At 45.0% G+C, this 50,535-nt stretch carries 52 protein-coding genes (1 of these 52 cut by a window edge); 21 read left to right on the top strand and 31 right to left on the bottom strand.

The window, feature by feature from the left end:
- Positions 1-171: 171 nt before the first annotated feature.
- The 3 genes from LRY47_RS04135 to LRY47_RS04125 all read right to left on the bottom strand — a co-directional run bounded on the left by LRY47_RS04135 (position 172) and on the right by LRY47_RS04125 (position 3,790).
- Positions 172-1,752 (bottom strand): acetyl-CoA hydrolase/transferase C-terminal domain-containing protein, encoded by a 1,581-nt coding sequence (locus LRY47_RS04135; protein WP_295222845.1) that lies wholly within the window; start codon positions 1,750-1,752, stop codon positions 172-174.
- Positions 1,753-1,777: 25 nt separating this feature from the next.
- Positions 1,778-2,563, bottom strand: coding sequence for a nitrilase-related carbon-nitrogen hydrolase (locus LRY47_RS04130; protein WP_295222844.1), 786 nt, complete (start codon positions 2,561-2,563; stop codon positions 1,778-1,780).
- A 156-nt stretch (positions 2,564-2,719) separates the two neighbouring features.
- Positions 2,720-3,790 carry a radical SAM protein gene (locus tag LRY47_RS04125; protein WP_295222842.1) on the bottom strand — a complete coding sequence of 357 codons (1,071 nt, stop codon included), beginning with the start codon at positions 3,788-3,790 and terminating at the stop codon, positions 2,720-2,722.
- Positions 3,791-3,996: 206 nt separating this feature from the next.
- Here LRY47_RS04125 and LRY47_RS04120 point away from each other — a divergent pair, with 206 nt between their 5' ends.
- Positions 3,997-4,302 carry an RNA-binding protein gene (locus tag LRY47_RS04120; RefSeq protein ID WP_295222840.1) on the top strand — a complete coding sequence of 102 codons (306 nt, stop codon included), beginning with the start codon at positions 3,997-3,999 and terminating at the stop codon, positions 4,300-4,302.
- 313 nt (positions 4,303-4,615) lie between these two features.
- Positions 4,616-4,942, top strand: coding sequence for an RNA-binding protein (locus tag LRY47_RS04115; RefSeq protein WP_295222838.1), 327 nt, complete (start codon positions 4,616-4,618; stop codon positions 4,940-4,942).
- Positions 4,943-4,991: 49 nt separating this feature from the next.
- Here LRY47_RS04115 and LRY47_RS04110 read toward each other — a convergent pair whose 3' ends face one another.
- The 4 genes from LRY47_RS04110 to LRY47_RS04095 are packed head-to-tail and all read right to left on the bottom strand — an operon-like array spanning position 4,992 to position 8,973.
- Positions 4,992-6,347: a hypothetical protein gene (locus LRY47_RS04110; RefSeq protein ID WP_295222837.1), complete on the bottom strand. Its 1,356-nt coding sequence runs from the start codon at positions 6,345-6,347 to the stop codon at positions 4,992-4,994.
- Positions 6,348-6,356: 9 nt separating this feature from the next.
- Complete coding sequence (locus LRY47_RS04105) at positions 6,357-7,151, bottom strand: ABC transporter permease (RefSeq protein WP_295222835.1); 795 nt, start codon at positions 7,149-7,151, stop codon at positions 6,357-6,359.
- Positions 7,099-8,148, bottom strand: coding sequence for an ABC transporter substrate-binding protein (locus tag LRY47_RS04100; protein WP_295222833.1), 1,050 nt, complete (start codon positions 8,146-8,148; stop codon positions 7,099-7,101). The genes LRY47_RS04105 and LRY47_RS04100 overlap by 53 nt, the downstream gene beginning before the upstream one ends.
- A 9-nt stretch (positions 8,149-8,157) precedes the next feature.
- Positions 8,158-8,973 carry an ABC transporter ATP-binding protein gene (locus LRY47_RS04095; RefSeq protein ID WP_295222831.1) on the bottom strand — a complete coding sequence of 272 codons (816 nt, stop codon included), beginning with the start codon at positions 8,971-8,973 and terminating at the stop codon, positions 8,158-8,160.
- A 383-nt stretch (positions 8,974-9,356) separates the two neighbouring features.
- On the opposite strand from LRY47_RS04095, the gene LRY47_RS04090 reads away from it, so the two are divergent.
- Both LRY47_RS04090 and LRY47_RS04085 read left to right on the top strand, forming a co-directional pair.
- A complete protein-coding gene (locus LRY47_RS04090) occupies positions 9,357-9,674 on the top strand; it encodes an RNA-binding protein (RefSeq protein ID WP_295222829.1) in 318 nt (105 codons plus the stop codon).
- A gap of 92 nt (positions 9,675-9,766) precedes the next feature.
- On the top strand, positions 9,767-11,653 hold the full coding sequence (locus tag LRY47_RS04085) for a diguanylate cyclase (protein WP_295222828.1): 1,887 nt from the start codon (positions 9,767-9,769) through the stop codon (positions 11,651-11,653).
- On the opposite strand, the gene LRY47_RS04080 is transcribed toward LRY47_RS04085, so the two are convergent.
- The 12 genes from LRY47_RS04080 to LRY47_RS04025 all read right to left on the bottom strand — a co-directional run bounded on the left by LRY47_RS04080 (position 11,650) and on the right by LRY47_RS04025 (position 24,378).
- Complete coding sequence (locus LRY47_RS04080; protein WP_295222827.1) at positions 11,650-12,378, bottom strand: helix-turn-helix transcriptional regulator; 729 nt, start codon at positions 12,376-12,378, stop codon at positions 11,650-11,652. The two genes, LRY47_RS04085 and LRY47_RS04080, sit on opposite strands and share 4 nt — an antisense overlap.
- Before the next feature lie 345 nt (positions 12,379-12,723).
- Positions 12,724-12,882, bottom strand: a complete 159-nt coding sequence (locus tag LRY47_RS04075) for a FeoB-associated Cys-rich membrane protein (protein ID WP_295222825.1) — start codon at positions 12,880-12,882, stop codon at positions 12,724-12,726.
- Positions 12,883-12,899: 17 nt separating this feature from the next.
- Positions 12,900-15,086 (bottom strand): ferrous iron transport protein B, encoded by a 2,187-nt coding sequence (gene feoB, locus LRY47_RS04070; RefSeq protein WP_295222824.1) that lies wholly within the window; start codon positions 15,084-15,086, stop codon positions 12,900-12,902.
- Positions 15,086-15,319, bottom strand: a complete 234-nt coding sequence (locus LRY47_RS04065; RefSeq protein ID WP_295222823.1) for a FeoA family protein — start codon at positions 15,317-15,319, stop codon at positions 15,086-15,088. The genes feoB and LRY47_RS04065 overlap by 1 nt, the downstream gene beginning before the upstream one ends.
- A gap of 252 nt (positions 15,320-15,571) precedes the next feature.
- Entirely contained in the window at positions 15,572-15,889 is a 318-nt protein-coding gene (trxA, locus tag LRY47_RS04060) for a thioredoxin (RefSeq protein WP_295222821.1), read from the bottom strand.
- 102 nt (positions 15,890-15,991) lie between these two features.
- Positions 15,992-16,780 carry a TIGR02757 family protein gene (locus LRY47_RS04055; protein ID WP_295222819.1) on the bottom strand — a complete coding sequence of 263 codons (789 nt, stop codon included), beginning with the start codon at positions 16,778-16,780 and terminating at the stop codon, positions 15,992-15,994.
- The gene (locus LRY47_RS04050) at positions 16,758-19,172 is read right to left on the bottom strand and encodes a TIGR03960 family B12-binding radical SAM protein (protein ID WP_295222817.1); all 2,415 of its coding nucleotides are present in this window, start codon (positions 19,170-19,172) and stop codon (positions 16,758-16,760) included. Before LRY47_RS04050 ends, LRY47_RS04055 begins: the two co-directional genes overlap by 23 nt.
- Positions 19,172-20,293, bottom strand: coding sequence for a rod shape-determining protein RodA (rodA, locus tag LRY47_RS04045; protein WP_295222847.1), 1,122 nt, complete (start codon positions 20,291-20,293; stop codon positions 19,172-19,174). Before rodA ends, LRY47_RS04050 begins: the two co-directional genes overlap by 1 nt.
- Complete coding sequence (gene mrdA / locus LRY47_RS04040; RefSeq protein ID WP_295222816.1) at positions 20,259-22,100, bottom strand: penicillin-binding protein 2; 1,842 nt, start codon at positions 22,098-22,100, stop codon at positions 20,259-20,261. Before mrdA ends, rodA begins: the two co-directional genes overlap by 35 nt.
- Entirely contained in the window at positions 22,081-22,551 is a 471-nt protein-coding gene (locus LRY47_RS04035; RefSeq protein ID WP_295222814.1) for a hypothetical protein, read from the bottom strand. The genes mrdA and LRY47_RS04035 overlap by 20 nt, the downstream gene beginning before the upstream one ends.
- Positions 22,548-23,342 carry a rod shape-determining protein MreC gene (mreC, locus tag LRY47_RS04030; protein ID WP_295222812.1) on the bottom strand — a complete coding sequence of 265 codons (795 nt, stop codon included), beginning with the start codon at positions 23,340-23,342 and terminating at the stop codon, positions 22,548-22,550. Before mreC ends, LRY47_RS04035 begins: the two co-directional genes overlap by 4 nt.
- A gap of 19 nt (positions 23,343-23,361) precedes the next feature.
- Positions 23,362-24,378 carry a rod shape-determining protein gene (locus tag LRY47_RS04025; protein WP_295222811.1) on the bottom strand — a complete coding sequence of 339 codons (1,017 nt, stop codon included), beginning with the start codon at positions 24,376-24,378 and terminating at the stop codon, positions 23,362-23,364.
- Positions 24,379-24,635: 257 nt separating this feature from the next.
- Between LRY47_RS04025 and lysS the strand changes: the two genes are divergently transcribed.
- Together lysS and LRY47_RS04015 are read left to right on the top strand one after the other, a co-directional pair.
- Positions 24,636-26,105 carry a lysine--tRNA ligase gene (gene lysS, locus LRY47_RS04020; protein WP_295222809.1) on the top strand — a complete coding sequence of 490 codons (1,470 nt, stop codon included), beginning with the start codon at positions 24,636-24,638 and terminating at the stop codon, positions 26,103-26,105.
- Entirely contained in the window at positions 26,095-27,045 is a 951-nt protein-coding gene (locus LRY47_RS04015) for a GGDEF domain-containing protein (RefSeq protein ID WP_295222808.1), read from the top strand. The genes lysS and LRY47_RS04015 overlap by 11 nt, the downstream gene beginning before the upstream one ends.
- Here LRY47_RS04015 and LRY47_RS04010 read toward each other — a convergent pair.
- On the bottom strand, positions 27,042-27,437 hold the full coding sequence (locus LRY47_RS04010; protein WP_295222806.1) for a secondary thiamine-phosphate synthase enzyme YjbQ: 396 nt from the start codon (positions 27,435-27,437) through the stop codon (positions 27,042-27,044). The genes LRY47_RS04015 and LRY47_RS04010 overlap by 4 nt on opposite strands.
- Positions 27,437-29,059, bottom strand: coding sequence for a phosphoglycerate dehydrogenase (gene serA / locus LRY47_RS04005; protein ID WP_295222803.1), 1,623 nt, complete (start codon positions 29,057-29,059; stop codon positions 27,437-27,439). Before serA ends, LRY47_RS04010 begins: the two co-directional genes overlap by 1 nt.
- 178 nt (positions 29,060-29,237) lie before the next feature.
- Between serA and hemE the strand changes: the two genes are divergently transcribed.
- The 8 genes from hemE to LRY47_RS03965 all read left to right on the top strand — a co-directional run bounded on the left by hemE (position 29,238) and on the right by LRY47_RS03965 (position 36,127).
- Positions 29,238-30,251 (top strand): uroporphyrinogen decarboxylase, encoded by a 1,014-nt coding sequence (gene hemE, locus LRY47_RS04000; RefSeq protein WP_295222802.1) that lies wholly within the window; start codon positions 29,238-29,240, stop codon positions 30,249-30,251.
- Positions 30,248-31,195 (top strand): ferrochelatase, encoded by a 948-nt coding sequence (hemH, locus tag LRY47_RS03995; RefSeq protein WP_295222800.1) that lies wholly within the window; start codon positions 30,248-30,250, stop codon positions 31,193-31,195. The genes hemE and hemH overlap by 4 nt, the downstream gene beginning before the upstream one ends.
- Positions 31,196-31,304: 109 nt before the next feature.
- On the top strand, positions 31,305-32,165 hold the full coding sequence (locus tag LRY47_RS03990; protein ID WP_295222799.1) for a UbiA-like polyprenyltransferase: 861 nt from the start codon (positions 31,305-31,307) through the stop codon (positions 32,163-32,165).
- Positions 32,162-32,752, top strand: a complete 591-nt coding sequence (locus tag LRY47_RS03985) for a UbiX family flavin prenyltransferase (protein WP_295222798.1) — start codon at positions 32,162-32,164, stop codon at positions 32,750-32,752. Before LRY47_RS03990 ends, LRY47_RS03985 begins: the two co-directional genes overlap by 4 nt.
- Before the next feature lie 11 nt (positions 32,753-32,763).
- Complete coding sequence (locus LRY47_RS03980; RefSeq protein ID WP_295222796.1) at positions 32,764-33,177, top strand: hypothetical protein; 414 nt, start codon at positions 32,764-32,766, stop codon at positions 33,175-33,177.
- A gap of 66 nt (positions 33,178-33,243) precedes the next feature.
- On the top strand, positions 33,244-33,660 hold the full coding sequence (locus LRY47_RS03975) for a hypothetical protein (protein WP_295222794.1): 417 nt from the start codon (positions 33,244-33,246) through the stop codon (positions 33,658-33,660).
- A 150-nt stretch (positions 33,661-33,810) separates the two neighbouring features.
- The gene (locus LRY47_RS03970) at positions 33,811-35,697 is read left to right on the top strand and encodes an AMP-binding protein (protein ID WP_295222793.1); all 1,887 of its coding nucleotides are present in this window, start codon (positions 33,811-33,813) and stop codon (positions 35,695-35,697) included.
- A 13-nt stretch (positions 35,698-35,710) separates the two neighbouring features.
- Positions 35,711-36,127 (top strand): CBS domain-containing protein, encoded by a 417-nt coding sequence (locus LRY47_RS03965; RefSeq protein WP_295222791.1) that lies wholly within the window; start codon positions 35,711-35,713, stop codon positions 36,125-36,127.
- 58 nt (positions 36,128-36,185) lie between these two features.
- Here the strand turns inward: LRY47_RS03965 and LRY47_RS03960 are convergent, their stop codons facing one another.
- The 9 genes from LRY47_RS03960 to LRY47_RS03920 are packed head-to-tail and all read right to left on the bottom strand — an operon-like array spanning position 36,186 to position 43,221.
- A complete protein-coding gene (locus tag LRY47_RS03960) occupies positions 36,186-36,413 on the bottom strand; it encodes a NifU family protein (RefSeq protein WP_295222789.1) in 228 nt (75 codons plus the stop codon).
- Positions 36,414-36,428: 15 nt separating this feature from the next.
- On the bottom strand, positions 36,429-36,863 hold the full coding sequence (gene nifU / locus LRY47_RS03955) for a Fe-S cluster assembly scaffold protein NifU (RefSeq protein ID WP_295222787.1): 435 nt from the start codon (positions 36,861-36,863) through the stop codon (positions 36,429-36,431).
- A 26-nt stretch (positions 36,864-36,889) separates the two neighbouring features.
- Positions 36,890-38,071: a cysteine desulfurase family protein gene (locus LRY47_RS03950; protein WP_295222785.1), complete on the bottom strand. Its 1,182-nt coding sequence runs from the start codon at positions 38,069-38,071 to the stop codon at positions 36,890-36,892.
- Positions 38,072-38,073: 2 nt separating this feature from the next.
- Complete coding sequence (locus LRY47_RS03945; RefSeq protein WP_295222784.1) at positions 38,074-38,883, bottom strand: hypothetical protein; 810 nt, start codon at positions 38,881-38,883, stop codon at positions 38,074-38,076.
- Between the two features lie 56 nt (positions 38,884-38,939).
- Positions 38,940-39,875 (bottom strand): helix-turn-helix domain-containing protein, encoded by a 936-nt coding sequence (locus LRY47_RS03940; protein ID WP_295222782.1) that lies wholly within the window; start codon positions 39,873-39,875, stop codon positions 38,940-38,942.
- 30 nt (positions 39,876-39,905) lie between these two features.
- Positions 39,906-40,682, bottom strand: a complete 777-nt coding sequence (locus LRY47_RS03935) for a type III pantothenate kinase (RefSeq protein WP_295222781.1) — start codon at positions 40,680-40,682, stop codon at positions 39,906-39,908.
- Positions 40,666-41,421 (bottom strand): biotin--[acetyl-CoA-carboxylase] ligase, encoded by a 756-nt coding sequence (locus LRY47_RS03930; RefSeq protein ID WP_295222780.1) that lies wholly within the window; start codon positions 41,419-41,421, stop codon positions 40,666-40,668. The genes LRY47_RS03935 and LRY47_RS03930 overlap by 17 nt, the downstream gene beginning before the upstream one ends.
- Entirely contained in the window at positions 41,414-41,767 is a 354-nt protein-coding gene (locus tag LRY47_RS03925; protein ID WP_295222778.1) for a response regulator, read from the bottom strand. The genes LRY47_RS03930 and LRY47_RS03925 overlap by 8 nt, the downstream gene beginning before the upstream one ends.
- Positions 41,764-43,221: an HD family phosphohydrolase gene (locus tag LRY47_RS03920; RefSeq protein WP_295222777.1), complete on the bottom strand. Its 1,458-nt coding sequence runs from the start codon at positions 43,219-43,221 to the stop codon at positions 41,764-41,766. The genes LRY47_RS03925 and LRY47_RS03920 overlap by 4 nt, the downstream gene beginning before the upstream one ends.
- 152 nt (positions 43,222-43,373) lie before the next feature.
- Here LRY47_RS03920 and leuS point away from each other — a divergent pair, with 152 nt between their 5' ends.
- From leuS to holA, 3 genes are read left to right on the top strand one after another with little or no spacing between them, the layout of a single operon-like run.
- A complete protein-coding gene (gene leuS / locus LRY47_RS03915) occupies positions 43,374-45,926 on the top strand; it encodes a leucine--tRNA ligase (RefSeq protein WP_295222775.1) in 2,553 nt (850 codons plus the stop codon).
- A gap of 1 nt (position 45,927) precedes the next feature.
- The gene (gene lptE / locus LRY47_RS03910; protein ID WP_295222774.1) at positions 45,928-46,422 is read left to right on the top strand and encodes an LPS assembly lipoprotein LptE; all 495 of its coding nucleotides are present in this window, start codon (positions 45,928-45,930) and stop codon (positions 46,420-46,422) included.
- Positions 46,400-47,302, top strand: a complete 903-nt coding sequence (gene holA / locus LRY47_RS03905; protein ID WP_295222773.1) for a DNA polymerase III subunit delta — start codon at positions 46,400-46,402, stop codon at positions 47,300-47,302. The genes lptE and holA overlap by 23 nt, the downstream gene beginning before the upstream one ends.
- Here holA and sfsA read toward each other — a convergent pair.
- A complete protein-coding gene (gene sfsA, locus LRY47_RS03900) occupies positions 47,286-47,984 on the bottom strand; it encodes a DNA/RNA nuclease SfsA (protein WP_295222771.1) in 699 nt (232 codons plus the stop codon). The two genes, holA and sfsA, sit on opposite strands and share 17 nt — an antisense overlap.
- Before the next feature lie 191 nt (positions 47,985-48,175).
- On the opposite strand from sfsA, the gene LRY47_RS03895 reads away from it, so the two are divergent.
- The 4 genes from LRY47_RS03895 to LRY47_RS03880 all read left to right on the top strand — a co-directional run.
- Positions 48,176-48,799: a lytic transglycosylase domain-containing protein gene (locus LRY47_RS03895; RefSeq protein WP_295222769.1), complete on the top strand. Its 624-nt coding sequence runs from the start codon at positions 48,176-48,178 to the stop codon at positions 48,797-48,799.
- 1 nt (position 48,800) lies between these two features.
- Positions 48,801-49,526 (top strand): RNA methyltransferase, encoded by a 726-nt coding sequence (locus LRY47_RS03890; RefSeq protein WP_295222767.1) that lies wholly within the window; start codon positions 48,801-48,803, stop codon positions 49,524-49,526.
- A gap of 166 nt (positions 49,527-49,692) precedes the next feature.
- The gene (phoU, locus tag LRY47_RS03885) at positions 49,693-50,373 is read left to right on the top strand and encodes a phosphate signaling complex protein PhoU (protein ID WP_295222765.1); all 681 of its coding nucleotides are present in this window, start codon (positions 49,693-49,695) and stop codon (positions 50,371-50,373) included.
- Positions 50,370-50,535: the start of a response regulator transcription factor gene (locus LRY47_RS03880; protein WP_295222763.1), read on the top strand. 506 nt of this gene lie beyond the right edge of the window; the window shows 166 of its 672 coding nt (coding positions 1-166); it begins with the start codon at positions 50,370-50,372; its stop codon lies off the right edge, out of view. Before phoU ends, LRY47_RS03880 begins: the two co-directional genes overlap by 4 nt.

Raw genomic sequence — 50,535 nt, 5'->3', positions numbered from 1 at the left:
AATATGGGTTATTAGTGATGAAAACCAGCTTTCGGCTGCAATATAAATCGGAAAAACAGAATTATGAGGCAAGAAAATAAGAAACGCCGTACTTCTCAAGAAATACGGCGTTTGTCATCAATCTGAGCCCGACCGCATGGTCGGGCTTTTTGAATCGTACGCAGACGATGATTAAACGATTTCCGGTACATCCCAGTTTTTAATCTTCATTGTACCGTGTTTTGCAAGGTTAAGCTGCATTTTGAAGCATCTGTCGAAAAGCTGCGGTTCGTGACCGATACCTTTTGCAAGACACTCTTTCTTAGCCATGTCAAAATATTCCTGAATGATCGGCTTGTATTCGGGGTGAACGCATTTGTCGATAAGCATCTGCGCTCTGTCCTTAGGTGCAAGACCTCTAAGGTCGGCAAGACCCTGCTCTGTAACAAGAACGTCAAGATCGTGTTCAGTGTGGTCAATGTGCGGAGCCTTAGGAACTACACATGTGATACCTGTAGGGTCAGTTTTAGAAGGACGGGTTGAAGGTGTGTGCATGATTTTCAGGAAACCGTTTCTAAGGAAGTCACCTGAACCGCCAAGACCGTTGATCATTCTTGTACCGCCAACCAGAGTTGAGTTTGCGTGAGCATAGATGTCGAACTCAACAGGTGTATTCATCGCAATGCAACCTAAACGGCGGATAGGTTCCGGAGCGTTTGAGATTGAAAGGGGGCGAAGAGTGATCTTCGGAGCATATTTTTCTATATTAGCGAAAAATCTGGGGAAGCCTTCTTTCTCAGAGAGTGAAAGTGAACAAGAAGAAGCAGCATCAAGTTTGCCGGAGTCGAACAGGTCAAGCATTGTATCCTGAAGAACTTCGGTGAAAACTGTAAGGTTTGTGAAAGGACCTTTTGCAAGACCGCCCACAACTGCGTTTGCTATTGAACCAACGCCTGACTGGATGGGCAGAAGGTTTTTGGGAAGTCTGCCGCATTTAACTTCATACTGGAAGAATTCCATGATGTGGTTTGCGATAGCTTCAGAAGTGTCGTCCTGTTCTGCGAACGCACGACCTTTGTCAAGGTGTTTAGACTCAACGATAGCGATAATCTTGCTGGGGTCACAAGGACAGTAAGTTGTACCTATGCGGCTGTCAGCTCTTGTAATGTTGAACACTTGTCTGTTAGGAGGTGTTCCGGGTACAATGATGTCGTGCATGCCTTCAAATGAGGGCTGACCTGTGTTAACTTCAAGAATAACTTTATCGCATATCATAAGAATTTCAGGGATAACGCCGCAAGAAGAAGTGGGGACGAGTCCGCCGTCTTCTGTGATAGCTGAAACTTCGATGATAGCGAGGTCAAGTTTGCCTGAGGGAGTGTCTTTTGTATAGAAACCGTATCCGAGATCCTGAGCAAACAGAGAAAGGTGTTTGTCGCCCATACGGATGCGTCCTTCGTTAATTCCTTTAGCGATATCTTTACCTGTCTGATAAGGCCATCTGCGGTCTATCATGTTAAGCTGAGCCCATCTGTTCTCAGTTTCAGCACCTACTGATGCGCCGATGAAGAGGTTGAATCTCAGTTTGCCCTGAAGATTGTTAGCTTCAACATAATCAGCCAGAGCTATCGGAACTGCTTTAGGGTAGCCGGCGGGTGTGAAACCTGACCAGCCGAGGTTCATTCCGTCTTTGAAATACTGGATAGTCTCCTCAACTTTAACAACTTTGCTGAGAAGGCTCTTACATCTGATGCGTGACTCTAATTCGGACATTTGTTCCTCCATATTTGAGTAGTTATCAACTGTTAATGCCTTTTATTGTAAAAAATCCCTTTGCATCAAGGAAGCTGGGAATTTTTGTCCTGATATCCTCAACAACTGCCGCGTCCGCATAAGAGGTATAGACACCCTCTTCCGCCGCGGGTTCAAACATCGGTTCGCCCCACGGATCGTATGCTGCGGAAAAACCGCACGGCATATCTTTTTTGCCTATCATCACACTGGTGTTGCATCCTGCGACGTAACACTGATTCTCAATGGCACGTGCGCGCATAAGCGTGAGCCAGTGTCCCTTTTTCATCTGCGGCCAGATAGCTGGTACAGCTATTATATCCGCCCCGGCAAACGCTGTCATACGAAACATCTCCGGAAACCTGACCTCATAACACAAAAGCAGTCCGACCTTCATGCCCTTGAAATCAAAGACGGTAATGCCGCTGCCTTTATCTATATACTCATCCTCCTTCATAGGAGAAAAAAGGAAGTTCTTTCTGTAGGTTGCAGCGATTCCGTTTTTTGAAACCGCATAAACCGTATTAAAAACCTTGTTTTGATTTCTTTCAGGGAGTGATGAAATTACAAGCGTATTATCATTTATAATATCCTGTATTTCATTTATTATACCATGAGTTCTTTCAGAAAATTCCACCAGCCGACGGTAGTCGAACCCGCAAGCCCACATCTCCGGCAAGATGATAATTGAATCTTCACCATCAATAACTTGCGAAATCTCATTTTTAAACTTCCGAAGGTTTTCATCAACCTCTGAAAGCCTTACAGGCAGTTGAAGCGAAATTATCTTCATATGACTCCCCTAAGTCTTCGGGATTTTAAAACATAATTTGTACCATGTCAAGACAGTAAATGTTCATTATAAGATGATAAAAAGACCGTGACTGTGAAAAAGATATTGGAAGGGAGATACGGGTGTTTTATCAATTATAAAACACCCGCAGAAAATTTATTTGCAGGAATAGTTGGTAGGAATATAGTCGCAGAAAGGTTCTTCTGCCATGTAGTCGCCTGAGACGGCGTAAGCTCTCGCGCGGCATCCTCCGCAAACTCCGAGGTGTTTGCACACGCCGCATTTGCCCTCATAGTCTTTAAAGCTGCGCATATCGTTCATAAGTTTCGAGTTATCCCAGATATCCTTGAAAGGTGTCTGGAAAACGTTACCGGCTGTTACGGGAAAATATGAGCAGGGAAGTACATCTCCTTTAGAGTTGACAAGGGCGATGGTCTGTCCGGCTATACAGCCTTTGCTTCCGCCGGTGCCGAAAGTGAGATTTCTGCGGTTTTTGTCCAGCCCAGCCTTTTTGCTTCTGTCAGCCCATATTCTGTAATATTGTGGTGCGCAGGTGGGGCGAACCAGAATCTCATCCTCGTCGCGCTCCATATCATAATGCCAGTTGAGGATTTCTTCATAGTCCTCTTTGCTGATGAGTTCTTTCATAAGCTCCTCTCCCCTGCCTGTAGGGACAATGAGGAACATATACCAAGCTGTGGGTTTCAGAGACTTAGCAAGTTTATAGGTCGCCATTATGTCGTGCTGGTTGCGTTTTGCGAAAGAAGAATTGATGATAAACTTGATATCATGTTTGCGGAAGTAAGCCGCCGCATCCATAACAGCCTGAAACGAACCTTCCTGCTGACGGAAATCGTCGTGAACGGCAGGAGTAGAACCGTCGAGGCTGAGAGAGACTATTCTGATGCCCGATGCTTTCATTTTTTCGCACACTTCGTCGTTAACAAGAACGCCGTTTGTTGCCATAGCCATACGCAAACCTTTCTCGGTTCCGTATGCCGCTATGTCAAAAACGTCCTCACGCATGAGCGGTTCGCCGCCCGTAAGAACAACGACAGGCGTTGCAAACGCTGTCAGCTCATCTATAAAGTTTTTAGCTTTTTCAAGTGTAAAATCGCCAACGGCGGAATGAATACCAGAAGATGAACGGCAGTGCACACATTTAAGGTTGCATTTGGATGTGATCTCCCACGCCATCCACTTCAGTTCCCATGTTTTTTCAGACATATTTGAAACTCCGTATATTGGTTAATAAATTCTTTTGCACCACACTACATTAACAGCACCGCAGGATTTTTCAATGTTAAAGATGTGAAATGAGGATTTTTTATCCAAAAGCCTTACACAATACAACATTTTACTTGATTTGTATTATTTTTCGGTTATTCTGAACAATCACATTGAATGACCATTATGCGGTCAAAGGGTTGTATATGAACATTTATGTAGGTAACATCAGCTATCAGACAAAAGAAGAAGACCTTGTTGGACTTTTCTCAACAATGGGCGCAGTGGATTCAGCTCGTATTATTAAAGACAGGGAAACAGGCCGTTCCAAAGGTTTTGGCTTTGTTGAAATGCCTAACAACGACGAAGCGAAAGCCGCTATTGAAAAATTTAACGGATCCGAATTCGGAAGCAGAAACATCACCGTTAACGAAGCTAAACCGAAAGAGGATAAACCCGCAGGACGCGGCCCCAGAGGCGGCGGTTTCGGCGGCGGAAACAGAAGATACTAAGATATCTCTGATAAATAATCTGTCTAAGCGGGCTGCGATGCCCGCTTTTTTTTATTTTATTGATATTTTTTATTTTTCCCCTTGCTATTTATTTGCAACACTGTATAGTAACCATGTCAGACCGATACATCGGTTGTAGGTTGCTCGCAAATTTAACCCGGATTTTGAACCGGATCCTGATCAGTTATATGCCGCTTTCTATTGAGTCTTCAATATTTATCTGCAAAATTGTTCATTCCACAGTTCTCATTACCGTTCTTTGCGCACCGTTCCATGAATAGTTTTGACAAATAATATTTTATGAGGATTCATTATGAACATCTATGTAGGAAATCTTAGCTACGGCACAACAGAAGACGATCTCGTTTCACTTTTCAGCGGAGTAGGCGCAGTTGATTCAGCTCGCATCATCTCTGACAGAGAAACAGGCCGTTCAAAAGGCTTCGGATTCGTTGAAATGTCTGACAACAACGAAGGCAAAGCAGCAATCGAAAAATTCAACGGTACAGAGCTTGGCAACCGTAACATCACTGTTAACGAAGCTAAACCCCGTGAAGAAGGCGGAAACCGTGGCGGTTTCGGCGGCGGAAGAGGCGGAAACAGCAGAGGCGGTTTCGGCGGCGGACGCGGAAGATATTAATCCAATACGGATTTAAATATTTAAAAGCGGGCTTTCATGCCCGCTTTTTTCATTTAAGGGTACGTTTTATCTTTGCGGGGATAGTTCTCGAACAGGGTATGTTCGTTGAACAGTGTCCGCATGAACCGTAATTCCAGTCTTTAAAATGCTCCTTGTTCCCGTGAGTTTCACACCTGCCGTCAACCTTTCCGGCATCAGTTATTGCGCCTGTCGGACACCTTCTGATACATGCATCACAGCTTCCGTCAAAAGCATAAAGACAATAACCGTACACGTCCGTATACGAGCGCACCGTCGGTTTAAGATTCAGAGTCGTTATCACACTGCATATTCTGCCCAGAGCCCCCCTCTCACTTATCAGATTCTGATGCAAGCCGAACGTTCCCAGCCCCGCGGCGAAAGCAACATGCCTCTCTGACCAATAGGGTCGCCATCCGTCGGAATCATATCTGGGGTCAATATTCGGCGCCAGAGCTTCCGCTCCCCTGCTGTTTGCAAATCTTATAAGTGAGCGGCGGACAACGTTCAGAAACTTTGAGCCGTTCCATTTGCCGGAGGAAAATTCCAATGCAGAATACCTCTGCTGCTTTGTATAATGAGCTGAAATATGCTTAGTGAACGGAAGAAAGACGCTTATAACCGATCTGGCGCCTTTAAGCCATTCCTGCGGCAGTCTGTGTCCCGATCCTTCAACCTCCGGATCCTGGAATCTTGCAAATATCGGATCATCCACAGACGCTATGCCTATCAGAGGAGTTTCCCATATAGGTGGATTATCCCCTTCAGGGAGTGCGTTTCTGAAATCATTCTTCACCAGATCATCAACGTGCCTGAAAATCTCTTCGATGGTCACATCAGGGACAAAATCATCAACTGTATATACAGGAACAGGATCGGGGCGGAAAAACAGTGGATTTACTCCTTTAACCGGAGCCAATCGGGTTATCCGCTCAGGATTAGGATTTTCAGACCCTTTAAAAATATGCGGTTCATCAAACGGTTTCCCGAACCCCGGAGGCGAACCTTTTGTAAGGTCGTAGGCGACCCATATATACAGTTGTTCATAGATGTCGTCCAGAAGCTCTTCCGCAAGTTCCGCAGGCGTCTGCCCTTCCCTGAGTTTAGTCATACCCTCATATGGAAAGAGTTCGCCCTCTATAAAATAATATACTTCATGTCTTAATGGCGGCGCCACGTTTCTTAAAGTGGCTGTGCGGTCGGATATCCTGACCGCCAGCACTTTCCTCTTATCGGGTTTATACTCTCTGTAGTTCACCTGTAAGATGTAATCCGTAAGACTTGTAAGAACGGACTTTTTGTCCAGCCTGTTCGGATACGGCTCTCCCCATTTCGGTATCTCATTTGGAAAAAGCGACGCCTTTTCCGCCTCAAGAATCTCTTTCATAAAATCACCTTAACGTTTGTGCGTCCAGTGCAGCGCCCTGTTCTGCACTATGTCGAAAATCTCCATCAGAATAACTATTACGACCGACAGAAAGATCATACCTGCAAGCACTTTCGGATAATCCGAAAAATCAGCATAATACTGTATAAAATGCCCCATTCCTGATGTCGCGCCGAACATCTCCGCCACAGTCAGCAGGATAAAGCTGAAAACCAGCGCCATTCCGGCACCGTTGAATATTGTCGGCAGCGCCCCGGGCAGAATCACTTTTGTGAACAGCCTGAAACCCGTAACCTTAAGCACTTTTGCATTATCCAGATAACGTTCCTCAATAAGTCCCACGCCGTGTATGGTTCCCATTATCACAGGCCAGAAAGCACCTACGAATATTATGAACCACGACGAAAGCCAGAATGTCGGAAGTACAGCTATCGCATAGGGTATCAGCATGGTCGGAGGAATCGGGCTTGCACCTCTGAACAGAGGCATAAGCACCCTGCGCAAAGGAGCAGAATGTCCCACCATAAGCCCGCCGCCTATCCCAAGGATAAGAGCCGCAAAATAACTCGGTATCAGCAGTTTCATTGAGCTTAAAAAACCTTCCGCAAGCTGAGGGAAAGAGTTCACCAGTTCCGGCAGTATCTTAGACAGCCCCGGAAACAGAACAGGTTCAAGTGTTCCTGTAACATCCGTAAGCAGTTCAAATATAAGGACGAAAGCCAGAATTATAACCGCCGTCCCCCAAAACCTTTTAATGATGCGCATGGTCTTCACTGTTCCTTTTTGCAAAACGTTTTTTAGCATCCAGATAATACCTGTCTCTGGGGTACTTTTTCAGCAGGTCACCCAGAGCTTCCTGATACAAAGTAGTGTTGATATACTTTGTAATATCTATGTTGTCTGCATTTTGGACATAATCTATGGATTTCATATCATCCCACATCTGTTTCACGCCGTCCGTATCGGGATCAACCCTTGTGGACTGGTGAGGTTCCAGAACGAAAGCTCTCGCCGTTGGTTCGTCCAGATTGAGATATTTCATTGCAACACTGACAACAGAATCAGGGTGTTCATGCTTGAATTTCTCAGCCTGAATAAGCGCTCTAAGGAAAGCTCTGTATGTTTCATGATATTTGACAGTATTTTTACCGCGGGCAACAACTCGGCAGCAAGGGTGATCGGGAAACAGATCGTTGCTCCAGCCCACAACGGCAACGCCTGCCTGCTCAAGTTTCATAACTATTGTTGACGAACCGATACCCGCATCGACTTTTCCTGCCTTAACAGCCTCAAGAACGGCGGACGGATTCTTAAGTTCTATGATTGTAACGTCTTTATTAGGGTCTATACCGGCTCTTTTAAGTGCTCCGCGCCACACTACGTCTGCGGTATATATTCTTGCAGTGGCAATGGTTTTACCTTTAAAATCCTGAATGGATTTAAACTTGTCCTTGTTCTCCGGCAACGCTATTATGGGGTGACCGCCTGCCAGCATACCGCCGATTATCGTAAAGTCGGCACCTTTGGATATAAATGCCAGAGGTCCTGCCGTTCCGAAAGATACGCCAAAATCTATCTTTCCGGTGTTAAGAGCGTTCAAACCGTCTGAGGAACTTGCAAACTGAACAAGCTCCACATCAAGTCCCTCTTTTTCAAAGAATTTCTTATCCTGCGCCACCAGCGTCAGGATGCTTCCTCCACCAGGTGCATACCCAACCTTAAGTTTAGGTCTCTCGCCTGCATATGCCTGAAAAGCAGCAAGCAGTAACAACGTAAGAACGATAAATAAAAATCTTTTCATAGCCTTCTCCTATATCCACTCGCCCAATGACAGGACGGTTTCTCCTTTATCAAGTCCGTTCAGAATATTTTCCTGAAGTATATTAACCAATTTCTCTCTGATGGTTTGAAACTGCTTTTCAGCAGCCGCTCCTCTGCGCCTTCTCGGTCTGGGTATATCAACCTCTATAATGCCCTTTACAGACCCAGGATTTACACCCATCACAACTATGTGAGTGGCAAGAAGTATCGCCTCGTCAACATCGTGGGTCACAAAGAAAACAGTCCTTCGTTCGCTGTTTTTCTGCATCCAAAGCCCAAGCAGCAGATCCTGAAGCTTTGCCCGTGTGATGGCATCAAGGGCGCCAAAAGGCTCATCCATAAGCAGTATCGGGGAGTTTACAGCAAAAGCTCGCGCTATTGCGGCTCGCTGGCGCATACCTCCTGACATATGTCCCGGCAGTTTATCAAAATTTCCTGCAAGCCCGACCATATCAAGATAGTCAGCCGCTATTTCACGGTATTCACTCTTCTTTTTCTTTGGAAAAGCCTGTCTGAGAGCAAGAACAATGTTCTCACCTACGGTCATCCACGGGAAAAGCGAATAATCCTGGAAAACCACTCCCCTTTCCAGATCAGTTCCGATCACCTGTTCACCGTTAATAGTAATATTTCCGCTATCCGGCATGGACAAACCTGCCAGAAGACGAAGCAGCGTACTCTTCCCACATCCTGAAGGTCCGAGCAGGCAGACAAAATCACCCGATTCCGCCTTAAGAGATACGCCCTCCAGCACTTTTGATTCCCCATAAGAATATGACAAATCAGAACAAATGACTTCGTACATTGTATTTCTCCATTAGTCTTTCATCAGTTTCTTGTTCAGCTGAACAGAACATATCAGAACAACATCAGACAAGTCAACACAAAAAGCATTAAATCTATAGATTTTATATATTTTAATATCGAAAAAGAAAAAACACTATTTTCTATTGCTATTTATGAGTAACGATGTATATTTAGTGTGTCAGACCGATATTTGGTTGAACGTTGTTAGCAAATTCATCCGGATTTTTTGAACCAGAACCTTATCATTTATGCCGTTGTACCTCAATATAACCCGCAAAAATTGTTCATAAGTTTCCTGAGTTTGGCTCCTTTCCGTCCGTATTGCTCACCGTATTATCCCAGAGTTGTGTGTTTTGACAAATAATTTCATGAGGAATTTTAATGAACATTTATGTAGGTAACCTTAGCTACTCAACAACTGAAGAAGACCTTACTTCTCTTTTCGGCGGCGTTGGCGCTGTTGATTCAGCTCGCATCATCAAAGACAGAGAAACTGGTCGTTCTAAAGGATTCGGTTTTGTTGAAATGGGCAACAACGACGAAGCAAAAGCAGCTATCGAGCAATTCAACGGTGCAGAATTCGGCGGCAGAAACATCACTGTTAACGAAGCTAAACCCCGTGAAGAAGGCGGAAACAGAGGCGGCGGTTTCGGTGGCGGACGCGGTGGATACGGCGGCGGTCGCGGCGGAAGATACTAATAATAACCAGCTTACGCTGATCTCATAAAGCCGGACAAAATTTGTCCGGCTTTTTTTATTTGATAAACCCGATTAGAAGGGTATACTTTTACATGACGGAAAAATACAAGGACATAAAAAATAACACGCTTGCACGCCTCGCTTTCCTGCTTTTATTGCTGGTTGCTCTTTTTATGTTCATTTCCTATATAAGCTACCGGCACAAACTGGATACCACACTGTCAGAAGAGACCGCGCATCTGCAGACATTCTTCAAATCCGAACTAAATGCCCTTAACGAGCTTAATTTCACCAGAATTGACAATATACTTGCGAATCAGGACGTTATCAATGCCATTGAGCAACATGACAGAGTGAAGCTTTATACTCTTGTTAAGCGCAACTATGACCTTTTCAGTTCTGAAAACCGTTTTTTTAAAAACATGCATTTTCACACTGAAAAAACCGTCACTCTGTTGCGCGTTCATATGCCGGAAGTGTACGGAGATGATCTTTCAAAAATAAGACATATCATAGCAAAAGCAAATCAGTTAAAACTGCCGGAAACAGGTGTTGAAGTGGGGGTGAACGGCATATATTACCGCGTTGTTCAACCTGTTTACAACAAAGATCACAAACACATCGGATGCCTTGAACTGGGTACGGATCCCATGTATTTTACTCATCTTCTGGAAACGATATACGGCGACAAAAAACTGGCTTTCGTCTTTAAAAAAGATGCTCTGAACATACTTCAAAACAAAGATGGGCTGGAACTTGTCGGCAACACTTATATAAAAACAGACTCACCGGACTTCTTTCGCGATGCACTGAAGGAATTGGGGAATGAAAAAAAAATCACTTATAAAAGTTACGGAAGAACTTATCTCATAGCTCCTGTAATGGAGCTTAATAATTACAGCAATGAAAGCATAGCCTCCCTTGTTGCAGCCATAGACATTACTCAGAGCATAGAGAATATAAAGAATGATGTACTCATACTGTTCCTGTTCAGCGTCGCCATGGCGGTTTTAACACTCGCTGTAGTAAATATCGGATTCAACAAATATATCGGCAGACTGGACAAAACAAACCTATATCTGAACATGGCGAAAGATGAGCTTACGTTTAACCACAATATAATCGACAAATACGTCATACTTTCCGAAGTTGACGCAAACGGCACCATAACAAAAGTGAGTTCGGCTCTCTGTGATATATCCCAGTTTTCACAGGAAGAACTCATCGGCGCTCCCCATTCGATACTGAAACACCCGGATACGGATCAAAACACATCCAGACAGATGTGGAACACCGTCATGTCAGGAAATTCATGGAACGGAGATATAAAAAATATCAAAAAGGACGGAACCACCTTCTGGGTCAACGCTCACTTCATACCCAAACTGGATGAAAACGGCAAATTTGTCGGTTATCTCTCCATCAGAAACGACATAACAGACAAAAAACGGGTTGAGGAACTGACTATCACAGATGATCACACTGCCCTTTACAATAAGAGGTATTTCAACCAGATTCTTGATCTGGAGGTCAGAAAAGCTCAGATAAATCAAACACCACTGACCCTTGCAATCATAGATATAGACTTTTTTAAGGCATATAATGATACCTATGGTCATCTGAAAGGAGATAAGGTTCTAAACAGAATTGCTATGAACATAAAAAGATCGCTTAACCGCCCTGAGGATTATGCTTTCAGGATAGGCGGAGAGGAGTTCGCCGTAACATGTATGAATATGGCCCCGAAAGATTCAGTGGATTTCTTTGAACAGATGCGCAGAGAGATACATAACCTGCATATTGAACATTCTTCCAGCGAAACAGATAAATTTATAACAGTATCAATAGGTATTTACTGCGCGGTACCATCCGCAGGCGCAACAGCCAATACCACGTTCAGAAAGGCAGACATAGCCCTTTATAACGCAAAACAATCCGGCAGAAACTGCATCAGTTTATTCAAAGAAAACGAAAGTTAAGATATGATGCTGTTCGCAATAGCTATAGCAACCGCATGCTGACGGTTTGTCGCGTTCAGTTTACGTTTGATATTCTTTATATGAAAATTCACGGTATTCTCGCTTATCTCAAGTATCTTAGATATCTCCCATGAGGTCTTGCCGACCTTAAGCCAGCGCAGAACATCCATCTCACGACCGCTGATAAGCCCCGGGTCGATATCCTGCATTTCGCTTAATCTGTAATAAGCGTTAGCAAGGTGCGGGTATATAAAGTAAAGGAGTTCTTCCGTTCTTTCAGATTTGATGAATTCACGTCCGCCGAAGGATATAACAGCTGTTTTCGACTTGTCGGGCGCCACTTTGCTGAAACTGTAGCCGCAAAGATTCGGAAGCACCATGGAAGGTGTCACGGAATTATTTATAGCAGGAGGCAGCTCTTCCCACCACATCATGGTTTTTCCGGCGCTGACCATTGAATAGACAGGGTCGTTTGGATTGGGGCTGCTGGAATACTGGTAAGGCGACCATTCCTTCATAACGCTCAGGTTGGTATAGAAAGTCTGCATCTTCCACTCGTCGGAGAAGTAAACCGCTCCGATGTGTACAAAATCAAAGTCAAAAAGCCCTTTAAGCCCCATCACCAGCGATGTAAACGTGGAATAGGTTCGGATATTAAGAAGCTCAAGGGAAAAATCAAGTATATTAGTTAGTTCTTTACGTTTAAGCATGACAGGAAGTTCCATAAAATGAAATTAAGCATAAAAAAATGCCGTTGGAAGCAAAGCCCGGAAAATGTTGCCACCAACGGCCAATTGCGGGACACGGTTTGCACCGTGTATGACTTTTGCAAAAACTTGGTTTTGGTGAAGTTTTAGCTAACATGGTATACCCCGTTTAACAACATTTTGATACTACCAGAAGTAGTGGCGTGTATCTTCCTTTATAACCAATAGTATACACAATCGGTTTTATAAATGCCACAAATATTTGAAGAACAAGGATTTCATACCTTTTAAACAGATATTCAATAAAATGTAAATTTATCTGACAATTACAAAAAAGAGGGGCAAAAGCCCCTCTTTTAGTATCTATATTTTCTTTCCGGAGGAACAGCTTCCGCCGCATCCGGAACAGGCACATTCCATTGGTTTGTCACCTTTTGCCTGTTTATAGGTCTTCCACGCCCTGTTTCCGGCGTAGCCGAGAGCCCAGAGCAGAATCACCGCAAGTATTACGTTAGATATCATATTTCACCTCCGCAGGGTTACCCCAATATCTGGAAAGCAGCCACAGAAGCAATGAACGCAACACCTGTGTATACGAACAGAGTGAAAAGCGCCCACTTGGACGAGCCTGTTTCCTTACGGATAGCAACCACTGTAACAAAACATGGCGAATACAGCAGTGTAAAGATTATCAGCGAAATTGCGTTTGCAGTTGTCCAGCCGGATTTAACCAGCTTATCGCCGAGACTGTCGGACTCTTCGGGGTCAACTTCGCCCAGAGAGTAAGCAGTTCCCAAAGACGCAACCACAACCTCTTTCGCAGCTATACCGCCTATAAGAGCAATATTGGTTCTCCAGTCAAATCCTGCAAACTGAGTTACTGGTTCAAATACCTGTCCGAGCTTACCGGCAACAGAGTTGGCAAGCGCATCTCCAGCCTCTGTTGCATCAACAGTTGAAAGCTGATCACGGTATTCCTGTGCAATGGCAGACACTTCCTCTGCATCAGAATCGCCCTCTTCCACAACTGCAGTGTCGTAAGAAGAAATAATTTCCTGGCGCTGGTCTTCATATACCTGAAGCTGTTTTTCGGAAAGCTGGGGAAACGTCATCATCGCCCAAAGCAGAACTGAGATTGCGAGGATAACAGTACCTGCCTTTCTGACGTACATCCAGCATCTTTCCCATGCGTGGATTGTAAGACCTTTAAGTGTGGGCATTCTGTAAGGAGGGAGTTCCATAACGAATGCTGAATCGGGTTCTTTAACAAAGAATGTGCCAAGCAGTCTTGCTATAAGAAGAGCAAGAAGCCAGCTTATAAGTGTTATCGCGAGCATGATACCGCTCTCGTTGCCGGGGAAGAAAGCCTTGATAAGCAGTGCATAAACGGGGAGTTTAGCACCACAGGGCATGAAAGGAGCGGTAAGGATTGTTATAAGTCTCTCTTTTTCGCCTTTAATGGTTCTTGCAGCCATAACACCGGGAACAGCACAACCGCCTGCGATACCGCCTGAAACTATGTATGCGACAACCGAGTTACCCTGAAGCCCGAAAAGACGGAACACTCTGTCCAGCATATAAGCTGTTCTTGCCATATAGCCTGAGTCCTCAAGGAAGGCAATCGCAAAAAACATGAATAGGATCAGAGGCGCAAAGCCCAGAACCCCGCCCACACCGTCAATAATACCCGATGTGACAAGGGATTTAAGAAGCCCTTCCGCCATATGCGCATCTGCTATACCACCGAGCCAGCCGAACAGACTTTCGAGCCAGGCAACCGGATATTCACTTGCCCAGAATGTAAACTCGTATATAAGGTACAGGAAACCGAGCATTATGACCGGTCCGAGGAGTTTGTTGGTAAGAACCTGATCTATACGGTCGCTGAGATACAGTCTGTCCAGAGGTGAATCCTCGTATGTTACGACCGATTTCAGGATAGAGCTGATGTAACCGTATCTGTAGTCTGCAATAAGGTTTTCAGCTGTTGTTTTCTGTGTTGTTTTGATGTGGCTGTTAAGTTTGTCAGCAATGGAAACAAGTTCCTGATGGATACTGCCTATTCCGGCTCCTTCCGCAGTGATCTGCTCATCGTTTTCAAGGTATTTCAGAGCTGTCCATCTGGGAAGATATTTTGCGGTCATGAAACCCGCATCCTTGATCTTTGTTTCCATTTTCACAAGAGTTTCGTCAACGTCGGGTCCATATGATATATCGAAGTTCTGTGTTTTTGTCTGACTTGCGCTGAATTTTGCAACAGCGTCCAGAAGTTCTTTAGTTCCTTTGTTCTCTCTTGCAACTGTTTCAACAACGGGAACGTTCAGAGTTTCAGCCAGCGCCTTCACGTCGATATTTATTTTTCTGAGTTTCGCAACGTCCACCATGTTCAGAGCCGCCATAACGGGCGCCCCCATCTCCATGAACTGTACGAACATATAAAGATTTCTTTCAAGGTTTGAAGCGTCAAGCACGTTTACGATAACGTCGGGTTTTTCGTTAACAACGTAGTCTCTGGCAACCTTTTCTTCAAGAGAATAGGGGGAAAGGCTGTATGTACCGGGGAGATCGACAATAGTAAATTCCTCTCCGCCGTGCTTAACTTTTGCTTCTTTCTTTTCAACAGTAACACCGGGGTAGTTTGCAACATGATAGTTTGCACCTGTGATGTTGTTGAAAAGAGATGTTTTTCCGCAGTTCGGGTTTCCTGCAATAGCAACTACCTTCATTAATCATTAACCTCCACTTCTATATGATCAGCTTCGTTGTTCCTGAGAGTGATGGTAAAACCTCTCACCTTCAGTGCAACAGGGTCAAAAAGCGGAGCCCTGCCGATAATTTTGAATTCAGTTCCTGAGGTCAGACCCATATCATTGATCCTCTGCCGAAGTTCTCCTTCGCAGTTGACCTTGACAATCCTGCCCTTTTGATTGTCCTTCATCTTTCTCATGGAAATAATCATTTTGATCTCCCTAATTAAAAAAAGTAAAACCTATTACCAAGCATGATGAAAATAACTATCATTATCACGCTTCTACGTCAAGAGAAAATGATATTCATTATCATCAATAGGCAACATAAGTTTGGAGAAAATAATTTTAATTGACCTGTATCAATAATTTGAAGATAACATCATAAACTAAAAAAAAGAGCAGCCTAAGCTGCTCCCGTAACGGTTTTAAAAGACCGCAATATGCATGTTTTGAAAGATATATTATATATGTCTTTTCAGAGCGTCTTCGTAAACGCCTTTAGGTTGAACGCCGATGAATTGCTCAACAACTTTTCCGTCTTTGAAAACCATAACTGTGGGTATGCTCATGATACCGTATTTTGCAGCGAGCTGCTGGTTTTCGTCCACATTAACTTTCGCAACTTTCACTTTGCCGACATATTCTGAAGCAAGAGATTCTATAGTAGGTGTGAGCATTCTGCAAGGTCCGCACCATACTGCCCAGAAGTCCACAAGGACGGGCATAGTGCAATCGAGTACTTCTGATTGGAAACTAGCTTCGTTAAGTTCTGCTGCCATAGCAATCCTCCTAAGTAACTTTAAACGCTTTCAGATTTATACTATACTATTTTCATGCTTTGTCAATGCTGTGGATATACATTTTAAATATTCATATATTCATCAGTCTCTAAATATACAGCCTTCATTATGACCGCATGTTCCGCAGGAGATGCTGCTCATATATTTACATCCGGAAACAATTCCCAGCCGCGTCAGTGCAAAATCATACTTCGCCGGATCATCAGGGTTCATACTTCTGAAAAAACTGCTTACTTTTTCGAGATTTGCACGGGTTGCAGAATCGTTTGTTATCACACCGTTGTTCTTTGCAAACCTGAGAATATGCGTATCTATTATCATCATAAGCTCAGACGGACTGAATTTTGACCAGATACCGAAATCTACGTTATCCTTGCGGATCATCCATCTCAAAAACATTCTAAGACGTTTTGAACCTGACGTTACAGGGTTTGGGAAAAGAAAATGCAGTCCGGTATCGGCATCCGCTGCATACTCTTTTATCAGTCCATGAAAAAGCAATATCCCCTCTTCCAGAGTGTCCCTTCTGGAAAAAATATTCTCTATTGAACCGTATTCACCGTATAAACGGCGCATAAGTTCAGCGTAATACTCGATATCGTGTTTCTTTTGAAATCTGTAATAAAGACCGCCGGACGGTTTTGCCGCCGCAAGCGGATCAGTACCGTAGTGATCCAGATAAGAACGTATAAAACCTTTTATAGCCTTAACGTTGCCGTATGCAAAAACCGCCGCCGTCAGAGCAACATACTCAGTATTCCCCTCGTATGCATGGGGAAAAAACACAGGGTCGGTGTCAATATATTCAATACTGTTGTACTTCTGATAAATGTTTTCGAGAAACGTTTTATAAATCGGTTCCGACCGCATCGTCGCCCTCTCTTGGTACAAGATAAACGTTTTTGCGTATTATGCCAATGTCTCCGCGTTCATATCCGAGGCTTTCAAAGAACTCAAAACAGTTAAAATTGCCTGTGGTCTCCGTTTTAAATACGATATCATCAGTTCCGATGTGAGCTGTGAAATCTTTGGAATCCATGACCTTAGGCAGTCCTCTCTTGTTCAGTTTATCGTATTTTGCCTCTCCGGCTTCATATTTGGCTTTAAATATGTCCATGAACTCCTTGTCGAATCCGAAACGGACGTATACGTCAAAGTGTTTCGGGTTCACTGGAAATTCAGTAAAATGCTTTATGCGTATCCATTTGGGAAGGATACCGTTCAGCCTGTCCATCGCCTCGTTGAAATCCTCTATCTTTTCAGACTCGAATATCAAAACCTCGTTAAGTCCCGAAAGTCCGGTGGAAGCCGCCTGAACGTAACTCAGCTTGGGCTGCGGATTGAACCCCTGAGTGAATTTCAGACCGAACTTTGAAATGGTGAGCACATGGGTAAAAAGCCTCTGTGTCTCTATAGCAGACAAAAGACTCAGACGCTCAGTCTTTGAGAATACCATCGCATAGCGGGTGAATTTCTGTTCGTCATCTTCTTTTACAGGCTCAAAAACCATCTCTGTCTTGTCTGCAAATACATTCTTTATCTCCTTGAAATCGCATATACCACAGTTGTGACATTCTCCGTCCGTACAGTCAGACGTAAGTTCAAGTGATTGTGATTTCAGGTATTCATCCCAGAGAAAATCGTTTGTGACACCGCTGTCAATATTCTCCCAAGGCAGTTTTTCCGTGCGTTTGTAATTGCGCTGTGCATAGTCCTCAACCTTAAGTCCGAACTTTGCAAAACACTCTTCCCAAACTGAGAAATTAAAATATTCAGTCCATGCGTCAAACATGGCACCGCGGCTGACAGCCTCTTCAAGAACGTTGCAGAGGTCTCTTGAACCTCTTGAGAACGCACCCTCAAGAACGCTGGTTTTAATACCGTGAAAAGCATGAGGTATTTTATATTTAACAAGGAGTTCCTTGAGTTTCTGACGTTTTTCAAAAAACTCGTCACCGCTGTTCTGACCCCACCATTGATAAGGTGTGTGCGCCTTCGGTACGAAATTTGAAACGGATACCTTTATGCTGAATCTGCCTTTACGCAGGTATTTTGCTTTTCTTGCAAGCTCCGCGATGGCGAGAACATCCTCCATTGTTTCACCTGGAAGTCCCATCATGAAGTACAGCTTTGCGCCGTTCCAGCCGGCGTCGGAGGCTTTTTCAACAGCTTCAAGTATCGCCTCTTCCGTAAGTCCCTTGTTGATGGAATCCCGCATACGCTGGGAACCCGCTTCGGGCGCAATGGTAAAGCCTGATTTGCGTACCTTTGAAAGCTCGCGGAAGATATAGTCCTTTATTCTGTCAGCCCTTATGGAGGGCAGAGCCAGAGACACTTTTCTGTCCTGAGTAAGTTTGACCATGGTCACAAGCAGCTCTTCCAGCCTGCTGTAATCGGACGCCGAAAGTGACAGCAGCGATGTTTCAAGATAGCCTGTCTTATCAAGCTGATAAAGAGCGTCGCAGGCTACGTTGTCCACACTGCGCTCACGGTTCGGGCGGTATATTATCCCCGCCTGACAAAACCTGCATCCCCTTGTGCATCCGCGGGATATTTCCACGGCAACCCTGTCCTGAACGGCTGGGATAGCGGGAACGATAAGATCCTTTATGGTGTAGTCGTCTGAAAAACCTGTATGTATGGAACGGATAACATGTTTATCCGGCTCAATTTCAGGTACATAAGTGAACGGCAGAGTGTTGAGATATGCTATCTTTTCCGCTCTGGAAGCGCCTTCCATACCGTGCAAAACTTTCATTGCATCCGGAAGGGTTATCTCCGATTCACCAACGAAGAAAACGTCGATAAAATCTGCGATAGGCATGGGGTTGCACACGCAGGGTCCGCCGGCAATTATTATGGGGTCGTCTTCGCCTCTGTTTTTGCTTCTGACAGGAATATCAGCCATAAGCAGAGTCTTCAGCATGTTGGTGTATGAAAGTTCATACTGAAAGCTGAATCCCACCACGTCGAATTTTTTAAGCTCTGTTGTTGACTCCAGACTGACGAACATTTCGCTGCCATATGCTTCAATGGCGTCAGGCCATGGCATAAAGAAGCGTTCACATACAAGTTCATCAAACAGGTTCAGCCGTTCATAGAGCATCTTGTAACCTATGTGGCTGATACCTACCTCATAAACATCAGGGAAAATGAGGCAGACCGACGTTCTGCCTTCATGAGTTTTGTGGATGGAGTTTATCTCTCCGTTGATATATCTTGCGGGTCTGGATATTTTAAGAAGCTTTTTGTAATCTTTCATTATACCTCGCTGGGACTGTCAAAACGCCTCATGGCAACACTGTTCACTATTCCCAAAATAGACATGAACGTGATGAGCGACGAACCTCCGTAGCTGACCATAGGCATAGGTATACCGACAACAGGCATCATACCCACGGTCATCGCCATGTTTACGAAAAACTGAAAAAAGAATAGCGCGGAGGCAGCTATACACACCAGCTTTCCCGCAGATTCTTTCGAGTTTATGCCTATATAAATTATTCGGAAGACAAGCCCTGTGAATAAGAGAATCACCACACTCGCACCAATGAAGCCGAATTCTTCCGCTATTACGGCGAAAATAAAGTCGGTATGGCGCTCAGGGATGAATTTCAGGTGGGACTGTGTTCCGTTCATAAATCCTTTTCCGAACAGACCGCCTGAACCGATGGCGATCTTTGACTGTATAACGTGATAACCGGAGCCGAAGGGATCAGCCTCCGGATTAAGGAAGGTTTCAACCCTCTGTTTCTGATATGGTTTCATATGCGTCCAGAGTATCGGGGCAGCAAACACAAGGCTTGTGACAATAACCATAAGAGTTACCCTTTTGATACCTATGAAAAGCAGAACGATACCCCATACGGCAAGATAGGTTCCGCCGGTTCCAAGGTCAGGCTGCAAAAAAACCAGCAGGAACGGCGGCATAGCTATGAACAGCTTTTTAATTATGTCCAGCATGCCGTATTTGTTCATAGTAAAGTCTATGTAAAGTCTTGCCAGAACTATTATCCAGATAAATTTGAAAAACTCTGACGGCTGAATACGGATACCCGCCAACGATATCCAGCGCACAGCACCCTTTCCCTCGTGTCCCATTGCAAGAACCGCCGCCAGCATCACAAGTCCGAATACATAAAGAACATACGAATACTTAACCAGTTTCTTGTAACCTATTGCGCTGAAACCAAAAAACAGCACATAGCCCAATATCAGAAAGTAAAACTGTTTCAGCCAGTAGTTGCGTACCTGACCGTCAACAGGGTCAAACCCTGCACTGTAGATAGCAAAAACGCCGACAGTAGTTATAAGAAAAAGAAGTACGAGCAGGACTACATCGAAATTTTCAATGTGCTTCCTGTCCAGTTTCACGCTTAACATAGCCAAGATCCGCCATTTTGTTTACTAGTGCTCCGACGATGGGCGCAGCGCCCTTACTTCCGGAGCCTCCGTGTTCTATCATTGCAACGGCAACGTATTTCGGGTTTTCCGCAGGAAAAACAGCGGCAAACCACGAGTGGTCTCTGTAATGTTCAGGAATGTCCTCTTCGTCCATATCCTCGGTGCGTTTAAGGCTGACAACCTGTGCAGTACCGGTTTTCCCGCCGAGATGCACACCTGGAACATTTGCCCTGTAACCTGTGGCGTGTGTACCCTCAACAACGTTCACCATACCTTTCATAGCGACATTTGCCGCCCATTTATCAATATGAACTTTGTTCTTCAGATTGCGCACAGGTTCACGCACATGCCCTGTGGACGGGTTTTCAAGATATCTTACAAGGTTGGGAGTATAGATGTTTCCGCCGTTGAATATACCGCCGAGCATGACGGCTATCTGAATTGGCGTGGTAGCTATATAACCCTGACCGATTGAAGTAATTATCGTTTCCCCCGGATACCAGCCTTCGCGTCTGACATCCTTTTTCCACTGTCTGCTGGGGAAGAAACCGGATTTTTCGTTGGGAAGCGCTATTCCTGTCTTAACTCCGAGTGAAAGCCTGTTGGAATAATCATATATAGTGTCTATACCAAGGATGAGACCGAGGTTATAAAAATAAACGTCACAGGATTCCTCAATTGCCTGAACAAGGTTAATGGTTCCGTGTCCGTCTTTTTTCCAGCACTTATATTTAAAGTTTCCGTACTGCATCTCACCTGTACAGGTGAATCTGCTGTCAGGGTTTATTTTGTGTTCCATAAGTCCCATAACCGCCATCAGTACCTTATAAACTGAACCTGGAGGGTAACGCCCTTCAATAGCTCTGTTAAGCAGCGGCTTGCTGGGATCCTTTATTATGGAAAGTCTCTCCTGCGATGTAGCAAAGGGCGTGAATGACATGAGATCAAATGCCGGAGCGGAATAAAGAGCCAGCAGATCAAAGTTGTTCACGTCCATTACGACGACAGCACCTTTTTTGCCGTCCATAAGTCTGTGCAGGAATGTCTGGATATCATAGTCGATGGTCAGGGTTATATTTTCACCCGGAACACTGGCTTTTTCAGAGAGGATCTCAACCGGACGACCGTATGAATCCACCTCGACCTGTCTTGCACCGTCAAAACCTCTCAGCTGTTTCTCATAAACCTTTTCAACTCCGGTTTTGCCAAGCATGTCGCCTGAACGGTAGTAATCACCGTCGCGCAGTTCCTGTTCGTTTACTTCTGACATATATCCCAGAACGTGGCTGAAAGCTTTGCTTTCCATGTAGCTTCTGACAGCCTCAAGACCTATCTCCACACCGACATAATCGTCGGAATGTTCCATTATCTCTGCAACCTGATTGAACGACAGACCGCGCAGAATTACAGCAGGCTCATAGAGATATGATTTCTCAACCTGTTTCATTGCGTATTTCTTGTCGATAGGCAGGACTTTTGAAAGTTTGTCCAGAATTCCGTTAAGGTCTTTTACGTCCTCTTTAACTATTTTCAGCTCGTAGCTGGGTGAGTTTTTAACCAGAAGCCTTCCTTTAACATCCTTTATGAATCCCCTGTCAGCCTTTATGCGGACAATACGGATACGGTTGTTCTCGGAAAGCTGTTTGAATTTTTCATAGCTTATCACCTGCATATAAAACAGGCGCAGTGCGAGGAACGCAAAGAAAAGTCCAAGCACCACATAACCGAACATGGCGCGTTTCTTGAAATATTCGAGTATCTCGTCCTTAAGCGTTCTTAAAAGCACTTCTGTACTCCATGAATTTCGCGATACCTATAGCAGACAGAACATTTATAACGGTTCTGATCAGAGACATCCTCACTACCGTCTCGGTGTCGTAACCGGAAAGAGCCGCGTTAAAAACACAATAGATAAGAGATATGCCTGTGAAAAGAAGTACCTTTGAGTTGAATTTCGTCATGTCCATAACAATATCCGCTTTGAACCTTGTGATGGAAAAAAGCAGAAACAGCATGATCCCGGGTCCGAAAAACCCGTTGCGCGCATAGTCGGTATATACACCGAAAAGCACGGAAAGCCATATGTAGTTATCTTCATCTATCATTTCGTAGATAAGCAGGAATATGACCAGAGAAAAATCAAAATGAGAAAAGACAAAAGCCCCCACCAGCGTCATGACATGACCTGCCACAAGCGCGGCAAGTATCGCCGGATAGAGATAGTTGAAACCTTTCATCGCTGTCTGATCACCAGTACGTTCTCAAGTTTTTCAAACCTGACCTTTGAGTTCAGGGTCATAATCTTGAAAAGTCCGGTTTCCGCAGTTTTAACATCACTTACATAGCCGACTACAAGACCTTTCGGGTAAACCCCGCCAAGACCTGATGTGACCATGGTGTCACCCACTTTAACATCGTCCAGTCTGTCGTAAAAGTCCACAGCCATGCTGCCGTGTCCGTTTCCGCGGACGATACCCACTGTGCGGGTTCTGTTGTTCATGACAGAAACGTTGCTGGCAGGGCTGAGGATAACCTCAACCTCGGCACTGTCCGCATAAACTTCACGCACCATACCCACAAGCCCGTTAAAGCTTATCACAGGATCCTGACGCTTGATGCCGTCGCGGCTGCCTCTGTCGATGACAATAAATTTAAGATAACCTTTAACGTTGCGCCCGATAACTGACGTAGGCACAAAGTCAAGGTCGGAATAGTTCTTGAACTTTAAAAGTCTGGCGATGCGACCGTGTTCCTTCACCTGCTCCCTAAGAAGGGAGTTCTCAAGCATAAGCTCGCCGTTTGCCTGCTTAAGCCTGTCGTTCTGTCTGCGCACGTCCACCAGATTGATGTACCCGCTCCATATGTCACTGAAAAAGCTGAACGATTTTTCAGTGTAATATACGAAGGGGTTGACGAAGTTGCCGATAACGCCCCTGAACGGTCCTTTTATCTCAGGATTTCGAGCCTGTATGATAATAAGGATGAGCAGGGCGATAAAAGCGATAAGTGTTTTTTTCCAAAGTTTCATCTGCCCCGCTGCCGACACCCTAGTCTATTGTAACTTTTTTCAGAAGCTCGATATTGTCAAGCACCTTTCCAGCACCTATGGCAACAGCCAGAAGCGGATCGTCCGCAACTATGATAGGCAGACCGGTTTCGTGTGAAAGACGTTTATCAAGTCCCTTAAGAAGCGCACCGCCGCCTGTAAGCACGATACCGCGGTCAACGATATCTGCGGAAAGTTCCGGCGGAGTTTTCTCAAGAGCGATACGCACAGCGTCGATGATTTTCGATACTGCCTCGTCCAGAGCTTCTCTTGCCTCTGCGTCGGTGATCTCAATGGTTTTGGGTATGCCGGTAACAAGGTCACGGCCTTTTATCTTGATGCTCATTTCGTTTTCCATGGGGAAACATGAGCCGATCTTCATTTTTATCTGTTCTGCGGTTCCGTTACCGATGAGCAGGTTATACTTGCGCTTAACGTAGCTCACGATTGAATCGTCCATTTCGTCGCCGCCGACGCGCACTGAGTTCGCGTAAACGATACCGGAAAGAGAGATGACCGCAACTTCTGTCGTACCGCCGCCGATATCGACAACCATGTTGCCTGACGGATCTTCGATGGGGAGTCCCGCGCCTATTGCCGCTGCCATGGGTTCTTCGACGAGATAAACCTCGCGTGCGCCCGCCTGAATGGCGGAATCTTTAACCGCACGTTTCTCAACCTGCGTAACGCCGGAGGGAACGCATATTACTATTCTGGGTCTTACCAGTGATTTTCTGTTGTGAACTTTCTGAATGAGGTTCTTAAGCATGCGCTCTGTAACCTCGAAGTTTGCAATAACGCCGTCTTTCATGGGACGGATTGCCACGATGTTTGCCGGAGTACGTCCCAGCATGCTTTTTGCCTCGCTGCCCACTGCGAGAACTTCGTTGTTGATGTTGTTGATGGCAACAACACTGGGTTCGGAACACACAACCCCCTTTCCTTTCACATATATGAGAGTATTGGCTGTGCCAAGGTCGATTGCTAAGTCATTGGAGAACATATCGAAAAGCCCCATGTGATTAAACACCCCCGATTTGGGTAATTTTTCTTCGTTTCAAACACGACAATTTAGACTATACGCAGACAGATTTCAAGTGAATTAATATATAAAGCCAAAGGAATTTATCTGCTTTTTTAGATTAGTGATTTTTATATACGGTGTCAAATAAATAAAATAGAATTTGACGCATTTTTTATTTGCACTTTGCTGGCATATACAGTTATGGTATAAACAGTCAAAATAAATCAACTTATCAGGAGATCTCACATTCAATGGAACAGCATCGCTTTGATAAAATGCAGAAGCTGAAAGAGCTTTCAGAACAGCCGTTTGTCAATTACCATAAAGTAGCGAACGACATTGCAGAAATAACAGCAAAATATGTGGAAGCAGAGGAAAAAGACCTGCCCGCACAAGACGTATGGTTCGACGTTGCAGGAAGAATCATGGCGCTTCGCCAATTCGGAAAAGCAGCCTTTGTAACCATCAAAGACCGCACAGGTATCATTCAGGTCTATGTTAAAAAGAGCGAAATAACAGAAGAGCAATACGCCGTATTCGACCTTACTGACGTGGGCGATATCGTCGGTATTAAAGGCTTCCTGTTTAAAACCAAAACAGGAGAACTGACCATCTGCGCAAAAGAATTCCGTCTGCTCACAAAAGCTCTGCGCGACCTGCCCGAAAAATGGCACGGATTGAAAGACGTGGAAACACGCTACCGCCAGAGATACGTTGACCTTATAGTTAATGAAGATGTTAAAGACAAATTCAGAAAACGCAGCCAGATAATTCAGGAAGTCAGAAAGTTCTTTATTGAAAAAGACTTCTTTGAAGTTGAAACCCCAATGATGCACCCCATCGTTGGCGGCGCCACAGCAAAACCCTTCATAACACACCACAACGCATTGGATATGCCGCTTTATCTGCGCATAGCCCCAGAGCTTTACCTTAAACGTCTCGTGGTAGGCGGGTTTGAAAGAATATTTGAAATTAACAGAAATTTTAGGAATGAAGGACTGTCAACCAGACATAATCCTGAATTTACTATGATAGAATGGTATAATGCATATAACGACTATCACGGTCTTATGGACATGATTGAGGAAATGTGCCAGAAAATAGCCGAAAAACTCTACAATAAGAAAGAGATAACTTTTAACGGAAACGTTATAGACCTTAGCGGCCCGTGGCCCAGACTGACAATGCAGGAAGCTATAATAAAAGGCAGCAGCATTACCGAAGAGATGCTTCAAGACAGAGAATCGGCAGAAAACGCAGCTATCAAAATTGGTATCAAAGTGCAGAAGGAATGGGGCAAGGGCAAAATCATTATGGAAATATTTGAAGAATTGATTGAACATACCCTTATCAATCCCACATTCATAATCGACTACCCGAAAGAGGTTTCCCCTCTGGCGAAGTCCAAAAAAGATGACCCTGAAACTACTGAAAGATTTGAACTTTTTATGGGCGGATTTGAGCTTGCCAACGGATTTAACGAGCTTAACGATCCCATTGACCAATATGAAAGGTTTGCCAAACAGGTTGCCGCAAAAGAAGCCGGCGACGAAGAAGCCTGCATGATGGACACAGACTATATCCGCGCTCTGGAATACGGTCTCCCCCCCACCGCAGGTGCCGGTCTCGGCATAGACAGGCTTGCGATGCTTTTCACAGACAGCCAGTCTATACGCGACGTAATACTATTTCCCCACATGAGGCCCGAGGATGCCGAATAACACTAAAGTTGCAGCAAGAGCTAAAACCGAACACACCAGACAGCAGATAGAGCAGAGGTTTCCCCTCGCCCAGTTCATGTCTGCCGAGGATATTGAGAATATCAACCGCGAAATTGTCGTCTTTGAAATATACGAAGACGACAATATCGCGTCTTTAAGAGAGCTGCTGAAAACCAACAACTTCTTCCTTTTCATCTCTGAAAAACAACACGACACACTGCTTCTCGAACTTTCGCAGGATTACCACTTTGTGTTCTGTCTGAAAGAAGACCCGGCGAAAGAAATTGAAACCCGTTTCAATATTCTGAAAAAACACAGAAGCATTACCCTGGAACTGGAAGAAAAAACGGAAGAACTCGAATCAACCATCTTTGAACTTGCGTTTGCATCAACTAACGTTCTGGAACAGAACGAATTCCTTGAGCAGATGGCTAAAAAGGACGGTCTCACCCTCCTCTATAACCACTCATATTTCAAAGATAAACTGAAAGATGAGATGCAGCGTTCAGGAAGGTATAACAACAGTTTCTGTCTTGCGCTTCTGGACATCGACTTCTTTAAAAAGGTCAACGACAACTTCGGTCACCTTAAAGGAGACGAAGTGCTAAAAGTCTTTGCCGGCACCATAAAAGAATGTATCCGTTCAACTGATCTCGCATCCCGCTACGGCGGCGAAGAATTTGCAATAATCTTCACAGAAACAGACCTCGAACACTCCATTATGGCTGTGGAAAGGATACGCACAAAACTTGCGGCTACAATATTTGAAAGCAATGACGAACAGTTTCAGATAACGTTCAGCGCAGGCATAACTCCTTATCACAAATGTTATACCGACGTTGAATATATGGTTGGTGTCGCCGACAAGGCTCTTTATCTGAGCAAGTCTACCGGACGTAATAAGTTTACGGTGCTTACAGGTGAGGATGTCTGCGGTTAGGAACCGATAAACTTCAGATAAACCTTGCGGTTTCTCGGTCCGTCGAACTCGCAGAAATAAATACCCTGCCATGTTCCGAGGATGAGTCTGCCTTTCTCAACTATCACTGTTTCCGATGCACCCACAAGGGAAGCCTTGATATGGCTGTCGGAATTACCTTCACTGTGCCTGAAATCTCTTGAAACCGGAATAAGCTTTGAAAGAAATGCGTTCATATCAGTCTGAACGTCGGGGTCTGCGTTCTCGTTTATCGTGATAGCGGATGTGGTATGCGGAGTATAGACGACGACTATGCCATCAGACAGCCCGTGGGCTGCCAGCCTGTTTTCCACATCACGGGTGATGTCCGCAAGCTGACAGCGGGCCGATGTATTGATATTCAGTGTTATCATTAAAGTGTAACGGCTTTAACTTCCATCATGCCGTCAAGGGCAAGTATCTCTTTAACAACGTCTGCGGAAATCTTGTTATCCACGCGCACAAAACCGACTGCGGTTCCTTCGGCTTCTCTGGAGAGTTCAAAATCTGCAATGTTGATGTTGTTGTTGCCGAGTATGGTTCCCAATTTGCCTATCATGCCGGGTCTGTCCATGTTTTTGAAATACAGGTAAGTTCCCTCGCCGATGAGGTCGAGATAGTAGTTGTCGTATGTGAGGATTCTTCCCACGCCGTCGTTGAATACCGTACCGCCGAGAGTCTTTTCCTCTTTGTCGGTCTTAACTTTGATAACGACGAGGTCGTTGAATTTACCATATGAATGAGTCTTGGTCTCAAGTATATCAATGCTGCGTTCTTTGGCAACATAAGGAGCGTTGATGAAAGAAACGTTCTCTTTAACAGCCACTTCCATAAATCCTTTCAGACCGGCGATGGTGAAAGGCTGAAAGTTGAAAGGTGTATCGAATGTTCTTTCGCCGAAATCCTCTTCAAATTTGGGACCGACCATTGTGAACTCGATGGATTCAGGTCTGCCCTTAACAACCTGCGCCGCAAGGTGTCCCATGCTCTCCATAAGCTCGAAATATTTCTGCATCTCTTCGGGAAGCTGTGACTTCATGAAGGGGATGTTTACCGCGTTGCGGTATGAACGTCCGTGGAGAGCGTTTTTAACCTGCTCGGCAATGATTACGGCAACGCCGTACTGACCTTCATGAGTGTTGGCTCCGATGTGGGGAGTGACATATATATTGTCCACTTCAAAGAAGGGATGGTTAACGGGGGGTTCTGTAACGAATACGTCAAGTCCTGCCGCAAGTACCTTTCCTGATTTACAGGCTTCAACAAGGTCAAGCTCGTTCACGATTCCGCCGCGCGCGCAGTTGATGATGACAACGCCGTCTTTCATCTTGGCTATCTCTTTGGAAGTGATAAGGTTTCTTGTCTCTTCTGTCAGAGGAGTGTGGAATGTGATAACGTCCGCCTGAGAAATTGCCTGCTCAAGTGTTTCGCAAAGCTCAACGCCGAGTGCGTCAGCTTTTGTCTGTTTGATATAAGGGTCAAAAGCAATAACTTTCATCTCGAAAGCCTTGCATCTTTTCGCAACGTTTCCGCCGATACGTCCAAGACCGATAATGGCAAGGGTCTTTTTATAAAGCTGCATACCCATGAATCTTTTTCTGTCCCACTCGCCGGATTTTGTGATCTGGTTTGCAGTGGGTATCTTACGAACCACAGAAAGCATCATCCCCATGGTAAGTTCGCAGGCAGCCAGTGTGTTGCCTGTTGGGGCGTTCATAACGATAATGCCTTTCATGCTTGCCGCTTCAATATCGACGTTGTCAAGTCCGACGCCAGCGCGTCCGATAATCTTCAGTTTCCCCGGATTTTCAATAAGGTCGGCGTCAACTGTAGTACCGCTTCTTGTGATTATCGCGTCATACTCGCCGATTATCTTTTTAAGCTCGGCATTCTTGATGCCCGCCATGATGTCAACCTGTATGTCGCCTTCCGCTCTCAAAATGTCTATACCGTCCGGTGAAATGTGGTCGGTGACAAGAACTTTGAATTTAGCCATCATATCCCTCTATATGAAGATTTAGGAAAATGATAATACCAAAGCAAGTAAGATTACGCAAGAATAACATACTAAATTTATAGGAATCTTTTGTATTTTACAGGTTAAATATGTAAAAGAACTTGACAGTGAACGGGAATTAAGGAATCAATATATAATCTTAAATTCGGAGCAAAACATGGCTTTCAACGATTTATTAATGAGAACCCTCAACGGCGAAAAAACAGACAGACCCCCAGTATGGTTCATGCGCCAGGCAGGACGATACATGAAGGAATACAGGGAAGTGCGCAGCAAAGTTTCCTTCCTTGAACTCTGCAAATCTCCTGAGCTTTGCACGGAAGTTACATTGCAGCCCATCCGCGCTTTCGGGTTTGACAACGCGATCCTTTTTTCAGACATTCTTATTCCGGTTGAACCCATGGGTATCAAACTGGATTTTGACCCCGCACCGGTAATTGCAAACCCCGTCCGCACTCTGGCGGATGCTGATAAACTTCGCGAGATAGACCCAGCTAAGGACGTTCCTTTCGTTCTTGAAACGGTTAAAAAACTCGTTAAAGCGCTCGACGTACCTCTTATCGGTTTCTCCGGCGCACCCTTCACCCTCGCATGCTACATGGTCGAAGGCAAAGGTTCTAAAAACTTTGAACACATTAAAATAATGATGCACACAGAGCCTAAGGCTTATGCCGTGCTGATGGAAAAACTGGCATCTTCAACCCTGAAATACCTTCAGGCACAGGTTGACGCAGGCGCTCACGTCGTTCAGATGTTCGACACATGGGCAGGTGTTCTTTCTCCCTATGACTATGAAAAATTCGTATATCCTTACGTTAAATATATTGTCGACAACATCAAAGGCGCTCCCATGATCTACTTTGCCAAAGATGCTTACAGCTTCTACGACACCATCGGCAAGCTCAACTGCGCAGGGATGGGCGTTGACTGGAAAACCAGACTTGTTGATGCCGATGCGAAACTCGGCAACGGCAGATACGTTCTTCAGGGTAACTTTGATCCGGTTCTTCTGTTCGGCTCAAAAGAGGCTATCAAAGAACAGGCAGAAAAGATACTTGAGGAAGGCAGAACCCTTAAAGGTCACATATTCAACCTCGGACACGGCATACTGCCGCCCACTCCCGTTGAAAACGTTGACTACCTCGTCAAAATAGTTAAAGGACTGGCATGAAAAAAGACCTGCTCTACATAATGTATATGGGCGGACCGGACAGCATCGAGGGGATAGAGGAATTCCTCTTCAACCTATTCTCCGACCGCACCATAATAGATTTCCATGTGGGCGGGCTTTTACAGAATTTCATAGCCGGAAAGATAGCGAAAAAACGCTCCGTAAAGGTAACTCCCGAATATATGAAGCTGGGCGGGCAATCCCCCCAGCTTCCTCATTTAAAGAAACTTCTCGAAAAGATAAAACCTGAATATCAGCGTATCACAGGCAGAGAGCTTGAAAGCTCCATCGGTATGTGCTACTACCACCCTTATATCAAGGACTCCCTCAAAGAACTTGAAGGGCAGGAATTTGAAAATATCTATGTAACGACCATGTATCCCCAGTATTCATACACCACCACGGGAGCCTGTTTCGACAGATTTAATCCGCTCCCCAAACCGCGCGGAAACATGATCGTCAAAAAATACTGGCACATGAACGAAAAGTATAACAAGTGCATAATCGACAGGATTTTCAAAGCCGCCGAAAAGCTGGATAGACCCCTGTCTGAATGTCACATCCTTTTCTCTGCACACTCACTGCCTGAATACACTGTGAAAAAAGGCGACGAATACACTCACCATATTAACGAACAGGCGGCGTACCTGATATCAAAAACCAACCCGAAATCACACGGGCTTGCTTTCCAGAGCCGCACGGGACCTGTTAAGTGGGTTTCACCTTACACCGATAAGGAACTTAAAAGGCTTGCCGACGAAGGCGTTGACAACGTCATAGTCGTGCCGGTATCTTTCGTTTCCGACCACATCGAAACGCTCATTGAACTTGACGAACAATATATCCCCGAATATAAAAAGAGCGGACTGAACATAGTTCGCACTGAAAGCCTTAACGACAGCGATGATTTCGCTGAGGCTATGCTGGATGTAATATTATCTTAAATCTTCTCCCTCCTTTATAAAAGGAGGGTTGGGGTGGATTTCTTAATAAATATAAATCCCCCTTTATCCCCCTTTTCCAAAGGGGGAGATAATACTTTCGGAGTCTGTTTTGGAAAAATTAAAAACATTTTTAAGCATGATAAAGGTTGAACACACCCTGTTCGCCCTGCCCTTTGCCTTCACTGGCATGTTTCTGGCGGCGAACGGACTGCCCGATATTCGCACAGTGGCGCTCATAGCTCTTGCGGTTCTGGGTGCCAGAAGCGGTGCAATGGGATTTAACCGCATCGCCGATGCGCAGATCGACGCACGCAATCCGAGAACTGAGAAACGCGACATACCCGCCGGAAAGATATCCGTTGCAGAGGCATCACTCTACGTCGTTCTGTCGTTCGCACTGTACTTCTTCGCGGCATACATGCTCAACCCGCTCTGCTTTTATCTGTCGCCCGTTCCGTTCCTCGTTTTTCTTCTCTATTCATATACGAAACGATTCACTTTTTTATGCCATATAGTTCTGGGTGTAGCGCTTGGCATCGCCCCCATCGGTGCATGGGCGGCAGTAACCGGAAACATAAACCTCGGCATCAGCATGCTTGGACTTGCGGTTCTCTTCTGGGTGTCAGGTTTCGACATAGTGTACGCCTGTCAGGATATAGAATTTGACAGAAACGAAGGGCTATTCAGCATCCCGCGTTTTCTGGGACTTGCAAAATCACTCATTCTGGCAAGAGTTTTCCACATTGTCGCGTTCGCCCTATTCTTCTATACATGGAATTATTTCCACATGGGCTATATCTATCTTGCCGGGATACTTCTCTCCGGCGGATTCATGTTGTATCAGCATGCAATCATAAAACCTTCCGATCTTTCAAAACTCGGTATGGCATTCTTCAACCTGAACGCATACATTAGCGTTACCATCTGCATATTCACATTTGCCGACATCATGGTAAAGAGGATGATATGAAACGAGTTTTTCTGGGAGTAACTGGAGCAAGCGGCGCTGTTTACGCAAAAGACCTTATTACCCGTCTGCCCGAACACGGATGCGAACTGCACCTGTGCATTACTTCCGATGCACTCATAAATATCAATCTTGAACTTCAAAAAAATTATCAGTCCGCAGAAGATTTTTTATCGGATATCGGTGCAGATGCAACTTTACACGACTACAAAAACTTTGCCGCCCCTGTTTCAAGCGGTTCTTTCAAAGTGGATTCGTATATCGTGGCACCGGCATCAATGGGCTTTGTCGGCAGAGCAGCAGGCGGCATCAGTTCCAATCTTATCGAACGCTGTGCGGACGTTGCCATGAAAGAGCGCAGAAAACTCGTTATACTGTTCCGCGAAATGCCTCTGAATCTGATTCATCTTGAGAATCTGACGCTTCTTACCCGTGCCGGAGCGGTAATTTTACCAGCCGCGCCCTCTTTTTATCACAATCCGACGAAAATTGATGAACTTATCTCTTTCGTAACCGGAAAAATATTTGATATAATAGAAATAGAGCATAACTTATATAAGAGATGGGGCGAAAAGCCCGAAAGCGTGTAAAGGGGGATATCATGCCCGGTAGCTGGCTGAAAGAGACTTTTGAAAAAGGTGTCGAAGAGATTCAGAAACTCGCAAAGACGGGAAGCATCAAAATCGACATCACAAACCTGAAAAAGAAACGTGACGAACGCGTTAAAGTCATCGGCAATAAGGTTTTGCAGATGATTCAAAACGGCGAGCTTAAGGCTGAGACCTTTGAACCTGATTATTCCTATATCCTTGAAATGGATAAAAAAATTGCAATTAAAGAATGTGAGCTGTCAGAAACTGTATACGAAGACAAAAAGACAGAACCGACAACATCTGCACAGCCGGCACAGGCAGCACCAGAAGAACCTGCGCTTCCATCCGCCGCGGCATCAAAACCCGCTGACGACGATGACGACAGAGATCCGCACGAGGATTACATCAACCGACCCGGCTGATAAGGAGCCTGTAATGAAAAATATTTTTTGGTTTTGGCAGTATCGCTGTTCTTTATGAGCGGATGTATGGATGTATCATCCCTGCAGTATCAGCCAGCAAGAGAGCTTGCTGAGAGGTATGATAATTCCGCAAAAGATGACTACCTCACCGTGTATTATGAGATAAAAGACGCTCCTGAGGGTCAGATACTCATGATGAGCATCAAAAACACCGGAAATCTGTTCATGCGCAATCTGAGTGTTCAGTTTGACGAATCACAGCTTAAAAAAATGGGTACCTATACATACAAAAGCCTCGGCAACCTTAAAAACAGAAGCGCAAAAGAATTTTCAATAGTTCTCCCTAAAACTGATATGGACTCGGTTAAACTGCAATATTCTTTCACCCCAGTTCAGGAAGACGGCTTTCTGAACCGCGACACACCAATAGGTCATGTGGATGTAGAGCCGATAACGGGTGACATAACATTGTATCTGAAATAAAAATCTTTCAGGCAGACTTTAAAGTCTGCCTTCTTTTTTTACACACCTGTGCTATTATAAGAGTATGTTCGTAAAAATGAAAAATATGTTTGCTTTTATGAATGCTATCCGAAATAATGTTATATTAAGAGCATCTCGGTGGAGCTTAATATGAGCAAGCACATAGAAAAACTTAAAGCTAATTTTGCCCATTTCGACAGGTCGGAGATATCCCTGCATGAACTCAAGCGTATTGAGTCATTTAATGATAGTGAAGAAATGTACGAATATTTGGGAAACCGCTTTCTTATATGGGAAGAGAAATTCAAACACGCCGTGTCAGCAGATCTGACTGGCGGATATACGTTTTTTAAAGGCGGAAAACTCTGTCCAATAAAAAACATTCTTATAAAGCACCTGAAATCTCACACAAAGAACAAAGCGGCAATAATCTGGGTCGGCAGTGACGGAACCCAGAGCGTTTACACATATCAGTCCCTGTACTCCGAAGTGATAAAATGCTCGGCAGCCCTTATGAAGCTTGGTATAAAGCGTGGCGACAGAGTCCTTATCCATATGCCGAATATGCCGGAGCTTATCGTATTTATGCTCGCCTGCTCAAGCATCGGCGCAGTTCATGTGCTTTACCATGCAAGCTATTCTGCGGAGTCTCTGGCAGACAGGATAAACGACAGCAAACCAACAATCATTGTGACATCCGACGAGTCTGTAACAGGTGGACACGTCAATATGAAGGAAAAACTGGACCATGCTCTGGCAAAAACCAGCCACAGTCCGAAATACTGCATCGTGGTGACAAGAACCGGAAAACGCGTACACATGAAGCCTCTGCGCGACCTCTGGTATCATGACCTTATCTCCGACGAAGTACACTGCGACGCATCAGAGCTTAAGATTGAACCTGTAAACGCAGATGATACGATGTTTATGCTCTACACCTCCACAGCAATGGGTGAACCGAAAGCCCTCACCTATTCCTACGGCGGCTATATGCTCTGGGCATATCTCTCATACCTCATGCTGTTCGACAAAAAAGACACAGACACTTACTGGTGTACGGCAGATATTTCATGGATAACCGGACATTCGTATCAGGTATACGGACCGCTTATGGCAGGTCAGACTGTACTTGTCTGCGAAGACACTATAAATATCGACAACGCTAACAGTTTTTTCGATATATGCAGCAAATACAGCGTCAATAAATTATACACAACCCCATCCGCATTGCAGTCGCTCATGAACGCCAGTCAGAAAAAGAGCATCTTCAGAAACCTCCCTGCCCTTGAAATGGTGGCAACCGGAGGAGAAAAGATGCGCGAGGAACTTTTAGAGTGGGTGTCTGTAAAACTCTGTTCCAACCGCGCTGTCATATTTGATATATACTCTATGACAGAGGCGGGAGGTGCTATTTTCGCTTCAATAGCAGGATATAACGACATAGAGTATGGTACCGTAGGTAAACATTTACCATGTGTGCCTGCGGTTTTACTGGACAAAACTTCAAAACATGTTATAGATATAAGCAATACTCAAGGTGAAATAGTCTTAAATGCCCCGTTCGCCCCTCTGGCGAGATCTGTTTTCGGACAGACGGGATTATTTGAAAAACTATATTGGAAAAAGGACGCTCAGTCGAAACCATATTTCAGTACAGGTGACGGCGGGCAATACGATGATAATTTTAATATGATCCTCACAGGTCGTCTTGATGATGTGTTCCACATCGGAGGGAAGAGAATGAGCCTGATGGAGATCGAAGATGCGGTCAAAAAATATCCCAAAGTTAAAGAATGTGCCATTATCAACATTGTTGACGAAAAAAGAGGCGAAAAGCTTATAGCGTTCTGCGTACTGAAGGATAAGAAAGACGAAAGTTACAACGACCAGATTATCAGAGAAATCAAAGAAACAATACTGAACGAAATTGGCGAAATTGCTATGCCAGGCGATATCAGATTCACGCGGATGATTCCTAAGTCTCCGGATGGGGTGATACTGCGCGACATATTGAAAGAGATCGCCATGCAGATGTAACGCAGGAGTGATGATGAAAATTCGTGATATTATGACCACAAACGTGGTTACAGCCGGTCCTGATGAAACTATTAAAGAGGTTATCCTCCGCATCAGGAAGAAAAACATTTCCGGTCTGCCGGTAGTGGACAAGAACAATAAGGTGCTCGGTACATTCAGTGAAGCCGACATCGCCAAGGCTCTGCCTGACATTCTTAATGAGGCTCAGTACATACCACTTGTGGATGTAAGAGAACTTACCGCCGAGCCTATTAAACGTGTTATGCATATGCCGGCAGTAACAATAGGTGCGGACGCGACAGTTGAAGAGGCGGCGACGATAGTTCTTGAGAAGTTCCGCCACAGACTTCCTGTTGTTGACGCAGAAGGGAAACTCGTAGGGCTTGTTTCGCTCGGCGATATCCTTAAGGCTCTGCTGCACAAGCTTTAAAATAAGTTTTATTGGAAATTGAAAAAAGAAAGGCGAACCAAATGGTTCGCCTTTTTTGTTATATGGAAAGAACCTCTTTAACTTCGGGAATCATATCCTTCAGTCTTGCCTCGACACCGTGTTTCAGTGTCATAGTGCTGAAGGGGCAGGAACCGCATGCTCCGGTGAGCTGAACTTTAACAACGCCGTCTTCGGAAACGTCAAGGAGAGTGATGTCTCCGCCGTCAGCCTGAAGTGTGGGTCTGACCTGATCCAGAACTTCTTCAACTTTTTCTCTAAGGCTCATCGTATATCCTCCGTATTAATTCTCTTTTTTAATCTTAGCTTTCATCTCATCAACTACCGCCGGATCCTGTCCTTTGGATTTGAAATAGTTTTTGAGAGCTTCCTCAATGGCTTCTTCAGCCATTACAGAACAGTGTATCTTAGCAGGGGGCAATCCGTCAAGAGCATCTACGATAGCCTGATTTGTCAGGGCAAGAAGCTCATCAACTCTTTTGCCTATCATAAGTTCAGTCGCCATTGAGCTGGAAGCGATTGCAGCTCCGCATCCGAATGTTTTGAACTTAACGTCCTCGCATATCTGATCGTCGTTGATCTTGAGGAATATTTTCATAACGTCGCCGCAAGCGGGGTTTCCCACTTCGCCGATGCCGTTAGCGTCTGTGATTTCTCCCATATTTCTGGGATTCATAAAATGATCCATAACTTTATCGCTGTAAGGTCCTTTTGCCATTGTTCTCCTCCTGTTTTTAAGAAGCTTTACTTTCTGTTGTACATGGGCGACATTTCGCAAAGTCTCTGCACCGTTTCGGGCATAACTTTCAGAACGTTATCAATGTCGTCTTGTGTGTTATACTTTGACATGGACATGCCGAGCGAACCCGCACAGATGTCACTGGGAACACCGACCGCTGTCAGAACATATGAAGCTGCGAGGTCTTCCTCATCTTCCGCAAGGATGTTTGACGAGCAGGCAGAGCCGCTTGCACATGCAAAACCTTTAAGAGACAGCCACATAAGCAGTGATTCGCCTTCAATGTATTCAATCCAGAAACTGACGTGTCCGGGTCTGCGTCTGTCTTTGTTTCCTGTGAAATGCAGGAAATCGAACATTCCGCCCAGTCCGTCCCAAAGCTGTTTCTGGAGTCTTACAAGTTCGGGAACCCAAACGCCCATCTCTGCTTTCGCAATGCGAGCCGCTTCGCCCATACCGACGATTGCCGGAACATTCTCAGTTCCGCTTCTGTAGCCGCGTTCCTGATGTCCGCCGTCCATAAGACCGCTGACCTTCACGCCTTCACGGATATAAAGCGCCGCAGCACCTTTGGGACCGTAAAAGTTCTGTGAAGCGATGGAGAGCATATCACAGTTGAGCGCCTTAACATCGAGTTCTGAAAAACCTGCCGCAGCAACAGCGTCCACATGGAACGCAACGCCCGCTTCGCGGCACACAGCACCGAGTTGGTCAGTATACTGCATAGTACCGATCTCAGGGTTAGTGTGCTGAATTGAAACCAGCGCAGTATCCTTTCTGAGTGCTTTTTTCAGGTCGTCGGGATTAACAAGACCGGAATCGTCAACCCTTAGCTTTGTTATCTCATAACCGTCGTTGATGAGCTTTGTAACAGTGGAATCCACTGAAAAATGCTCAATCTCGCTTATGATTATATGCTTGCCGGTGTTTTTGGAGTTCTTAAGAAATCCTTTGATGGCAAGGTTGTTCGATTCTGTACCGCAGGAGGTGAAAACAATCTCCTCCGCTTTCGCATTTATAAAAGAGGCAACCTCTCCTCTTGCCGCTTCCATAGCCTCGAAAGCTTCCCGACCGATGGGATAGAAATGTGCAGAGGGGTTTCCGTAATGCTCTGTGTAAAACGGGAGCATCTTTTCAACCACTCTTGCGTCAGGTTTGGTTCCTGCAACATTATCGAGATATATCATACTTATTCTCCAATGATGTCTTTGAATGCATCGGTTATCTGCAAACCGATTATATTTATGTAGTCTCCGGCAATGCTGAGTCTGTTCTTTGATCTGAAAACCGTGACAGGACGCTTTCTTGCGCATATATCTGCCATTGTCGGGACAAATCCTACTGATTCAGTAATATATCCGAAGTCCTTATTTACATCTTTTTTAAAATATAAGTCAAGAACAAATCCGGTTGAAATCGCTCCCATTCTGATGTCCGCGTCCACGCCTGTTTCAGACATTATCTTCTGTCTGAATCCGCTCAAAAATCCGGTATTTGCATCGGAAAAAAACAGGTTAAAGGGAAGTCTTTCCTCAAACACTTTCGTCTCGGAATTCGTGAATGTGAAAAGCTCTCTTGTCTGGCTTATCATGTCGTCCACGCCGCTCTTTCCGAACACAGCCGCAGGAAGCAAAGCCACCGCGTCCATATCTTCCGGTTTTATCTGAACAGCATTTATTAGATAAGCTATCGGCTCTTCAATACGGTAAACGTCCTCGCCCGTCATAGCTCCTGTGAAGTCAACTATATCGCCTTCAAACTGTGCCAAAACCTCCATGTCATCTTTCGGGTCTGAAAGCACAAGGAGTACGTCCCCACCGCTTATCATTCCGGCAGGAAGAACATCATATTCGTTTGTTGCAGTGGAAAGCGACGTATGCGCCAGACTGTTGCCGTAAACGGAGATACTCAGAAGCGGGAACTCATCTTCAAGCTTTCCAAGCACTTCGGAGAGAACGAGATTTTCATTCGCATAAACAGATACGGAAAATTGACGCATAAAAAACACCTTTCTTGTCTTTAATAGAATAAGCTGATGTCGGATTATTTCAAGACTTATTTTACAACGCTGTACTTAAGCACACCGCTTTCATTCGGTTCAAACTTCAGACCCTTTGCCGGCTGTTTATATCCGCCCAGCCCGGCAATTGTTCTTCCGTTGAAATTGACCGATGCCACAGCCGCGTTGCCGACATCGAGTATGAAGAATTGTTTGAATGATATTTCTTTATGGCTGCCTCTGCTGGCTATGAAATCAAGCTCCTCGCCAGTGTCTGATTTCACATGCACCCAGCATACGTCGGCGAAATTAAGGATAGCCATGTTGCCGGTTTTAACGGCTTTATTCTCTTTGGTTGTGTCGTCTGTTTTGGTTTTGCCGTCTGCTGCTGCAGCATCTTCAGGTTTAGCTTCTGTATTTGCGTCCGCCGCAGCCTGCGCTTTTTCATCGGCGGAATTGACCTCTTCTATGGTTTTTTCAACAGTTTTAGGGTCAACAGTATTAAAAGTTGTATCTTCCTGAGTGGGAGCCTGTTGAGCGGCAGGTGCTTCAGATGGTTGCTGTTGTTCGGAAACAACCGGTTCAGGTGCTTTTTTGTCGCCTCTCACAGAGAAAAACAGTTTCGTTCCGGCGAATATCACAAGTGCGATCACAACTACAGGAAGGACGTATTTCATAAGGAATGAAGAGTTTTCCCCTTCTTCTTTCGGTGGAAATTCTGTACTGAAAACGATAGGCGGTTCGCTTGTGAAGGTTTCGCGGGTACACTCTTCCTGAAGCAGATTCATGGTATCGTCAATATCCAGACGCAGATACTCTGCATAGTTTTTAACAAAGTTCTTCGCGTGGTTGTATGAAGGGAGATCCCCAAATCCACCATCTTCGAGCTGTTTTATAATATCCTCACTCATTCTGGTATCCTGAGTGACTTTTTCGTAACTTAGTCCCTGTGCTTCCCTGGTATCTTTCAGTAATGATCCGAGTTTGCTCATATTCCCCGCCATCGGCTCGATATTAAGCCGTTAAATATTTTTTTCGTAGATGATCTTCAGACCCTCAAGGGTCAGATTAGGTTCATAGCGCTTGATATACTTGCTTTCATCTGCAAAGACGCTGCCTAGACCTCCGGTGGAGATGACAGGGATCACCTCGCCTTCAAACTCCTCGGCAAGTATCCTGCGGATAATGCCATCCACCATCTCAAGATAGCCGAAATAGATGCCGGACTGTATCGAATGAATAGTGTTCTTCCCGATTATGGTTTCCACGCGCTCAATCTCAACCTCCGGCAGTTTCGCCGTGTTAGAGTGGAGGATCTGGGACGAAAGTTTTATACCGGGACAGATAACACCGCCGATGTAGTCGCCCTGACGGCTGATAACATCGAAAGTGGTAGCTGTACCGAAATCGACAACAATGGCAGGATAGCCGTATTTCACCTTTGCGGCGACAGCATTAACGATCCTGTCAGCTCCGACCTCTTTCGGGTTTTCCATTTTTATAGGTATACCTGTTTTAACGCCGGGAGCTATAACCAGCGCCTCTTTGTCCAGGTATTTGCGTGCAAATTTAGTAAATGTAAAGATAAGTCTGGGAACAACGCTTGCGACTATCACTCCGGATATGTCGGAGGGTTTAACGTTTTCACTCTCCATCAGCCTCATAATGATGGCGGCGTATTCGTCTGTTGTTCTGCTGGTGCTTGACTGTACGCGGAAATTGCAGACAAGATTGCTGCTGCCCTTTTCAAAAATACCAATAACAATGTTCGTGTTGCCTATGTCAACGGCAAAAATCATATCCGATATCTCCGGTTACGATAGTTTCAGGTCTGCCCTGATCGTTTTCAACTTTAAGACAGCCGAAATCGTCAATACCCCTTTCAGTGTATTGAGTTTTCACTCCATCTTTATGTATAGAAATCTTTTTGTCAAGAAAAGCGGAGTAATCAGACCAAAGTTTTACCAAATCTATACGATTTGTTATAAAATCATCATATCCTGATTCAAGATTGTTCATAAACGAAGCGAGAAGTTCTTCTCTGAAAAAATTTCTTCCGGTTAACAGCTTCAGTGATGTTGCCATGTGTGCTATATCTTCCGGAAATTCGTCTATGTTAACATTCAGCCCTATACCCAGAACCGCTTTTTCCAGCGTACCGCCGGAAAAGGATGTTTCCATGAGAATTCCGGCAAGTTTTTTTCCACCGGCTATGATATCGTTGGGCCATTTTATCTTTATTTCGGCAACATCCCTGAGCGTATCTGCCATTACATATCCGGCAAAGATATTCATAGGCAGAAGCTTCTGCGGTTCGATACCGTTCAGAACTATAGAAAAATAAAGATTCAAACCTTTTAAACTGTGCCATTTACGCCCGCTGCGTCCGCGTCCTTCGGTCTGCTCTTCCGCAGTTATAACGGTGAACGCAGGAAAACTGCCCGACACAGCATAAATATTGGTAGAGTTGACACTATCCAGAGAAATTATTCCGCCGGATTTCCCGCGGAAACTTTCGTAAAGAGAAATATCAAACATTTGCCAGTTCAGCGACCTTTGCAACCAGTTCGTCGATACCGCTGGATTTCAGAACCAGAGCATCATACTTAAGACCTATCTGCTGTTCCAGCCTTTCGGAATTTCCTGTATAGATGATAACGGGAACTTCAGGCGCCTGTGCATGAAGCTTCATGGCAACCTCTTCCCCCGTCAGTTTGGGCATATCAAGGTCAAGGATGACAACATCAATATTTTGCTCGTTAAAAGCAACAAGCCCTTCTTCGCCGTCGATAGCGGTTACAACATTAAAGCCTGCAAAACAAAACTCTTCTCTCAGAATGAGTCTGATGTTCTCGTCGTCATCCACAACTAATAGAGTTTTCAATTCTTCCTCCTGTCGAGACATTTATAAATTTCATTTTTAATGAAGAATTTTACAATGTCAATATCCAGAACATTACGTTCTGCTTCCTCCAAGAGTATAGCACATGCTTTTTCCACAGGCATCGCTTTTTTATACGGTCTGTCCTGAGCTGTCAGAGCGTCGTAAATATCTGCGATTGCCATGATTCTTCCCTGTGTAACAATATCGTCCGCATGAAGTCCGAATGGATACCCACCACCGTTCAGTTTTTCATGGTGCATGGCTGCGACAGCAGGAACCTGTTTCAGCTCCTTTGTCCAAGGAATTTTGCTCAGAAATTCATAGGTATGTTTGACATGGCTCTCAATAATGTCCCTTTCCGCGGCAGTAAGAGAGCCTCGTTTTATGCTGAGATATGTATATTCTTTCTCTGTGAGAAGCTGGTGTTTGTTGCCGTCGATGTCTTCAAATATATAATTGAGGCATTTGTCCAGACCGGCACCCGTGTCCTCGTCCAGAACCGTGGGAATATTCGCCATAAAGACCTTTTCAAGAAGCGTGTCAAGTTCGTCCAGAACCTCTTTTGGTTTGCCCTGCGCTTTTGCGACCGCTTTTGCCATTGCAAATCTGTAACGGATCACATCCATCATGCCCGGATACAGTTTATCTGCTTTCTGCAATATGTTCTCGCTGATGACAAGCTTACCGAAGTCATGGAGCATGCAGGAATATTTCAGAGAGCGCAGCTGTTCGGGGTTGAGGTTGAAATCAGGAAAAACATCGTCTTCGCTCATAGCTTCCGCTATCGCCATAGTCAAAGTGGTAACACGTTCGCTGTGTCCGCCTGTAACAGGGTCGCGGGAGTCGATCGCTGTCATGCATGCCTGAATGAAGCCCTCCCACATTGCCTCGATGCTGTCATAAAGGAGTGCGTTTTCAAGCGCCATTCCCACAATACCGCTCAAAGAATGTGCCGTGGTTTCATCCTGTGCGTTGAATGCAGCAACCGCCTCGTCAACGGTATTATTGTTAACGGGAACGTCCTTAATTTTTTTGTTTATAAGCTGTAAAATGCCTATAAGTCTGCCGTTTATATCATTGATAGGAAAGACCAGCATCGATTTTGTACGGTAGCCGGACATTTCATCGAAGCTCTGGTTGAATTTGAAAGGAAATTTGTTATCAAGGTGGTAAACGTCGTCCAGCTTTATAAGGCTGTTGCGCACAGCACAGAAACCGGCAATGCTCTGTTCGTTTGCCTTCATACGAAATTTTTTAAAAGGCAGATCTATAGAATCGTTCTGGGTGTAACTGAATATCAGTTCATCTTTGTCTTCATCATAAATGAATATGCTTCCGGCATCTGCGGACAGCATATTTCTTATCCTTCCGAGCATAGTGTCAAGCAGTTCGTCAAGATCGCGTATCCTTACGAGGGAATACGCAAGTTCTATAAAACCGTTTTCGGTAATCATTAAAAAAGTCCTGTTCTATATTTTGTGTATTATAACAGCTTTTATATAGACACAAAAGTAAAAAGAATATCATATAAATTCAGCCTCAATAATTCTTGATATATTAACCTATTTTTGCTAGTTTTTTACTCTTAGCAGTCGGAGGCTCTTAAATGAAATACAATCCCGCAGAAATTGAAGAGAAATGGCAGAAGACATGGGAAGACAAAAAGCTTTTCAAAGTCGAAACCGATAAAAGCAAAGAGAAATTTTACTGTCTGGAGATGTTCCCATACCCTTCGGGCAAGATACATATGGGACACGTCCGCAACTATGCTATAGGCGATGTTATCTCACGTTATAAATTTATGCAGGGCTTTAACGTACTTCACCCCATGGGGTGGGATGCGTTCGGTCTTCCCGCAGAAAACGCGGCGATTGAGAACTCCACTCACCCCGCAGTCTGGACAAAATCCAACATCAGCTACATGAAGGCACAGCTCAAAAAACTCGGTCTCTCATACGACTGGGACAGAGAGGTCGCCACATGCGAACCCGAATATTACAGATGGGAACAGCAGGTTTTCATACAGATGTATGAAAAAGGACTTGTATATAAAAAGAAATCACTGCTCAACTGGTGCGACGACTGCAACACCGTGCTTGCGAACGAACAGGTTGAGGACGGTAAATGCTGGAGATGCGGACACGACGTGCGCATCAAGGAGCTTGACGGCTGGTATCTGAAAATAACAGATTATGCCGACGAACTTCTGGATTTCACAGAAAAACTGGACGGATGGCCATCAAAGGTTCTGACAATGCAGCAGAACTGGATCGGAAAATCCTACGGTGCAGAGATCAACTTTGCAATGACCCACTCCGACGAAAAAATAACAGTTTTCACAACCCGCCCGGACACACTGTTCGGCGCGACTTTCATGTCCCTCGCTCCCGAACACCCCATGGCAAAGTCACTGCTGAAAGGCACAGATCAGGAGAAAGAGGGGCTTCAGTTCATCGAATCCATCCTGAAAGATGACAAGATAAACCGTATGGCAGACGATAAAGAGAAGAAAGGCGTTTTCACCGGAAGATATGCAATCAACCCCCTGACAGGGTGTCAGATGCCCATTTTCCTCGCTAACTTCGTCCTTATGGACTACGGAACAGGCGCAGTTATGGCTGTTCCCGCACACGACCAGAGAGATTTTGAATTCGCCAAAAAATACGGATGCGAACTGAAAATAGTTATCATGCCTAAAGACGGGCTTGACCTTGACACAATGACCGAAGCTTACACTGGTGCCGGAAAACTCGTTAACTCCGGCTGTTTCGACGGAACGGACAACGAGTCCGCCAAAAAGGCTATCGTTGACTACCTCGACGACCACAAACTGGGGAAAAGCACTGTTAACTACCGTCTGCGCGACTGGCAGATCTCACGCCAGAGATACTGGGGCGCACCTATTCCTTTCATCCAGTGCGACTGCTGCGGAAGCGTACCTGTACCTTTTGATCAGCTCCCCGTAAGACTGCCTGACGTTGAATTCAATCCAGCAATGCGCGGAAATCCGCTGGACAAGGTTGAATCCTTTGTAAACACCACATGCCCAAAATGCGGCAAACCCGCAAGACGCGAAACCGATACCATGGACACCTTCATGGAATCCTCATGGTATTTCCTCAGATATACGTCCCCGCAATGCGATACAGCACCATTCAATAAAGACGACGCAAACTACTGGATGAACGTTGACCAGTACATCGGCGGTATTGAACACGCTATCCTCCACCTCCTCTATGCCCGCTTTTATACAAAAGTTCTGCGCGACCTCGGCTACGTTTCCATTGACGAACCTTTCAAAAGGCTACTCACTCAGGGCATGGTTTGCAAAGAGACATACAAATGCCCCATCGATGGCTGGCTCTTCCCCGAAGAGGCGAAGGACGGCAAATGCTCCAAATGCGGAAGCGACGTCTTCATCGGACGCGTTGAAAAAATGTCAAAATCCAAAAAGAACGTTATCGACCCCAATAAGCTCATACAGACCTACGGTGCTGACACTGCAAGGCTTTTCATTCTTTTCGCCAGCCCGCCCGAAAGAGAGCTTGAGTGGAGTGATTCCGGTGTGGAAGGCTCGTTCAGATTCCTGAACAGGGTCTACAGGCTGGTTTACAACAACCTTGAACTTATAAAAACCGAACATACGGGCAGTGCCGACGACGCACTTACCAAAGAGCTGCTGTTCGCTCTTCACTCCACCATTAAAAAGGTGACAGAGGATATCGAACGCTATCAGCTCAACACGGCAGTTGCCGCAATGATGGAATTCGTGAACAGCCTCTATTCTGCGGAAGCCCGGATTCAGGACGGACACAAGGCGCTCTTTAAAGAATGTCTGGTGACGCTCATAAAACTCCTTGCACCGTTTACACCTCACCTCTGCGAAGAGCTTTGGGAAATGGCGGACTTAAGCGGTCTGGTATCCAGAGCAGAATGGGTGAAATATGACGCATCGCATACCGTTAAAGACGAGATAGTTGTGGCTGTGCAGGTAAACGGTAAACTCAGAGGACAGATAAACGTGTCCAGAGATATGCAGCAGGATGAAGTATTCGGGATTGCTATTGCCAACGAGAATGTGGCAAAATATACGGAAGGGACAACCTTTATTAAAAAGATATATGTCCCCAATAAACTTGTAAACTTCGTGGTGAAATAACATGAAAACAAAAGCCCTTCTTTCCGTTCTTCTGGTAACTCTTTTTGTTTACGGATGCGGCTATAAGATGGCCGTTACGGGAAGAAAGGCTTCTTTCGCCATATATCCTGCGTCCATAGAAAACACCTCAAAAGAGGTTAACGTTGAACAGCTTTTCAGCAACGAAGTAAAGTCATACTTTGCGTCCATCAACGCGCTGGGCAGAAAAGACAATACCGACAACATAGGATATATAACTCTGACAAACGTATCCTCATCTTCCGCTGTCAAATTGACATCCGGTCAGACGGCTACTTTCGACCTTTCCATCGTGATAAACGTGGTTGTGAAAGACAAGAGCGGCACAGAGAAGTTCTCGCGCAACTTCGGCTCAATTGTAACATACAGCCAGACATCTTCTCTGTCAGGCTCAATGGCAAACAGGAATCAGGCTATCAAAGAAGCGATAAGAACCGCTCTCGACGATTTCAGATATGAATTTGAAAACCTCAAGTAAGCCCTTCTGGTATATAGCCGGAAGCAGCTTTTATCAGGAAGAGCAGTTAAAGAAGATACTTGAGAAGATTCAGGACTGCGAAACGGAGACCTTCAACCCTGAAGAACTGTCCGATTCCTTCTATGGCTTCATAAGCTCCGCCCCGCTTTTCAGCGAATCCAAAGCTGCCGTTATAAAATCATTCAATTCTGTTAAGGATAAAGTGTCTTTAATAAAGAGCTGCGCAAACTGCATCGAATCCGCCATAATAATAATGACGGATGAGACAAAAACAGACAAAAAACTATCCGAAGCACTGGCATCCGCCGGATTCTGCCTTCTCACAGAAGAGAATAAAAAGCAGGATATCACAGGCAAAGTAATAAGGATGTTCTCCGATGCCGGATTTACGGTGGACACATCCGCCGCTGGGCAGATAAACGAGCTTTTCGACGGCAACCTTTCCATGATAAAGAGCGAAGTTGACAAGCTAACAGCATATTTCGCATATAAAAAACCGGAAACACAATCGGACATTCTGAAAGCGATAACCGCAAAACGTCAGGATAACATATTCGTGTTCATAGACAACTTTACATACAGAAAGAGAAAGGAGTGTTTCGTACTGCTCACAGAGTTCATCGCATCCGGTGAAAACCTGCGCATACTGATAAATCTGCTCTTTAAAAGGATGCGCGATGTATACTCCATGCAGGTTTCAAAAGACATGGTAAAAGAGAACCGATTCTTCCTTCTGGACAGAATTAAGACAGGAGCGAAAGCTTGGAAGCGTCAGGAGCTTATAAACCTGTTCGGAGTGTTCGCAGAGCTTGACTATATGGTAAAAACCGGACAGACAGACGACGAAGGATACCTTACCCGCCTCATCGGTCTGCTCTGAAAACCCCGCCTTTAACAAGCCTCACTTCTCCCTTATCAATATCGAAATCCGTCATGACGGTTATTACGTTAAGTCCCCTGCCGACAGCATCATCAAGCGCTTTTGCATATTGCGGGTCTATCTCATGTGCCGCACGGAAAAGGGGTCTGTCCACCTGACACACATATATCATATAGGGTTTATACCCCTGCTCCATTGCCTGAAGCAAAAGCCCGATATGTTTGCGTCCCCGCTCTGTGACAGCATCGGGAAACATGCAGTATTCATCATCGAACAGAGTGGCGTTCTTCACTTCCGCAAGAAACCTGCCGCCTTCCCGTTCGCCGTAAAAATCTATGCGCCCGTCGCCGAACTTATATTCACTTTTAAGTGCTGTGCAGTCTTTAAGCTCGTCAACCTCATTGTCAAGAATCCCCCGTTTCACCACAGTATTCATCAATATAGTATTGGTAAGCACCCATTTGCCGTCCACCAGAAAGCCCTCAAGAGTATATTTCAGTTTGCGGTTGGGGTTGTCGGATACGGACAGGATAACTTCCCTGCCCTCCTGAACGATGCACTTCATGGTGCCGGTGTTCGGGTTGTGCGCGGTGACGATTTCACCGTCCAGAAGCACGTCTGCGAAAAATCTTTTATATCTTTTTATAAACTTTCCTCTCAATAACTTGGGATATCTGTACATGTCCGCCTCACCACGGTTTGGAATTTTTCCCTTTACTTTTGCCTCTACGGCTAATATTTTGTTTTCATCAAATATGCTCAAACACTATACTATCGGGAATCATGTTAAACATACGAATTACTAATAGGGCACAGAATACTCTGGCTGCACTCTTTGTGTCCATAACAATTGTTGTTTTCGGATTTCTTATTATGAATGTGGTATATCTTACCGCGATCAGTTCCACAGTGGACAGAATAAGCTCGGAAAACAGCATTGATTCAGAGAGTTACAGGCAGTTTTCAAACAGTCTGGAAAATGAAAAGCGCAGGCTTTCATTTGCCGCTCTGGTTATGGATATCAAAAACGTACTGGAAATATACCGCCCCAACACAGGCGGTATGAATTATATGGACTTCGCCTATCTCATCGCTTCCGAATCTTTTGAAAAGGGCATCGACCCATATCTGGTTCTGGCGGTGATAAAGACGGAAAGTTCCTTCCGCAGGCACGTCGTGTCGAACAAAGGAGCGGTGGGCTTTATGCAGGTTCTGCCCGGCACAGCCTTCTACGTTTCCGACATGCACGACAACATCAACCTTCAAAACCGTTCAGACCTTTTCGACCCACAAAAGAACATCCGCGTCGGCATCAGCTATCTTGCGTACCTTCTGAACAAGTACGACAATCAGAAATACGCCCTGATCGCCTACAACATGGGACCGGGCAATCTGCAAAAACAGATACGCAGCGGCGGAAACATATCAGAGAAATACTACAGAGCGGTAATGACCAACTACGAAAGAATTCTGAGAATTTCAAACAGGACAAGCTGATTTGAAAGGTATCAAGGTTCTTCTCGCCAATCCAGAGGGCGCTGTCAATCTTGGCTTCATAGCCCGCGCAATGGCAAACACAGGTTTTTCTGAACTCGTTTATTACGGGCGGCTGAACAGTACCCATCCCACTGCGCTTAAATATGCTCTGGCGGCGGAGAACATACTTGAAAACGCACGCCATGCGAATGACTTTGACGATCTTCTTTCTGGTTCGGACAAGATAATCGGTATCAGCATGCGCACTCCGAAAACAGAAGGACTGCATATACCGCTTTCCGGTCTGAAAGACCTGCTTCTGAACATCACGTCCAAAGGCATGACAGCAGGACTGCTATTCGGAAACGAAAAGTCAGGGCTTTCAAACACACAGCTTTCAGCATGCCACAGATTTGTCACCCTTGACACTTCCGACGTATTCCCCAGCATGAACCTTGCACAGGCGGTGCTTGTTGTGCTGTGGGAGATAAAGAACACTCCGGACAGAACGCCGCACACAGAAATTAAATATGCCGACAGAAAGCTCACCGACGCCCTGATGGGTAAGATGAAGCTGTTTCTTGAAACGTTCGGATGCCTTAATACGCAGAACCCTGACAAAATTTTTGAAGAGATACGCCTTATGACAGAATCGAAAAACTTCACCGAAAGGGAGGTTCAGCTTCTTCTCTCCGTTCTTGGCAAAGCCATTGCCGAACATCTGACCGTTCTGAACAAAAACGGCTGAATCTGACACATAATCAATAATTTTACATTTCTTTGACATTAGTTTCACAGACATCTTACACAACTTAATTATTGTTGTGCAGAAGCCGAACATGTTAATTTTACAGATATTGGTGTTATACTTGCAGAAACAAAAAACACCTTCGGCACTAATGAGGTGAAAAGATATGACAGCATTCAGACACGAAAAAGAATACATCCAGCTCAAAGGTATGCTGGCGGAAATGGCGACCACAGCCACAAAAATGGTTGCGGAATCCATAAAATCGCTGGTTAACCGTGACCAGGAACTTGCGCTTTCAGTCATTGAAACAGACGAAAGACTGGACAGGCTGGACGTTGATATCGACGAACACTGTGTAAAGATGCTGGCGCTTTTTGAGCCGAAGGCAGTCGACCTCAGATATATCATCACGGCAACCCGTATAATCACAGACATAGAGCGTGTCGGCGACCATGCGGTCAGTATCTGCCGCGAGTCCATAAGGCTTGCCGAACAACCGCAGCTTAAACCCTACATAGACATACCCAAGATGGCAGACATCGCAACCGGCATGATACACGACGCGCTGGAAGCCTTCTTTAACTCCGATACGAAAATGGCTTTTGAAGTCATTAAACGTGACGATATGATCGACCAGCTTCATGATCAGGTAATGAGAGAGCTTCTTACATATACTATGGAGGATGTAAGCAAACTGCACACCGTGCTTTCACTGCTTAACATCTCGCGCAGACTGGAAAGGATTGCCGACCACGCAACGAACATAGCTGAAATGGTATACTATATGGTTGAAGGCAAAATAATCCGCCACACGGTAATTGATATCGAAGAGGAGGAAGCATGATAAAGGTCCTTGTCATTGAAGACCACGAAGAGATAAGGGATCTTATCTCCTACAATCTTTCAAAGGAAAACTGCGAAACCATCTGCTTTGACAATGCGAACGAAGGTCTTATCCACCTTGAGAATAACGATGTGGATATCATTCTCCTTGACCTGATGCTCC

This window comes from Seleniivibrio sp., from assembly GCF_021209385.1.
Lineage (GTDB): Bacteria > Chrysiogenota > Deferribacteres > Deferribacterales > Geovibrionaceae > Seleniivibrio.
This window is presented reverse-complemented; position numbering and strand designations above follow the sequence as displayed.

Excerpts from the sequence above, each read along its gene's own strand:
- LRY47_RS04135 (WP_295222845.1), bottom strand. The coding sequence starts at position 1,752 with ATGTCCGAATTAGAGTCACGCATCAGATGTAAGAGCCTTCTCAGCAAA.
- LRY47_RS04130 (WP_295222844.1), bottom strand. The coding sequence starts at position 2,563 with ATGAAGATAATTTCGCTTCAACTGCCTGTAAGGCTTTCAGAGGTTGAT.
- LRY47_RS04125 (WP_295222842.1), bottom strand. The coding sequence starts at position 3,790 with ATGTCTGAAAAAACATGGGAACTGAAGTGGATGGCGTGGGAGATCACA.
- LRY47_RS04120 (WP_295222840.1), top strand. The coding sequence starts at position 3,997 with ATGAACATTTATGTAGGTAACATCAGCTATCAGACAAAAGAAGAAGAC.
- LRY47_RS04115 (WP_295222838.1), top strand. The coding sequence starts at position 4,616 with ATGAACATCTATGTAGGAAATCTTAGCTACGGCACAACAGAAGACGAT.
- LRY47_RS04110 (WP_295222837.1), bottom strand. The coding sequence starts at position 6,347 with ATGAAAGAGATTCTTGAGGCGGAAAAGGCGTCGCTTTTTCCAAATGAG.
- LRY47_RS04105 (WP_295222835.1), bottom strand. The coding sequence starts at position 7,151 with ATGCTAAAAAACGTTTTGCAAAAAGGAACAGTGAAGACCATGCGCATC.
- LRY47_RS04100 (WP_295222833.1), bottom strand. The coding sequence starts at position 8,148 with ATGAAAAGATTTTTATTTATCGTTCTTACGTTGTTACTGCTTGCTGCT.
- LRY47_RS04095 (WP_295222831.1), bottom strand. The coding sequence starts at position 8,973 with ATGTACGAAGTCATTTGTTCTGATTTGTCATATTCTTATGGGGAATCA.
- LRY47_RS04090 (WP_295222829.1), top strand. The coding sequence starts at position 9,357 with ATGAACATTTATGTAGGTAACCTTAGCTACTCAACAACTGAAGAAGAC.
- LRY47_RS04085 (WP_295222828.1), top strand. The coding sequence starts at position 9,767 with ATGACGGAAAAATACAAGGACATAAAAAATAACACGCTTGCACGCCTC.
- LRY47_RS04080 (WP_295222827.1), bottom strand. The coding sequence starts at position 12,378 with ATGGAACTTCCTGTCATGCTTAAACGTAAAGAACTAACTAATATACTT.
- LRY47_RS04075 (WP_295222825.1), bottom strand. The coding sequence starts at position 12,882 with ATGATATCTAACGTAATACTTGCGGTGATTCTGCTCTGGGCTCTCGGC.
- feoB (WP_295222824.1), bottom strand. The coding sequence starts at position 15,086 with ATGAAGGTAGTTGCTATTGCAGGAAACCCGAACTGCGGAAAAACATCT.
- LRY47_RS04065 (WP_295222823.1), bottom strand. The coding sequence starts at position 15,319 with ATGATTATTTCCATGAGAAAGATGAAGGACAATCAAAAGGGCAGGATT.
- trxA (WP_295222821.1), bottom strand. The coding sequence starts at position 15,889 with ATGGCAGCAGAACTTAACGAAGCTAGTTTCCAATCAGAAGTACTCGAT.
- LRY47_RS04055 (WP_295222819.1), bottom strand. The coding sequence starts at position 16,780 with ATGCGGTCGGAACCGATTTATAAAACGTTTCTCGAAAACATTTATCAG.
- LRY47_RS04050 (WP_295222817.1), bottom strand. The coding sequence starts at position 19,172 with ATGAAAGATTACAAAAAGCTTCTTAAAATATCCAGACCCGCAAGATAT.
- rodA (WP_295222847.1), bottom strand. The coding sequence starts at position 20,293 with ATGTTAAGCGTGAAACTGGACAGGAAGCACATTGAAAATTTCGATGTA.
- LRY47_RS04035 (WP_295222814.1), bottom strand. The coding sequence starts at position 22,551 with ATGAAAGGTTTCAACTATCTCTATCCGGCGATACTTGCCGCGCTTGTG.
- mreC (WP_295222812.1), bottom strand. The coding sequence starts at position 23,342 with ATGAAACTTTGGAAAAAAACACTTATCGCTTTTATCGCCCTGCTCATC.
- LRY47_RS04025 (WP_295222811.1), bottom strand. The coding sequence starts at position 24,378 with ATGGGGCTTTTCGATATGTTCTCCAATGACTTAGCAATCGACCTTGGC.
- lysS (WP_295222809.1), top strand. The coding sequence starts at position 24,636 with ATGGAACAGCATCGCTTTGATAAAATGCAGAAGCTGAAAGAGCTTTCA.
- LRY47_RS04015 (WP_295222808.1), top strand. The coding sequence starts at position 26,095 with ATGCCGAATAACACTAAAGTTGCAGCAAGAGCTAAAACCGAACACACC.
- LRY47_RS04010 (WP_295222806.1), bottom strand. The coding sequence starts at position 27,437 with ATGATAACACTGAATATCAATACATCGGCCCGCTGTCAGCTTGCGGAC.
- serA (WP_295222803.1), bottom strand. The coding sequence starts at position 29,059 with ATGGCTAAATTCAAAGTTCTTGTCACCGACCACATTTCACCGGACGGT.
- hemE (WP_295222802.1), top strand. The coding sequence starts at position 29,238 with ATGGCTTTCAACGATTTATTAATGAGAACCCTCAACGGCGAAAAAACA.
- hemH (WP_295222800.1), top strand. The coding sequence starts at position 30,248 with ATGAAAAAAGACCTGCTCTACATAATGTATATGGGCGGACCGGACAGC.
- LRY47_RS03985 (WP_295222798.1), top strand. The coding sequence starts at position 32,162 with ATGAAACGAGTTTTTCTGGGAGTAACTGGAGCAAGCGGCGCTGTTTAC.
- LRY47_RS03980 (WP_295222796.1), top strand. The coding sequence starts at position 32,764 with ATGCCCGGTAGCTGGCTGAAAGAGACTTTTGAAAAAGGTGTCGAAGAG.
- LRY47_RS03975 (WP_295222794.1), top strand. The coding sequence starts at position 33,244 with ATGGATGTATCATCCCTGCAGTATCAGCCAGCAAGAGAGCTTGCTGAG.
- LRY47_RS03970 (WP_295222793.1), top strand. The coding sequence starts at position 33,811 with ATGAGCAAGCACATAGAAAAACTTAAAGCTAATTTTGCCCATTTCGAC.
- LRY47_RS03965 (WP_295222791.1), top strand. The coding sequence starts at position 35,711 with ATGAAAATTCGTGATATTATGACCACAAACGTGGTTACAGCCGGTCCT.
- LRY47_RS03960 (WP_295222789.1), bottom strand. The coding sequence starts at position 36,413 with ATGAGCCTTAGAGAAAAAGTTGAAGAAGTTCTGGATCAGGTCAGACCC.
- nifU (WP_295222787.1), bottom strand. The coding sequence starts at position 36,863 with ATGGCAAAAGGACCTTACAGCGATAAAGTTATGGATCATTTTATGAAT.
- LRY47_RS03950 (WP_295222785.1), bottom strand. The coding sequence starts at position 38,071 with ATGATATATCTCGATAATGTTGCAGGAACCAAACCTGACGCAAGAGTG.
- LRY47_RS03945 (WP_295222784.1), bottom strand. The coding sequence starts at position 38,883 with ATGCGTCAATTTTCCGTATCTGTTTATGCGAATGAAAATCTCGTTCTC.
- LRY47_RS03940 (WP_295222782.1), bottom strand. The coding sequence starts at position 39,875 with ATGAGCAAACTCGGATCATTACTGAAAGATACCAGGGAAGCACAGGGA.
- LRY47_RS03935 (WP_295222781.1), bottom strand. The coding sequence starts at position 40,682 with ATGATTTTTGCCGTTGACATAGGCAACACGAACATTGTTATTGGTATT.
- LRY47_RS03930 (WP_295222780.1), bottom strand. The coding sequence starts at position 41,421 with ATGTTTGATATTTCTCTTTACGAAAGTTTCCGCGGGAAATCCGGCGGA.
- LRY47_RS03920 (WP_295222777.1), bottom strand. The coding sequence starts at position 43,221 with ATGATTACCGAAAACGGTTTTATAGAACTTGCGTATTCCCTCGTAAGG.
- leuS (WP_295222775.1), top strand. The coding sequence starts at position 43,374 with ATGAAATACAATCCCGCAGAAATTGAAGAGAAATGGCAGAAGACATGG.
- lptE (WP_295222774.1), top strand. The coding sequence starts at position 45,928 with ATGAAAACAAAAGCCCTTCTTTCCGTTCTTCTGGTAACTCTTTTTGTT.
- holA (WP_295222773.1), top strand. The coding sequence starts at position 46,400 with ATGAATTTGAAAACCTCAAGTAAGCCCTTCTGGTATATAGCCGGAAGC.
- sfsA (WP_295222771.1), bottom strand. The coding sequence starts at position 47,984 with ATGTACAGATATCCCAAGTTATTGAGAGGAAAGTTTATAAAAAGATAT.
- LRY47_RS03895 (WP_295222769.1), top strand. The coding sequence starts at position 48,176 with ATGAATGTGGTATATCTTACCGCGATCAGTTCCACAGTGGACAGAATA.
- phoU (WP_295222765.1), top strand. The coding sequence starts at position 49,693 with ATGACAGCATTCAGACACGAAAAAGAATACATCCAGCTCAAAGGTATG.